General features: G+C 68.5%; 60 protein-coding genes and 2 tRNA genes. 34 read left to right on the top strand and 28 right to left on the bottom strand.

Annotation, left to right across the window (positions count from 1 at the left end; genetic code table 11):
- The first annotated feature begins 68 nt into the window (after positions 1-68).
- From M3G03_RS10830 to M3G03_RS10820, 3 genes are read left to right on the top strand one after another with little or no spacing between them, the layout of a single operon-like run.
- Positions 69-683 carry a DNA-3-methyladenine glycosylase gene (locus M3G03_RS10830; RefSeq protein ID WP_259809798.1) on the top strand — a complete coding sequence of 205 codons (615 nt, stop codon included), beginning with the start codon at positions 69-71 and terminating at the stop codon, positions 681-683.
- A gap of 28 nt (positions 684-711) precedes the next feature.
- Positions 712-2,037 (top strand): M20/M25/M40 family metallo-hydrolase, encoded by a 1,326-nt coding sequence (locus M3G03_RS10825; protein ID WP_259809797.1) that lies wholly within the window; start codon positions 712-714, stop codon positions 2,035-2,037.
- A 17-nt stretch (positions 2,038-2,054) separates the two neighbouring features.
- On the top strand, positions 2,055-2,483 hold the full coding sequence (locus tag M3G03_RS10820; RefSeq protein ID WP_259809795.1) for a hypothetical protein: 429 nt from the start codon (positions 2,055-2,057) through the stop codon (positions 2,481-2,483).
- On the opposite strand, the gene M3G03_RS10815 is transcribed toward M3G03_RS10820, so the two are convergent.
- The 5 genes from M3G03_RS10815 to M3G03_RS10795 all read right to left on the bottom strand — a co-directional run bounded on the left by M3G03_RS10815 (position 2,461) and on the right by M3G03_RS10795 (position 6,901).
- Complete coding sequence (locus tag M3G03_RS10815; protein WP_259809794.1) at positions 2,461-3,549, bottom strand: serine hydrolase; 1,089 nt, start codon at positions 3,547-3,549, stop codon at positions 2,461-2,463. The genes M3G03_RS10820 and M3G03_RS10815 overlap by 23 nt on opposite strands.
- On the bottom strand, positions 3,542-4,177 hold the full coding sequence (locus M3G03_RS10810) for a nucleoside triphosphate pyrophosphatase (RefSeq protein WP_259809793.1): 636 nt from the start codon (positions 4,175-4,177) through the stop codon (positions 3,542-3,544). The genes M3G03_RS10815 and M3G03_RS10810 overlap by 8 nt, the downstream gene beginning before the upstream one ends.
- Positions 4,178-4,209: 32 nt before the next feature.
- The gene (locus tag M3G03_RS10805; protein WP_259809791.1) at positions 4,210-4,941 is read right to left on the bottom strand and encodes a DUF937 domain-containing protein; all 732 of its coding nucleotides are present in this window, start codon (positions 4,939-4,941) and stop codon (positions 4,210-4,212) included.
- A 105-nt stretch (positions 4,942-5,046) separates the two neighbouring features.
- Positions 5,047-5,307 carry an acyl-CoA carboxylase subunit epsilon gene (locus M3G03_RS10800; protein ID WP_259809789.1) on the bottom strand — a complete coding sequence of 87 codons (261 nt, stop codon included), beginning with the start codon at positions 5,305-5,307 and terminating at the stop codon, positions 5,047-5,049.
- Positions 5,308-5,317: 10 nt separating this feature from the next.
- Complete coding sequence (locus M3G03_RS10795) at positions 5,318-6,901, bottom strand: acyl-CoA carboxylase subunit beta (protein WP_259809788.1); 1,584 nt, start codon at positions 6,899-6,901, stop codon at positions 5,318-5,320.
- Between the two features lie 106 nt (positions 6,902-7,007).
- Between M3G03_RS10795 and M3G03_RS10790 the strand changes: the two genes are divergently transcribed.
- Entirely contained in the window at positions 7,008-7,829 is an 822-nt protein-coding gene (locus tag M3G03_RS10790) for a biotin--[acetyl-CoA-carboxylase] ligase (protein WP_259809787.1), read from the top strand.
- On the opposite strand, the gene M3G03_RS10785 is transcribed toward M3G03_RS10790, so the two are convergent.
- Positions 7,823-8,305, bottom strand: coding sequence for a PH domain-containing protein (locus M3G03_RS10785; RefSeq protein ID WP_259809786.1), 483 nt, complete (start codon positions 8,303-8,305; stop codon positions 7,823-7,825). The two genes, M3G03_RS10790 and M3G03_RS10785, sit on opposite strands and share 7 nt — an antisense overlap.
- Between M3G03_RS10785 and M3G03_RS10780 the strand changes: the two genes are divergently transcribed.
- Positions 8,238-9,542, top strand: coding sequence for a 5-(carboxyamino)imidazole ribonucleotide synthase (locus tag M3G03_RS10780; RefSeq protein WP_259809784.1), 1,305 nt, complete (start codon positions 8,238-8,240; stop codon positions 9,540-9,542). The two genes, M3G03_RS10785 and M3G03_RS10780, sit on opposite strands and share 68 nt — an antisense overlap.
- Positions 9,535-10,050, top strand: coding sequence for a 5-(carboxyamino)imidazole ribonucleotide mutase (purE, locus tag M3G03_RS10775; protein ID WP_259809782.1), 516 nt, complete (start codon positions 9,535-9,537; stop codon positions 10,048-10,050). Before M3G03_RS10780 ends, purE begins: the two co-directional genes overlap by 8 nt.
- Here purE and M3G03_RS10770 read toward each other — a convergent pair.
- A complete protein-coding gene (locus tag M3G03_RS10770) occupies positions 10,040-11,206 on the bottom strand; it encodes an LCP family protein (protein WP_259809779.1) in 1,167 nt (388 codons plus the stop codon). The genes purE and M3G03_RS10770 overlap by 11 nt on opposite strands.
- A gap of 178 nt (positions 11,207-11,384) precedes the next feature.
- On the opposite strand from M3G03_RS10770, the gene M3G03_RS10765 reads away from it, so the two are divergent.
- Both M3G03_RS10765 and M3G03_RS10760 read left to right on the top strand, forming a co-directional pair.
- Positions 11,385-12,842 (top strand): LCP family protein, encoded by a 1,458-nt coding sequence (locus tag M3G03_RS10765; RefSeq protein ID WP_259809778.1) that lies wholly within the window; start codon positions 11,385-11,387, stop codon positions 12,840-12,842.
- A gap of 120 nt (positions 12,843-12,962) precedes the next feature.
- The gene (locus M3G03_RS10760) at positions 12,963-14,006 is read left to right on the top strand and encodes a glycosyltransferase family 2 protein (RefSeq protein ID WP_396121944.1); all 1,044 of its coding nucleotides are present in this window, start codon (positions 12,963-12,965) and stop codon (positions 14,004-14,006) included.
- On the opposite strand, the gene M3G03_RS10755 is transcribed toward M3G03_RS10760, so the two are convergent.
- Positions 13,999-14,697 carry a TIGR03089 family protein gene (locus tag M3G03_RS10755; protein ID WP_259809777.1) on the bottom strand — a complete coding sequence of 233 codons (699 nt, stop codon included), beginning with the start codon at positions 14,695-14,697 and terminating at the stop codon, positions 13,999-14,001. The two genes, M3G03_RS10760 and M3G03_RS10755, sit on opposite strands and share 8 nt — an antisense overlap.
- A gap of 59 nt (positions 14,698-14,756) precedes the next feature.
- Here M3G03_RS10755 and M3G03_RS10750 point away from each other — a divergent pair, with 59 nt between their 5' ends.
- From M3G03_RS10750 to M3G03_RS10730, 5 genes are all read left to right on the top strand, one after another.
- Positions 14,757-15,836 (top strand): mannose-1-phosphate guanylyltransferase, encoded by a 1,080-nt coding sequence (locus M3G03_RS10750; RefSeq protein WP_259809776.1) that lies wholly within the window; start codon positions 14,757-14,759, stop codon positions 15,834-15,836.
- Positions 15,837-15,891: 55 nt separating this feature from the next.
- Positions 15,892-16,620, top strand: coding sequence for a hypothetical protein (locus M3G03_RS10745; protein ID WP_259809775.1), 729 nt, complete (start codon positions 15,892-15,894; stop codon positions 16,618-16,620).
- A 153-nt stretch (positions 16,621-16,773) separates the two neighbouring features.
- Complete coding sequence (locus M3G03_RS10740; protein ID WP_259809774.1) at positions 16,774-17,031, top strand: WhiB family transcriptional regulator; 258 nt, start codon at positions 16,774-16,776, stop codon at positions 17,029-17,031.
- A gap of 65 nt (positions 17,032-17,096) precedes the next feature.
- Complete coding sequence (locus M3G03_RS10735; RefSeq protein ID WP_259809773.1) at positions 17,097-20,135, top strand: glycosyltransferase; 3,039 nt, start codon at positions 17,097-17,099, stop codon at positions 20,133-20,135.
- The gene (locus M3G03_RS10730) at positions 20,132-21,373 is read left to right on the top strand and encodes a DUF5719 family protein (RefSeq protein ID WP_259809772.1); all 1,242 of its coding nucleotides are present in this window, start codon (positions 20,132-20,134) and stop codon (positions 21,371-21,373) included. Before M3G03_RS10735 ends, M3G03_RS10730 begins: the two co-directional genes overlap by 4 nt.
- On the opposite strand, the gene M3G03_RS10725 is transcribed toward M3G03_RS10730, so the two are convergent.
- Positions 21,370-21,783, bottom strand: a complete 414-nt coding sequence (locus M3G03_RS10725; protein WP_259809771.1) for a metallopeptidase family protein — start codon at positions 21,781-21,783, stop codon at positions 21,370-21,372. The two genes, M3G03_RS10730 and M3G03_RS10725, sit on opposite strands and share 4 nt — an antisense overlap.
- A gap of 192 nt (positions 21,784-21,975) precedes the next feature.
- Between M3G03_RS10725 and M3G03_RS10720 the strand changes: the two genes are divergently transcribed.
- Positions 21,976-23,184, top strand: a complete 1,209-nt coding sequence (locus M3G03_RS10720) for an alpha-amylase family protein (RefSeq protein ID WP_259809770.1) — start codon at positions 21,976-21,978, stop codon at positions 23,182-23,184.
- A gap of 17 nt (positions 23,185-23,201) precedes the next feature.
- Here the strand turns inward: M3G03_RS10720 and M3G03_RS10715 are convergent, their stop codons facing one another.
- Positions 23,202-23,594, bottom strand: a complete 393-nt coding sequence (locus tag M3G03_RS10715) for a DUF3499 domain-containing protein (RefSeq protein WP_259809768.1) — start codon at positions 23,592-23,594, stop codon at positions 23,202-23,204.
- A gap of 60 nt (positions 23,595-23,654) precedes the next feature.
- Between M3G03_RS10715 and manB the strand changes: the two genes are divergently transcribed.
- The 4 genes from manB to aroQ are packed head-to-tail and all read left to right on the top strand — an operon-like array spanning position 23,655 to position 26,671.
- The gene (gene manB / locus M3G03_RS10710; protein WP_259809767.1) at positions 23,655-25,010 is read left to right on the top strand and encodes a phosphomannomutase/phosphoglucomutase; all 1,356 of its coding nucleotides are present in this window, start codon (positions 23,655-23,657) and stop codon (positions 25,008-25,010) included.
- The gene (locus M3G03_RS10705; protein WP_259809766.1) at positions 25,007-25,207 is read left to right on the top strand and encodes a Trm112 family protein; all 201 of its coding nucleotides are present in this window, start codon (positions 25,007-25,009) and stop codon (positions 25,205-25,207) included. Before manB ends, M3G03_RS10705 begins: the two co-directional genes overlap by 4 nt.
- 10 nt (positions 25,208-25,217) lie before the next feature.
- Positions 25,218-26,231: an SIS domain-containing protein gene (locus tag M3G03_RS10700; RefSeq protein WP_259809764.1), complete on the top strand. Its 1,014-nt coding sequence runs from the start codon at positions 25,218-25,220 to the stop codon at positions 26,229-26,231.
- On the top strand, positions 26,231-26,671 hold the full coding sequence (gene aroQ, locus M3G03_RS10695; RefSeq protein WP_396121943.1) for a type II 3-dehydroquinate dehydratase: 441 nt from the start codon (positions 26,231-26,233) through the stop codon (positions 26,669-26,671). The genes M3G03_RS10700 and aroQ overlap by 1 nt, the downstream gene beginning before the upstream one ends.
- On the opposite strand, the gene M3G03_RS10690 is transcribed toward aroQ, so the two are convergent.
- The gene (locus tag M3G03_RS10690; RefSeq protein WP_259809763.1) at positions 26,652-26,903 is read right to left on the bottom strand and encodes a DUF3039 domain-containing protein; all 252 of its coding nucleotides are present in this window, start codon (positions 26,901-26,903) and stop codon (positions 26,652-26,654) included. The genes aroQ and M3G03_RS10690 overlap by 20 nt on opposite strands.
- A 26-nt stretch (positions 26,904-26,929) precedes the next feature.
- Here M3G03_RS10690 and M3G03_RS10685 point away from each other — a divergent pair, with 26 nt between their 5' ends.
- From M3G03_RS10685 to malQ, 3 genes are read left to right on the top strand one after another with little or no spacing between them, the layout of a single operon-like run.
- Positions 26,930-28,291 carry an MFS transporter gene (locus M3G03_RS10685; RefSeq protein WP_259809762.1) on the top strand — a complete coding sequence of 454 codons (1,362 nt, stop codon included), beginning with the start codon at positions 26,930-26,932 and terminating at the stop codon, positions 28,289-28,291.
- A gap of 22 nt (positions 28,292-28,313) precedes the next feature.
- A complete protein-coding gene (locus M3G03_RS10680) occupies positions 28,314-29,174 on the top strand; it encodes an RDD family protein (protein ID WP_259809761.1) in 861 nt (286 codons plus the stop codon).
- Between the two features lie 17 nt (positions 29,175-29,191).
- Positions 29,192-31,384: a 4-alpha-glucanotransferase gene (gene malQ, locus M3G03_RS10675; protein ID WP_259809760.1), complete on the top strand. Its 2,193-nt coding sequence runs from the start codon at positions 29,192-29,194 to the stop codon at positions 31,382-31,384.
- On the opposite strand, the gene M3G03_RS10670 is transcribed toward malQ, so the two are convergent.
- The 6 genes from M3G03_RS10670 to M3G03_RS10645 are packed head-to-tail and all read right to left on the bottom strand — an operon-like array spanning position 31,375 to position 35,572.
- Complete coding sequence (locus tag M3G03_RS10670) at positions 31,375-31,641, bottom strand: Txe/YoeB family addiction module toxin (RefSeq protein ID WP_259809759.1); 267 nt, start codon at positions 31,639-31,641, stop codon at positions 31,375-31,377. The two genes, malQ and M3G03_RS10670, sit on opposite strands and share 10 nt — an antisense overlap.
- Positions 31,634-31,888, bottom strand: a complete 255-nt coding sequence (locus M3G03_RS10665; RefSeq protein ID WP_259809758.1) for a type II toxin-antitoxin system Phd/YefM family antitoxin — start codon at positions 31,886-31,888, stop codon at positions 31,634-31,636. Before M3G03_RS10665 ends, M3G03_RS10670 begins: the two co-directional genes overlap by 8 nt.
- A 47-nt stretch (positions 31,889-31,935) precedes the next feature.
- On the bottom strand, positions 31,936-32,355 hold the full coding sequence (locus tag M3G03_RS10660; protein ID WP_259809756.1) for a hypothetical protein: 420 nt from the start codon (positions 32,353-32,355) through the stop codon (positions 31,936-31,938).
- Positions 32,356-32,362: 7 nt separating this feature from the next.
- Positions 32,363-33,202 (bottom strand): hypothetical protein, encoded by an 840-nt coding sequence (locus M3G03_RS10655; RefSeq protein WP_259809755.1) that lies wholly within the window; start codon positions 33,200-33,202, stop codon positions 32,363-32,365.
- Positions 33,165-34,172, bottom strand: a complete 1,008-nt coding sequence (locus tag M3G03_RS10650) for a type IV toxin-antitoxin system AbiEi family antitoxin (RefSeq protein WP_259809754.1) — start codon at positions 34,170-34,172, stop codon at positions 33,165-33,167. Before M3G03_RS10650 ends, M3G03_RS10655 begins: the two co-directional genes overlap by 38 nt.
- 59 nt (positions 34,173-34,231) lie before the next feature.
- Positions 34,232-35,572 carry a nicotinate phosphoribosyltransferase gene (locus M3G03_RS10645; protein WP_259809753.1) on the bottom strand — a complete coding sequence of 447 codons (1,341 nt, stop codon included), beginning with the start codon at positions 35,570-35,572 and terminating at the stop codon, positions 34,232-34,234.
- 41 nt (positions 35,573-35,613) lie between these two features.
- Here M3G03_RS10645 and clpS point away from each other — a divergent pair, with 41 nt between their 5' ends.
- The 3 genes from clpS to murI are packed head-to-tail and all read left to right on the top strand — an operon-like array spanning position 35,614 to position 37,346.
- A complete protein-coding gene (clpS, locus tag M3G03_RS10640; protein ID WP_259809752.1) occupies positions 35,614-35,928 on the top strand; it encodes an ATP-dependent Clp protease adapter ClpS in 315 nt (104 codons plus the stop codon).
- Between the two features lie 3 nt (positions 35,929-35,931).
- On the top strand, positions 35,932-36,525 hold the full coding sequence (locus M3G03_RS10635; RefSeq protein WP_259809751.1) for a DUF2017 domain-containing protein: 594 nt from the start codon (positions 35,932-35,934) through the stop codon (positions 36,523-36,525).
- Positions 36,522-37,346, top strand: a complete 825-nt coding sequence (murI, locus tag M3G03_RS10630) for a glutamate racemase (protein ID WP_259809750.1) — start codon at positions 36,522-36,524, stop codon at positions 37,344-37,346. The genes M3G03_RS10635 and murI overlap by 4 nt, the downstream gene beginning before the upstream one ends.
- A gap of 1 nt (position 37,347) precedes the next feature.
- Here murI and M3G03_RS10625 read toward each other — a convergent pair whose 3' ends face one another.
- Positions 37,348-37,896 (bottom strand): hypothetical protein, encoded by a 549-nt coding sequence (locus M3G03_RS10625; protein ID WP_259809749.1) that lies wholly within the window; start codon positions 37,894-37,896, stop codon positions 37,348-37,350.
- A 1-nt stretch (position 37,897) separates the two neighbouring features.
- Entirely contained in the window at positions 37,898-38,377 is a 480-nt protein-coding gene (locus tag M3G03_RS10620) for a SigE family RNA polymerase sigma factor (RefSeq protein ID WP_259809748.1), read from the bottom strand.
- A 96-nt stretch (positions 38,378-38,473) separates the two neighbouring features.
- Between M3G03_RS10620 and M3G03_RS10615 the strand changes: the two genes are divergently transcribed.
- From M3G03_RS10615 to M3G03_RS10590, 6 genes are all read left to right on the top strand, one after another.
- On the top strand, positions 38,474-38,623 hold the full coding sequence (locus M3G03_RS10615; RefSeq protein WP_259809747.1) for a hypothetical protein: 150 nt from the start codon (positions 38,474-38,476) through the stop codon (positions 38,621-38,623).
- Between the two features lie 40 nt (positions 38,624-38,663).
- Entirely contained in the window at positions 38,664-39,449 is a 786-nt protein-coding gene (gene rph / locus M3G03_RS10610; RefSeq protein WP_259809745.1) for a ribonuclease PH, read from the top strand.
- A gap of 71 nt (positions 39,450-39,520) precedes the next feature.
- Entirely contained in the window at positions 39,521-40,171 is a 651-nt protein-coding gene (gene rdgB / locus M3G03_RS10605; protein WP_259809861.1) for an RdgB/HAM1 family non-canonical purine NTP pyrophosphatase, read from the top strand.
- A 12-nt stretch (positions 40,172-40,183) separates the two neighbouring features.
- Positions 40,184-40,978: a thymidylate synthase gene (locus M3G03_RS10600; protein ID WP_259809744.1), complete on the top strand. Its 795-nt coding sequence runs from the start codon at positions 40,184-40,186 to the stop codon at positions 40,976-40,978.
- A gap of 79 nt (positions 40,979-41,057) precedes the next feature.
- Positions 41,058-42,077: a dihydrofolate reductase gene (locus M3G03_RS10595; protein ID WP_259809741.1), complete on the top strand. Its 1,020-nt coding sequence runs from the start codon at positions 41,058-41,060 to the stop codon at positions 42,075-42,077.
- Complete coding sequence (locus M3G03_RS10590; protein ID WP_259809740.1) at positions 42,074-43,429, top strand: DNA polymerase IV; 1,356 nt, start codon at positions 42,074-42,076, stop codon at positions 43,427-43,429. Before M3G03_RS10595 ends, M3G03_RS10590 begins: the two co-directional genes overlap by 4 nt.
- Before the next feature lie 73 nt (positions 43,430-43,502).
- On the opposite strand, the gene M3G03_RS10585 is transcribed toward M3G03_RS10590, so the two are convergent.
- The 6 genes from M3G03_RS10585 to bcp all read right to left on the bottom strand — a co-directional run bounded on the left by M3G03_RS10585 (position 43,503) and on the right by bcp (position 48,479).
- On the bottom strand, positions 43,503-45,068 hold the full coding sequence (locus M3G03_RS10585; RefSeq protein ID WP_259809738.1) for a beta-1,3-glucanase family protein: 1,566 nt from the start codon (positions 45,066-45,068) through the stop codon (positions 43,503-43,505).
- A 131-nt stretch (positions 45,069-45,199) separates the two neighbouring features.
- Positions 45,200-45,499 carry a FeoC-like transcriptional regulator gene (locus tag M3G03_RS10580; RefSeq protein WP_259809736.1) on the bottom strand — a complete coding sequence of 100 codons (300 nt, stop codon included), beginning with the start codon at positions 45,497-45,499 and terminating at the stop codon, positions 45,200-45,202.
- Positions 45,496-47,460 (bottom strand): ferrous iron transport protein B, encoded by a 1,965-nt coding sequence (gene feoB, locus M3G03_RS10575; protein WP_259809735.1) that lies wholly within the window; start codon positions 47,458-47,460, stop codon positions 45,496-45,498. Before feoB ends, M3G03_RS10580 begins: the two co-directional genes overlap by 4 nt.
- Positions 47,461-47,473: 13 nt before the next feature.
- Positions 47,474-47,755, bottom strand: coding sequence for a FeoA family protein (locus tag M3G03_RS10570; RefSeq protein WP_259809734.1), 282 nt, complete (start codon positions 47,753-47,755; stop codon positions 47,474-47,476).
- 90 nt (positions 47,756-47,845) lie between these two features.
- A tRNA-Leu gene (locus M3G03_RS10565) sits at positions 47,846-47,927 on the bottom strand.
- A 72-nt stretch (positions 47,928-47,999) separates the two neighbouring features.
- Positions 48,000-48,479 (bottom strand): thioredoxin-dependent thiol peroxidase, encoded by a 480-nt coding sequence (gene bcp / locus M3G03_RS10560; RefSeq protein WP_259809732.1) that lies wholly within the window; start codon positions 48,477-48,479, stop codon positions 48,000-48,002.
- A 76-nt stretch (positions 48,480-48,555) separates the two neighbouring features.
- Here bcp and M3G03_RS10555 point away from each other — a divergent pair, with 76 nt between their 5' ends.
- The 4 genes from M3G03_RS10555 (at position 48,556) to M3G03_RS10540 (ending at position 52,476) form a co-directional block, all read left to right on the top strand.
- Positions 48,556-48,918 (top strand): DUF3618 domain-containing protein, encoded by a 363-nt coding sequence (locus tag M3G03_RS10555; RefSeq protein ID WP_259809731.1) that lies wholly within the window; start codon positions 48,556-48,558, stop codon positions 48,916-48,918.
- Positions 48,919-49,057: 139 nt separating this feature from the next.
- The gene (locus M3G03_RS10550) at positions 49,058-50,434 is read left to right on the top strand and encodes an ABC transporter substrate-binding protein (protein WP_259809730.1); all 1,377 of its coding nucleotides are present in this window, start codon (positions 49,058-49,060) and stop codon (positions 50,432-50,434) included.
- Between the two features lie 100 nt (positions 50,435-50,534).
- Entirely contained in the window at positions 50,535-51,497 is a 963-nt protein-coding gene (locus M3G03_RS10545) for a carbohydrate ABC transporter permease (RefSeq protein WP_259809729.1), read from the top strand.
- A 1-nt stretch (position 51,498) separates the two neighbouring features.
- Positions 51,499-52,476, top strand: coding sequence for a carbohydrate ABC transporter permease (locus M3G03_RS10540; protein ID WP_259809728.1), 978 nt, complete (start codon positions 51,499-51,501; stop codon positions 52,474-52,476).
- 164 nt (positions 52,477-52,640) lie between these two features.
- Here the strand turns inward: M3G03_RS10540 and M3G03_RS10535 are convergent.
- The 3 genes from M3G03_RS10535 to M3G03_RS10525 form a co-directional block, all read right to left on the bottom strand.
- Positions 52,641-52,713, bottom strand: a tRNA-Lys gene (locus tag M3G03_RS10535).
- Between the two features lie 50 nt (positions 52,714-52,763).
- A complete protein-coding gene (locus M3G03_RS10530; protein WP_259809727.1) occupies positions 52,764-53,477 on the bottom strand; it encodes a type 1 glutamine amidotransferase in 714 nt (237 codons plus the stop codon).
- Positions 53,474-54,616: a DUF1727 domain-containing protein gene (locus M3G03_RS10525; protein WP_396121950.1), complete on the bottom strand. Its 1,143-nt coding sequence runs from the start codon at positions 54,614-54,616 to the stop codon at positions 53,474-53,476. The genes M3G03_RS10530 and M3G03_RS10525 overlap by 4 nt, the downstream gene beginning before the upstream one ends.
- Positions 54,617-54,901 lie beyond the last annotated feature (285 nt).

Genomic DNA, 54,901 nt, shown 5'->3' with positions numbered 1-54,901 from the left:
TGTCCCAAGTGTGGCAATCTTCACTGTCCCGTGCCCCCGACAGCCCATGGACGGTCCAGAATGGGGCGATGCCCGGACCTGAGTTGCTGTCCCGACCCGTGCTCGAGGTGGCGCCTGCGCTGCTGGGGGCGCGGCTACGGACGGTCGTGGATGGGGAGCTGGTGTCGGTTGAGCTGACCGAGGTGGAGGCCTACGACGGCGCGAAGGATCCCGGCTCGCACGCCTACCGGGGGCCCACACCTCGGACCCGAGTGATGTTCGGGCCGGCCGGTCACCTCTACGTCTACTTCAGCTACGGCATGCACTGGTGCGCCAACATCGTCACCGGCAGCGATGGCCGCGCCTCTGCCGTGTTGGTGCGTGGCGGACGCGTGGTGGAAGGGCTGGAGGTCGCCCGCTCCCGGCGTCCCGCAGCGAAGCGCGATGTGGACCTGGCCCGGGGACCGGCGCGACTGGCCTCCTGTCTGGGACTGGACGGCTCCTTCAGCGGCCATCCCATCGACGGGCACACCGTAGCCCTGGAGTTGCCCGAGGTACCCCCCGGGGACATCTCCAGTGGTCCTCGGGTGGGGGTGTCCGGGGCCGGGGGTGACGCCGAAGCGCATCCCTGGCGGTTCTGGGTGACCGGCGACCCGACGGTCTCCACCTACCGGGCCGCCGTTGTTCGGAAGCGACGCGGTTGACCCCTGTCGGACATGGCAGGCTGGGCGGGTGAGTGTTCCCAGTCCGGTTGAGCTCCTCCAGACGCTGGTCCGTTTCGACACCTCGAACCACGGCGATGGACGCAGCGCGGGTGAGCGAGAGTGTGTGCTCTGGATCGCCGGCCTGCTCCGCGCGGCGGGCTGGGAGCCCCAGTTGTTGCACCGCCAGGATGCCCCCGATCGCCTGAACCTGGTCATCCGGGTGCCGGGCTCGGAGCCCGACCTGCCCGGGGTCCTGGTGCATGCGCACACCGACGTCGTCCCGGTCGAGCCGGAGCAGTGGAGCGTTCCCCCGTTCGGGGCGGTGGTGGCTGAGGGCTACGTGTGGGGGCGAGGCGCCCAGGACATGCTGTGGTCAGCCGCGTGCATGGTGCACACCCTGCTGGCGTGGGGCGCCGAAGGGACGCGCCCCCGTCGCGACGTGGTCATGGCCTTCGTGGCCGACGAGGAGGACGGCGGCGCCTACGGCGCCCAGTGGCTGGCCCGCGACCACCCCGACCTGTTCGAGGGCCTCGAACTGGCGATCGGCGAGGACGGCGGCATGTGCCAGACCTTGACCGGGCTCGATGAGCGTCGGGTGAACGTCTACACCATCAACGCCGGTGAGCGGGGCACCATGCACCTCCGCCTGCGTGCCACCGGCACCTCAGGGCATGGGTCACGTCCCTCGGGCCAGGACGCGGTCAGCCGTCTGGTGGGGGCACTCCACCGCCTCAGCTCGCACCGGTGGCCGCTGACGATGAGCACGGTGGTCCGCGCGCACTATGAGCAACTGGCTGCCGCGCTCGGCCACCCCCTGGACAGCGCCGACGAGGAGTCGATGGGTGGGTTCGTCGACTGGCTGGGCCCCGAGGTGGCCGGCCCGATGCGCTGGACCATTCGCCCCTCGGCCACGCCAACCGTGCTCAGGGCCGGGTACAAGGTGAACGTGGTGCCCGGGGAGTCGATCGCCGAGGTCGACGTCCGCTGTCCGCCCGGGACCGTCGAGCTGGTCGACCAGACCCTTCGCGAGCTGCTCGGTGACCAGGTCGAATGGGAGTACACCACTCGCGGCGCGCCGCTGGAATCGCCCATCACGGGGGAGTGGTGGGAGGCAATGGTCGCGTGCATCCACCGCCACGACCCCGAGGGCATCGTCATTCCCGGCTGCATGGGCGGGGGTACCGACAACAAGGCTTTCGCGCCGCTCGGCATGGACACCTACGGCTTCACCCCCGCCCCACCTGACCCGCAAGGGCGCGTCGCCGCTGGCTATCACGGTGTCGATGAGCGCGTCCCGGTCAGCCAGGTCGAGGGTGGCTCCCGGATGCTGCGCGACTTCCTTGAGCACGTCTGAGGTTAGGCTGGGTGCTCGTGACCACTCCTGTGCCAACCGCTGTTCGCGGCTTGGCGATCGCTGTGGCCTGTGCCGTGGCGGCGACCACGGTCGGCTGCTCAGCGCCTGCCAGCGAGCCGGCGCCCTCCAGCACGCCGCGGGCCAGCGCTCCTGACGGCGGACAGTTGCTCTCCGACCGCGGTATCCGGAACGGGCCCGCCGGGTTCTCGATCCCCGCCGACATCGTCGCCCTGCGCACGATCGATCAGCCGAATGTCGTCACGTTGGTGGTCGCCTCGGCGGACGGTCGGCGTCTGGTCACCTATCTCTCCGAGCATCGGGACGCCCTCGGGCTGCGCGAGGTCGTCTCCCGCGAGGGCTCGATGACCTTCCTTGTGCAAGGCTGGGAGGGGGCGGTGACCACCAGCCCCGAACTCGCCGGGCTCACCCTGCGTCGGAAGCCCTGACCGCCGTCACCGCCAGCCCTGAAACCTCCTGGCGCAGCCGGTGCATCTGCTCGGCAGACCGTCTCGGGTGCACCCGGTTGGCCAGCACCACCACGACCAGGCCGAGGGAACGATCCACCATCAGCGAGGTCCCGGTGAAACCGGTGTGTCCTCGGGCCTGCGGGGAGTGCATCCATTCCTCTGCGATCCGCAGGCCGAGCGAATGGCCGGCGACGTCGAGCGTCATCCCCTCGGGTAGCGCGTTCTCGAACAGTGGGAGGCTGGAGCAGGGCAACTGGTCCAGCAGCACCAGCTCACCGAACCGGGCCAGCCCATCGGCGGCGCCGAACAGTCCTGCGTTCGCGCACTCGCCTCCCAGTGACCAGGCCGACTCGTCATGGACCACGCCCTGCACCACCCCGCGGCCCAGTTCCGGCTGGTACTCGGTCGCGGCCACCAACCCACCGGGCACGAAGGCGATGTGGTCACCCAGCCCCAACGGCTCGAGCACCAACGAAGCCACCAGCTCCGCCCAGGGGCGTCCCGTTGCCCCTTCGGCGAGAGCCATCGCGGTGTTGTAGCCGACGCAGGAGTACTCCCAGGCGCTGCCCGGGGCGTGCACCAGCGGGGTTGCCAGCAGGTCCTCGAGCAACTCCTCGCGACCCGCCGCCCCCAGGGGTGTCCGCCACCCCCACCACTGGGCAGGAAGACCGGAGGTGTGGCTGAGCAGCATCCGCAGGGTGACCTGGGACCGCTCGCCGTCGGCGAAGCTGGGCAGGTGGACGCCGATGGGGGCGTCCAGACCGAGAACACCCCGCTCCACGAGGGTCAGCAAAGTGACGGCCGAGAAGACCTTGGTCACCGAGGCCAGGTCGAACCAGGTGTGGATGTCGGAGGGCTGCGGGTCGGCAAGCGCCTGACCATCATCGCCGATACGACCCAGCACCCCGCTCCCATGGCGGGCCAGCACCCGTCCCTCGTGCAGCACCACCACGCTGGCAGCCGAGCACCACTGGTCCCCGATCGCTGCCGCGACGCGCTCAACGACGGCCTCCTGCAGCAGGGGCTCAGCGGGCACATCACTCATCAGGCAGGGTCACCTTCGGCCACAGGGTATGCCACTGCACACCCAGGTCCAGCAGCATCTGTCTCACCAGGGGCAGCGAGATCCCGACGACATTGTGCGGGTCGCCCGACATCCGGGTCACGAAGGGTCCGCCATAGGCATCGGTGGTGAAGCCGCCTGCGACGCGCTCCGGCTCGCCGGTGGCGGCATAGGCGGCGATCTCGGCGTCGGTCAGGTCGGCGAAGGTCACCGTCGTCGAGGCCACCCGGGTCATCGTGGTACGCACCCAGTTGTCGTCCTGGCCGTGTACCCAGACCGAGACCTGGTGACCGGTGTGCAGCACGCCGCTCTGCCCGCGCATCCGCTTCCAGCGTGCGATGGCCTCCTGCGCGGACCCCGGCTTGCCGTTCGGCCGGCCCTCGAACTCCAGCAGGGAGTCGCAGGCCACCATCGCGGTGGGCTCGTGGACGCGCAGGGTCGCCGCGACCGCATCCCCCTTCGCTTCGGCCAACAGTGCCACCAGGTCGGCGGGTTTGTCGGCGTGGACGCGGTCCTCGTCCACGCCGGAGACCAGCACTTCGGGCCGCAGCCCGGCGCGGCGCAGGGTCTCTCGGCGGGCGGGGGATTTCGAGGCCAGGATGAAGCGCACGGCCTCAGCCTATCCAGCGCGGGCGGAACGGATCAGCGTCCGAACATGCCTCCCAGGATCTGGCCGAGGATGCCGCCGCCGCGACCATCCTGCTGGGGGGCCTGGCGCTGCTGGGCATCGCGGGTCGAGGGTTCGTCGCCGAGGTCGATGCGCAGCTCGCCATCACCGGAGTTCGAGTCCACCGGCACGGTGGGCTGGGCAGGCTGGGTCGGCTGGGCAGGCTGGGCCGGGGAGGTCTGCGGGACGGACTGGCCTCCGCCGAGCACCTGACCCAGGATCTGGCCGAGGATGCCGCCGCCACCCTGGGGGTCGTTCTTCGCCTTGTCCAGGATCGAGCCCTGGTTCGCGGTGATCTGCTTGGCGATGTAGGCCAACACCAGCGGCGCGAGGTACTTGACCACCTTGTTGAGCAGCTGGGCGTCCTGCCCGGAGGCAGCCTGCAGCCCGCCGAAGTGGGCGGCGTCCAGGGAGGTGACGTCATCGGTGCCCAGCACGTGATCCACGATCCGGGAGCCGTCGTTGACGTCCACCTCGTCGAGGTTGACGTCACCACGCTCGAACAGCGAGCTCTGTCGCGCGTGGTCCTCCAATGCACCGGCCAGGGCCGACTCGCCCTGGGGGGACTGGACATTGCGGTGCATGCCACCGAGCAGCAGTTGCACGGCGTCTCGGGCAGCAGCCTCGGCGCTGGCCTGGTCGGTGCCGACCGCCTGCGCCAGCTGCGCGGTGTCGATGCGGCCAAGGATCTCGTTCGCGAGCGTCATGGATGTGCCTTTCGTGGGGCTTGTCGCACCAGCGTGGCACACCCCTTCGGGTCGGTGTGGCGATCAGGCCAAACGCATCCGACGCCGAAGGCTCCCGGCGTGGGATCACCAACGGGCGGTCCAGGCGCCGGGTCCGGTGATGTGCTCGCGGCGGGTGACCCGGTGGTAGGAGTTCCAGCCACCGACGACCGGTCGGTCGCTGGCGGCACGCGGATTGGGGCGCGGAGCCAGCGCGATGGCCAGCACCGTCATCGCTGCCCCGATCTCCTCGTCGGTCGGGTTGCCCTTGGTCACGGCGAAGGCGGGGGTCGCAGCCTCGACCCTGTCCTCGTTCCCGGTCACGTCGTGTGCAGTCGTGTTGCTCACCGTGGTCACCTCAGAGCGGGATGTTGCCGTGGCGCTTGGGCGGCAGGGTCTCGCGCTTGTTGCGGAGCAGGCGCAGGACGCGGATGATCTCGGCGCGGGTCTCGTGGGGGTAGATGACCTGGTCCACGTAGCCACGCTCGGAGGCGACATAGGGGTTGGCCAGCTCGTCGTTGTACTCCTGAATGAGTTCGGCGCGCCGGGCGGCCAGGGCCTCCGGGTCCTCGATGGCGGCCAATTCCCTCTTGTAGAGGATGTTGACCGCGCCCTCGGCGCCCATGACCGCAATCTGGGCGGTCGGCCACGCCAGGTTCACGTCGGCACCCAGGTGTTTGGAGCCCATGACGTCGTAGGCGCCGCCATAGGCCTTGCGCGTGATGACGGTGACCAGCGGGACGGTGGCCTCGGCGTAGGCGTAGATCAGCTTCGCCCCGCGGCGGATGATGCCGTTGTACTCCTGGTCGGTGCCGGGCAGGAAGCCGGGGACGTCGACGAAGGTCAGCACCGGGATGTTGAAGGCGTCACACGTGCGGATGAATCGGGCGGCCTTCTCCGAGGCGTTGATGTCGAGGCAGCCGGCGAAGACCGAGGGTTGGTTGGCGACGACGCCGATCGGGCGTCCCTCGATGCGTCCGAAGCCGCAGATGATGTTGCCGGCGTAGAGCTCCTGGACCTCCAGGAACTCGTCGTCGTCCAACACCGTCTCGATGACCATCCGCATGTCATAGGGCTGGTTCGGCGAGTCGGGGATGATCGTGTCGAGTTGGCGGTCGTGGTCGGTGATGGTCAGGTCGACCTCGGCGTCCTCGTAGACCGGGGGCTCCTCCAGGTTGTTCTGGGGCAAGTAGCTGATCAGGTCGCGGACGTACTCCAGGGCATCGTGCTCGTCGGCCGCAAGGTAGTGGCAGGTACCCGACTTCTGCGAGTGGGTGCGGCCTCCGCCGAGCTCCTCGAGGGTGACGTCCTCACCGGTGACGGTCTTGATGACGTCGGGGCCGGTGATGAACATCTGGGAGGTCTGGTCGACCATGACGATGAAGTCGGTCAGGGCGGGGGAGTAGACGTGGCCACCGGCCGCAGCGCCCATGATGAGCGAGATCTGCGGGATCACACCCGAGGCGTGGGTGTTGCGGCGGAAGATCTCACCGTAGAGGCCGAGCGAGACCACACCCTCCTGGATGCGCGCACCACCACCCTCGTTGATGCCGATCAGGGGGCAGCCGGTCTTGATGGCGAAGTCGATGATCTTGACGATCTTCTCGCCGTAGACCTGGCCCAGGGCGCCGCCGAAGATCGCGACGTCCTGGCTGAACACGCAGACCGGGCGGCCATGGATGGAGCCCATGCCGATGACGACGCCGTCACCGTAGGGGCGCTTCTTCTCCATGCCGAAGGCCGTCGAGCGGTGGCGCGAGAACTGGTCCAGCTCGGCGAAAGAACCCTCGTCCAGGAGTTCCAGCACCCGCTCCCTTGCGGTCATCTTGCCCTTGGCATGCTGCTTCTCGACGGCTGCCGGGGACGCGGCGTTGACGGCTTCGTCAATTCGACGCCCCAGATCGGCGATCTTGCCGGAGGTGGTGTGGATGTCGATGTCCATGTGCTGACCTTAGCGCCCGCCCCAGCTCGAGTGACCTCACTCCGGCGGTCCCGGACAGGCTGGTTTGTGAAATCTCTCACAGGTGACGGGTCGCTACGGTGGATCGGTGACCACAGCACCCCTCCCGGCCGACGCCGGCCGCATCCGCGCCGCCCTTGCCCTGCCCTCCTTCTGGACCCTCGTGCACACTGTGGCCGAGACCGGTTCCACCAACCGGGACGTCGCCCAGGCCGCCCAGGAGGGCATGCCGGAAGGCTATGCGTTGATCAGCGAGCACCAGACCGCCGGACGCGGCCGCTTCGAGCGTCGGTGGCAGGCTCCTCCCGGCGCATCGGTCGGGCTCTCGGTACTGCTGCGCCCGACCCGCCCCTTCACGGACTGGTCCTGGCTGGCGCTGCTCGCCGGCCTGGCCGTGCAACGAGCCGTCCGGGTGACCAGCCCGCAGGCGTCCGGACGGGTGGTGTTGAAGTGGCCCAATGACGTCCTGATCCAGGGCGAACCGGGCCCCGGGAAGCTGTGCGGGATCCTCTGCGAACGCGTCGAGACGCCCACCGGACCCGCCGCTGTCCTGGGGGTGGGCATCAACATCGCGCTGGCCCCCGAGGAGCTACCGGTGCCCACTGCCACCTCGCTGGCCGGGGCCGGGCTCAATGCCGACAAGGACGCCGTGCTGTCAGGCGTCCTGGACAATCTCGCCGAGCTCTACCAGGTCTGGGCACAGCGTGGGCACCTGCGCGAGGCCTACGGGCGCGAGTGTGCCACCATCGGGCAGGACGTCAGGGTCCAACTCGACGAGAAGACCAATGTCCTGGGCCGCGCGGTGGGGGTCGACGAGTCCGGAGCGCTGCAGGTGCGGACACATGAGGGAGTGAGGACCTTTGTCGCAGGCGACGTCTTCCACCTGCGCCCCACTGGTGCCGCTCAGTAGTCGCGACCGCCATTGAGCAGCTCGGTCATCTCCACCTGCACCCTCTCGACCTGGGGGATGTCGTAGAGCTCCACCGGGTTGGTGGCTGAGCTGGTCAGCACCAGCGTGCCGCAGCCCAGGATCCGGTCGAGCAGGTCACGGTCGTAGATCACATTCGTGATGGAACCGAGCGGGAGGTCCTCACCCTTGCGGTTGAGGATGCCGGTGCGGGTGATCAGTCGCTTGGTGGTCATCGTGTAGGTGGTGCTCAGCCAGCGCAGCAGCGGCAGCAGGAACAATGCGATGGCCAGCACCACGCCGAGCGCGACCAGCACCCAGATGCCCCAGGGCTTCCAGTCCTCCGGCAGGTAGATCAGCCCGGCGATCACGCCGCCCAGCACGAGGATGAACCACATCACCGGGAAGACCATGGCCTTCCAGTGGGTACGCATGGTGCGCACGACGGTCTCTCCGGGGGCAAGGTGCTTCGCGTCCATGGGCCCCAGTCTGGCACCAGATAAAGTCACCTGCGTGAACTCAACCGGACGCCAGGGACAGTACGTGGTCGGCATCATCGGCGGGGGGCAGCTTGCACGCATGATGCAGCAGGCCGCCATCTCGCTGGGTATCACGGTGAGGCTGCTCGCCGAGGGCCCCAAGACCTCCGCCGCCCAGGTCATCCACGACGTCACCGTCGGCGACTACAACGATCCGGCGGTGGTCAGGGAGTTCGCCCGCGGCTGCGATGTCATCACCTTCGACCACGAGCACGTGCCGACCGCGATCCTGGCCGAACTGGAGGCCGACGGCATCGCCGTGCGGCCCGGCCCCGAGGCCCTCATCCACGCCCAGGACAAGGCCGTCATGCGGGCCCGAATGGAACAGATCGGCGCCCCCAACCCGCGCTGGCGGGTCTGTGCCACCCCCGAGGACCTGCAGGCCTTCGGGGACGAGAACGGCTGGCCGGTCATCGCCAAGACCAGCCGCGGCGGCTACGACGGCAAGGGTGTGTGGAAGATCGACTCGCCAGACCACGTGGGCGAACCCTTCGAGGCGCTGGCCGGTCCGGCCTCCACCGTCGATGGCGGGGCGATCAGCCGCGAGGGCGTCCAGATCGTTGCCGAGGAGTTCGTCGACTTCGCCCGTGAGCTGTCCGCCCTGGTGGTCCGTAGCCCCCAGGGGCAGGCGGCGGCCTGGCCGATCAGCGAGTCGATCCAGCGTGATGGCATCTGCGTGGAGACCCTCACCCCCGCTCCCGGGATGAGCGAGCAGCAGGAGGCCGAGTGGCAGCAGCTCGCCCTGCGGATCGCGGGGGAGCTCGGTGTCGTCGGCATGCTCGCCGTCGAGCTGATGCAGCGCCGCGACGGGTCGGTCGTCGTCAACGAGCTGGCCATGCGGCCGCACAACACCGGCCACTGGACCATTGACGGTGCCCTCACCAGCCAGTTCGACAACCATGTCCGAGCGGTCCTCGACCTGCCGCTGGGCAACCCCGGTCTGCGTGCCCCGGCGGTGGTGATGGCCAATGTTCTCGGCGGCGCCGAGGAGGACCTGACCGGCGCACTGGTCCATTGCTACGCCCGCGACCGCGAGCTGAGGGCCCACCTCTACGGGAAATCCGTGCGTCCCGGTCGCAAGGTGGGCCACGTCACCGCCTTCGGCGACGACCTCGAGCTGGTGCGGCGCCGCGCCGCCCACGCCGCCAACTACCTGATGGGAGACGCCAATGCCTGATCGTGGAGTGACTGAGGTCGGGATCGTGATGGGGTCGGACTCCGACTGGCCGACCATGGAAGCCGCGGCCACCGCCCTGGACGAATTCGGCATCGGCTGGGAGGCCGACGTCGTCAGCGCCCACCGGATGCCCGAGGAAATGGTCCGCTACGGCCGAGGGGCGCACACCCGCGGTCTGCGCGTCATCATCGCCGGCGCCGGGGGAGCCGCCCACCTGCCCGGCATGCTGGCGTCCCTGACCCCGCTGCCGGTGATCGGGGTGCCGGTGCCGTTGAAGTACCTGGACGGGATGGACTCCCTGCTCTCCATCGTCCAGATGCCGGCAGGGGTGCCGGTGGCGACGGTGAGCATCGGCAATGCGCGCAATGCGGGGCTGCTCGCCGCCCGCATGCTCGCCTCCGGCAACCCGGAACTGACCCAGAAGGTCCTGGACTTCCAGGAGTCCCTGCGCCAGGCCGCCTTCGCCAAGGGCGAGGTCGTGCGCGGGGCCCAGCGGCCTACTGCTTGACGAACTTCTCGATCCCGGTGGTGTTGCCCTCCTTGACCATCCCGAAGAGTTCGAGGGCCTTCTCCCTGTCCCAGATCATCGAGGAGCCCGCCGAGGTGGTCGCGTTGGGGTCCGAGATCGGCACCATCAGCTGTGAGCCCTGACCCTTCGACACGGACAGGAAGGCACGCGCCGCATCAGCGACGTCCTTGGTCGAGGTGCCCTTGTCGCGCACCAGCATCTGTCCGCCGACACGGTTCAGTTCCCACCAGCGCCAGGGCAGAAGGGACGCCGGGGAGGCGGCCTTTGCGGCGACCTTCCCGATCACCTCGCGCTGGCGCTTCATGCGGCCCAGGTCGCCGGTGGGGTCGGCGTAGCGCATCCGGACATAGGACAGGGCGTCGCGGCCGTCGAACTGCTGGCAGCCGGCGGGGAAGTCGGAGTGGGAGTTCTTGTCCTTGATCGGCTTGTCCAGGCACATCTGGATGCCGCCGACGGCGTCCACGGTCTCGGCGAACCCGACCATGCCGATCTGCAGGTAGCCGTCGATCCGCACCCCGGTCACCTGCTCGACGGTCTCGACGAGCAGCGTGGGGCCCCCGAAGGCGAAGGCGGCGTTGATCTTGTTCTTGCCGTGACCTGGAATGGGCACGTAGGAGTCGCGCGGGATGCTGATCAGCGCCGGCTTGCCGGTTTTCGGAACCACCAGCATCAGGATCGAGTCCGTGCGGGCGCCCTCTGCGGACCCGGTGCCGTACTTCTTCTTCTGCTCGGGGGTCAGCGACTCCCGGGAGTCGCTGCCGACCAGCAGGAAGACCTTGCCCGGCTGCTCGGCGGGGCGTTCCCCGGCGGGCATGGCATCGATCCGGTTCGCGCGTCCGAAATGCCAGAACGGGGTCGCCACCATGAACGCCAGGTAGGCGACGAGCAGGGTGGCCAAGAGCTTGCCCAGAGGAAAGCGACGGCGACGGCGTGCTCGCGGCTGCGCGGGGCGCTGCTGGGGAGCGGGCGCGGGGCGAGTTGGTGCCGGGCGGTAGGGGGGAATTTGTGGCGGCGGGGCCTGGTAGGGCTGCTCACTGGGGAGCACCCGGGTCGGCGGGTCCTCGGGTTCGGGCCTGGACTCGCGTCCGTAGAGCCAGTCGAGGTCCTCGTCGCGGTCACCGGGTCGATCGTTCACGAGCCCCATCGTAGGAGGTGCCCCCAGCGGACCGCCCTGGGCAGAAGCCGGGGTTCTTTCCGTTTCGCGGCGAGGCATCCATGCCACGGCGGTGCGGCGCACACATACTGGATCACGCCCTTTCGAGCTGCGCCCCCGAGCGCAGGTCTTCCCCCCGCCGAAAGGTCTGCACGACCCGATGCCTGCCCATCGCTTCGACCTGGCCAATCCCGCCGCCCGCGCCTCCCGTGTGACGCTCCGTCGAGGCATCGGGCTCGTCCTGAGCACCCTGCTCCTGCCCGGCAGCGCCCAACTCCAGGGCGGCAATCGCACGGTGGGACGCGTGGCCCTGCGCATCTGGGCCGTCCTCCTCACCAGTCTGGTCCTGCTGGCGGTCACCGGCCTGCTCTGGCGCGGTGCCCTGGTCACCCTGCTGGCCAGCGGCGCCCTCTACAAGCTCCTCCAGCCCCTGGTGATTGCCCTCGGCGTCGGGGAGGCCTACCTGATCATCGACGCCTGGCGAATCGCCCAACCGCTGCAGATGGACCGCCGCCGGCGCCTCGGCTTCGGTATCGCCTCCCTGGTCACCGCCCTGGCCGTCCTCGCCGGCAGCATCGGACTGGGCCAGGCGGCCCGCGCCCAGGGCGACCTGCTCGACACCGTCCTGCGCGGCGGGGGCAACTCCACGTCGCACCAGGGCCGCTACAACATCCTGATGCTGGGCGCAGATGCCGGGGACGACCGGGTGGGGCTGCGTCCCGATTCGATCATGGTCGCCTCGGTCGACGACGTCACCGGACGCACCGTGATGCTGAGCCTGCCGCGCAACCTCGAGGGCGTGCGGTTCCCAGCGACCTCGCCCCTGCGCGAGAAGTACCCGCAGGGTTATGAGTGCCCCGACCACTCCTGCATGCTGAACGCGATCTACACCCTGGGCACCGACAACGCCGACCTCTACCCGGGGGTGGACGACCCGGGTCTGCAGGCGATGCGCGAGGCGGTCTCCGAGACCCTGGGCCTGGGGATCAACTACACGATCATGGTCGATCTGGCCGGCTTCAGCTCCGTCATCGACGCGGTCGGCGGGATCCGCCTGGACATCAACAAGCGCGTCCCCATTGGCGGCGGCACCTCGCCCATCCGCGGCTGGATCGAGCCCGGCAAGGACGTCCACCTCGACGGCTACCACGCCCTCTGGTTCGCGCGCTCCCGGGAGGGTTCCTCCGACTTCGAGCGCATGGTGCGGCAGAAGTGCGTGGTGAACGCGATGCTCCAGCAACTCGACCCGGTCACCGTGATGACCCGTTTCACTGACATCGCCAGCGCGGGCAGGCAGGTCGCCTTCACCGACGTGCCCTCCAAGGACGTCAACAAGCTGGCCACGCTCAGCGCCCGGACGCGGAAGCTGCCGATCATGTCGGTGTCCTTCACGCCTCCGCTGGTCTACCCGGGCAACCCGAAGTACGACGTCATCCGGCGGGTGGTGGCCCAGAAGATCGCGGCATCGGAAGCGCTTGATGCGCCCCGCAAGGCTCCCAGCGCGTCCGCCCCCCGCAGCCGCGCACAGACCCCCCGCAAGCCCGACTCCTCGCGTCCGGTGGTTTCGTCGAGCCCCGCACCCGAAAGTGAGGACCTCGCCGCCGTCTGCGGCAGCTGACCCACTGTGGGGCTCGGCACCAGCTCCTCCAGTGGTGGCGCTGTTGAACCGCTGGAAGGTGGCGCGTGGGATTGCATGGCAACGGTCCGGGGTCTTCGGCGGACCTGCCATGATGGACCGGTGAGTCGCCCCCGCATCGCCCTGGACAGCCCGGTCAGCGTGGTCATGCCGGTCCTCAACGAGGAGCGCCACCTGCGCACATCGGTCGAGGGCGTCCTGGCCCAGGAGCACACCGGGCCGCTGGAGGTGCTGCTGGCTGTCGGGCCCAGCCGCGACGACACCCCCAGGATCGCGGCCACGATCGCGGCAGACGACCCGCGCGTGCGGGTCATCGACAACCCCACCGGCACCACTCCCGATGCCCTCAACCTGGCCATCGCCGCCAGCTCGCACCCGGTGGTGATCCGTGTGGACGCCCATGGCGAGCTGCCCGAGGGCTACATCGCCACGGCCGTGCGCCTGCTGCACGAGACGGATGCCGCCAACGTCGGTGGACGCATGGATGCCCGCGGCACCACTCCTTTCGAGCGGGCGGTGGCGGCTGCCTACAACTCCCGCCTCGGGCTCGGCGGGGGAGGATTCCACCTGGCTGAGACCCCGCAGGGCCCGGCCGAGACGGTCTTCCTGGGGGCATTCCGGCGGGAGTCCCTGCTGGCGGTGGGTGGCTTCGACCCGGACCTGCTGCGCGCCCAGGACTGGGAGCTCAACCTGCGCCTGCGCCAGGCGGGGGAGAAGGTCATCTACAGCCCCGCCCTGGTGGTGACCTATCGCCCGCGCAGTTCCGTGGCCACCCTGGCCCGCCAGTTTTTCAGGACCGGGCGCTGGCGTCGCGAAGTCATCCGCCGCCACCCCGAGACAGCCTCCCTGCGCTATCTGGCACCCCCGGTGACGGTCGCCGGGATCCTCGCCGGGCTGGGTCTGGCCGCGTCCTCAGCGGTTCGGGGACGCGGACAGTGGCGAGTGGTCGGCCTTCTTGCCCCGCTGTCCTACGTGGCCTTCGTGCTGGGTGGGACGCTGTCGGCCCGTGGCCTGGACCCCGCAGCGCGGGCGCGGCTGCCGTTGGTGCTGGCCGTGATGCACCTGGCCTGGGGGACCGGTTTCCTGGTCGGTGTCCCCCAGGCGCAGCGCCGCCGCACCGACGCCGCACCCCGTCCGTCTAGCTGACCTTTTCCGTCTGAGCGATGCGCTCCACGCGCTCGGGCTCCGGGCGTCCCTCGACGACCACCGCAGACCCGCCACCGCGCAGGGGGCCGACGAGCGCGCGACAGACCACCTGCCAGGGGGTCAAGCCCTCGGCGACGACCAGGACGCGTCCTGATTCGGCGGTGACCTGCTCGAGTTCGGCGTGGCGATGCTCCTCCGACGCAGAGACCCACGCGCTGGAATCCGGGTCGACCGGTTGGGCCGGGGTGTGCACATCGGGCTGCCCCAGCACCTCGCGATAGTCGATCAGGCCACGCGGGAGGTCGCTGAACCCGGCGCCGAGCGGGTGCAGGGAGCAGGCGATGGTGTCCATGCCCGCGATCGGGTGCGGGTGCGAGGGCCCGACCACGGCCAGGTCGGGGGCGTCCACCTCGCGCGGCGGGCACGGCACCGCCACGCCGCCCAGCTGCCAGACCGCAGCCACCCAGACCAGCGTGGTCCAGTGCGCGGGGCGTTCGTCGAGCAGGCACAGCGCCACGCGGGGTTGGTCCTCCCAGCCCAGGTCACCAAGCATGTTCACGGTCTTGTCGACCCAGTTCGCGAAGGTGGTGGCGCTGAGCTCGACCCGTTCGTCGCCCGGTCCGTACCAGACCAGGAGAGGACGGGCAGGATCGGTGGCGACACGCTTTTCCAGCCAGTGGGGGAACTGCATTCGGCCATGCTAGGTCGTGGGGGAGGCCCGGGGTGACCCCGGGCCGATAACCTCGCAGCATGCGTTACGTGCTGATCATCGCCGGTGGGTCGGGGAAGCGCCTGTGGCCGCTGTCGCGGCAGGGTGAGCCGAAGCAACTGCTCACCCTGATCAACGGCAAGTCCCTGCTGCGCATTGCCTATGAGCGTGTCCAGGGGTTCGTGCCGGATGCCAACATCATCGTCTGCACCGGAGCTCCCTATGCCGACACGGTGGCGGAGCAGTTGCCGGAGATCCCCGCCGAGAACCTGCTGGGCGAGCCGATCGGCCGCGATTCCCTCAACGCGGTCGCGTGGCCGGCTGCCGTGATCGCGCAGCGTGACCCCGATGCCGTGATGGCCGTGCTCACCGCCGACCACATCATGGACCCGGTGGAGACCTTCCGCGACCGGCTCGACGAGGGCTTCCGGATCGCTGAGCAGGAGCAGGACGCCTTCGTCACCTTCGGCGTGGTCCCCACCCACCCTGCGACCGGGTTCGGCTACCTGCACCGCGGGGAGTCGCTGGTCGGTTTCGAGAATGCGCAGCAGGTGGAGTCCTTCAAGGAGAAGCCGGACGCCGAGACCGCTGAGCAATACCTCGCCAGTGGGCAGTACTGGTGGAACTCGGGCATGTTCGTGTGGCGGGTCTCCACCTTCCTGCAGGCGCTGAACAGGCTGCAGCCGGTCACTTTCGCCCAGGTCGGTGAGTTGGCCCAGCACCCCGAGCGGGTGGGGGAGATCTACCCCACGCTGACCAAGATCTCGGTCGACTACGCGATCATGGAGCCCGTCTCCACCGATGCGGTGCCCGGACGCGTGGTGGCGGTGGAGCTGCCGATCAGCTGGCACGACGTCGGTTCGTTCATGGCACTGGCCGAACAGTTGCGTCGCGACGGAGATGACAATGCCGCCTCCGGCACCACCGTGGCGCTGGATTCCCGGCACAACCTGCTGATCAACCGCGCAGGCAGTGAGCACGTCCTGGCGGTGGCTGGACTGGAGCGGATGGCGGTCGTGACAACCGGACAGGCGACCCTCGTGGTGCCGCTGGATGCGTCCGAGCGTGTCAAGGACCTGGTGGCGCGCGTGGTCGAGGAGCACGGCGAAACGCACGGCTGAGGACCCCTGGGACCCCTAGAGTGTCCACCGCAGTCAAACTCGGAAAGAGGACGTCATGGAGCAGGTCGCAAAGTTTCGCGAGATCGCTGGCTGGACGGCGCTGGGCGCCGCTGTGGTCTCGATCATCAATGGATTCGTGCAGATGCAGGTGCTGAAGAGCGCCTACCCCGAAGGAATGAAGCCCAAGCTGGCGGATCAGGCCAATGCCGCCGCCGGCTACTTCGCACCCAATGTCGCCTTGTTGATCGCAGCCCTCTGCGTGGCCGTATGCGTCTTCTGGCGTCCCTCGGCCATGGCCAAGACCATCGCGTTGGCTGGTCTGGCCGTCACCGGTTCCGCGGCGCTGCTGCACATGATCATGCGTCTGATCGGGCTGGGCGGCGACCAGGAGGGCATCGCGGTCTTCGGGAACCTGCTGAGCCTGCTCACCAACCTGGCCCTGCTCGGCGCCCTGGGCATCTTCTTCTACGTCGCCTGGCAGCGAGCCCAGGGGGCGGTGGCCCCGGCCGGGTACCAGCAGCAGGGTCAGCTTGCCCCGCAGCAGCCCGGCCAGCAGCCCATGCACCAGCCCTCCTGGCAGGCTGACCAGGCCTCCGGTGGGGCGTGGAATCGTGCCGGTGATGCCGCCTCAGGCGCGTCGGCCTCTACGTGGGGCACCCCCGGTTCGCAGAACCAGGGCTGGCAGCCATCGGCCTCGAACCAGCCCTCGGCGATGCCGCAGCCGTCCGCCAACCAGTACCCGCAGCAGCCGGGTGCGTGGGGTCAGAACCCGAACCAGCAGTGAGCAGGGATCGACGTGCCGGGCGGCGACACGCCGTCCGACACGCCGGTCGTGATCGAAAAAGTTGTCCTGGAGCGCCCCGATCGTCGGGATTGGCTTGACCTGACGCTAATTGCACGGCTGTAATTTGGGTACATCCGGGTCGAGAGGACAGAAATGAACGAGTTGCTGACGGTGATCGCTGTCGCAGACGACGGCATCCTCGCGTGGCAGGAACAGGCACTGTGTGCCCAGACGGATCCGGAGGCATTCTTCCCGGAAAAGGGCGGGTCGACGCGCGAGGCGAAGCGGGTCTGCGAGACCTGCACGGTCAAGCGCGAATGCCTCGAATATGCCCTCGAGAACGACGAGCGCTTCGGCATCTGGGGCGGGCTCTCCGAACGGGAGCGCCGCCGCCTCCGCAAGCGAGCCTGACGATCACGATGAGAACCCCCGCCCCACCGGCGGGGGTTCGTCGTATCGGCCATGATGGGACCACCATGACAGCCAGCAGCGGTGAGGACCCCTGGGCGTGGGCGCGCGATGATGATGCCGGCCCACCGCCGAGCACCGCCCCCATCCAGGACTGGGCGTGGGCCCACGAGGAGCCCGAGCCGCTTCCTCGCAGGGAGAGTCCCGAGCAGGTGCTCGCGGTGCTGGTGGTCCACCAGGCTGCTGACTGGCTGGACCGGACCCTGCTCGCGCTCGCGGGCCTCACCGAGCAGCCGGGGCGGCTGGTCGCGGTGGACACCGGTTCCACGGATGCGTCGCGGCAGATGCTGATCGACGCCCGAGCCCGAGGCGTCCTCGACGAGGTGGTCGAGGCCGGACCACAGCCGGGCTTCGGCGCCGCAGTCGCGCATGTTCTCGGGGGTACGTCCGGGCGCTTCGACTGGCTCTGGCTGCTGCACGACGACCTCGAACCCCAACCGGAGGCCCTGCGCGAGCTGCTGGTGCGGGCTTCTGCGGATGACCATCCCGACCTGTTGTTCCCCAAGCTCCTGCAGCCCCACCGACGCAACCACCCTGACCAGCTCGCCGAGGTGGGCAGTTCGGTCACCGCCGGGGGCAGCCGCTTCCTGGGACTCGCACCGGGAGAGATCGACCAGCGACAACTGGACTCGCGGCCGGTCCTGGGCGGCTCGACCGCTGGCATGCTGGTGCGCCGCACCGTGTGGGACGACCTGGGGGGTCTGGATCCCGCACTCCCGCTCTTTCGCGATGGGCAGGACTTCGGCTGGCGGGCGAACGGCTCCGGGGCGCTGGTCGTGACTGCCCCCGACGCGGCGCTGCACCACCGTCAGGAGGGGCGCTTCGGCGACCGCGACTCCGACCTCATCCAGGAGCCGGCGATGACCGATCGGCTGCTGGGCATGCGCATGATGGCGGCCCACGCCGCCGACCCGCGTCGGGAGCTCGCCCGCCAGCGTCGCCTGGCATTGCAGCGAAGCGCCGGCTACCTGCTGGGCAAGGCGCCCGCAGAGGCGCGAGCCGAGTTCGGCGCCGCACGTCAGGCTGGCAGGCAGCGCGATGAGGTGGACCGGATGCTCGCGAGGTCTGGTCCTGCGGCTGCGACGCTGGCTCCCGGGCTCAGGCCCGCTGCGCGCGAGGTCTGGGCCTCGCGTCGGGACCGGGTGGCCAGGGCGGCGTCCGATTCCTGGCGCGAACGCCGTGGCGACGATCCCGAGACCTCCCTGGACGACCTGATCGGTGACGATTTCGCCGGGGGACGCACCCGGCGCCGTCTGGCCACCCCCGGTCGCATACTGATGATGGTCCTGGTGGTGGCGACCTTCTCCTCCGCGAGGCACCTCTTTGGTCGCGGCCGGCTGAGCTCGGTGGCGCTTGCCCCGGCACCGCACGACCTCGCCTCCGCGTGGGCTGCCTGGCTGCAGCCGACACCGGGGGAGTGGGGTGCCAACGCGGGGTGGCTGGGGCTCATGGCACTCGGGTCGACCTTGGCCGGCGGCCAACCAGAGGTGTTCGTCCGGCTGCTGGTTGTCGCAGCGCCACTGCTCGGGGGCCTGCTTGCCCATCGCGGCCTCCGGCGAGTGCTCGGGGACGGATGGCTGGCTGCTGCGCTCGCGCTGGCGTGGCCGGCGAGCGCTGTGCTGCTGGGGGTCACCGCTCGGGGCAGCGTCTCCGGGGCCATGGCGACCATCCTGCTGCCCGTCGCGGCGGGGCTGGCTGTTCGCTGGTTCCGCCAGGAGGACGACGTTGCTGACCCGTGGCGGGTGCCTGCTGCCCTGGCGCTGGCGCTGGGTTTCCTGGCGCTGGGTTCACCCCTGTTCGCCATGGCCGGTCTGGTCATCGGCGCCGCCCGGGCGCTGACGCGCCGCCGGTTCCATGCCCCTGGCCTGGCGGTGGCGCTCGGACCCTGGCTGCTGCTCCTGCCCTGGTTACCGAGGCTGGTCCAGCATCCTGGCCGGCTGCTCACCGGCACGGACCCCACTTTGGCCCGCGGGGACGCCGGCGCGATGCCGCTGTGGATGGGCGCCTGCCTGGCTGTGCTGATGATGCTGCTGGCGGTGCTCGGGGTGATCCAGGGCCGACCCCGGCTCCATCGCACCGCGTCCACAGGGCTGGTGGTCGGCGTTGCAGCGAGTGCCGTGATCGGCGCCTGGTTGCCAAAGCTGCTCGTTCCGGTGGATGGCCAATCGGTACATCCGTCGGGGGAGCCCTGGCAGCTGACCGCCGTGGCGTGCGTGCTGGTGCTGGTCTCCCTGGCGCTGAACCGCAAGCGAACGAGCCCGATCGTGCCGCGTGCCCATCTGGCAGCTGTGCTGTTGTCTCTGCTCATCGCTGTGCTGGGGTTTGGGGTGGCGATGGTGGGTGCTTCACGCAGCCCGTTGCAGGTGCGGCAGACAGCCGTCCCCGAGTTCGTCACCGCTGTCCAGCAGTCGTCGCGGGCCTCACGAGCGCTCCTCATCGCGATGGACGCCGGGACGCACCGCTGGGCCCTGACCTCCGCCCAGCGACCGGCCTGGGGAAGTGGCGAGGCCCACCCGGTCCTGGCGTCTCCTGAACGTTCTGACCAGGTCGCGGCCCTGGCGGCCCAGTTCGCCCAGGGCACCCCCTCGGATGACCTGGCCGCCCGGCTGGCACGACTGGGGATCGCCCACGTCGTAATGACCGGCGGGGAGGTCCGCGGGCAGGCGGCCCTCTCGAATGCTCCAGGGCTCCACAGTTCCACCTCCGAGCAGGGAACCACCGTCTGGACGGTCCAGGGGCTGACCAGCCGTCTCGCGTTGGACGAAGCGGCGGGCACCTTCCGGCTCGCGGAGACCCCGGATGGCCGGTGGGTCGTCCGAGTCGGGGGAGACAGGGTGCCGGTCCAGGCCGACGCCAGTGGCTTTGGCCTCCACGGCTCGACGGGTGGGAAGTCCGGGGCAGTGACCTGGCGGATGGCGACGCCGTGGTGGCAGGTACCCGCCCAGCTCCTCGGGGTCGTCGTGCTGGCGGTCCTGACCGCACCGAGTGTCCAACGGCAGGGGGCCCGCCCCCCTGCCCGCCTCGCCACCCCGAGGAGGGCCTCATGAGAGCATCCAGCCTGGTGGCGCCGCTCACCACACTGGTCGTCGCGGGGGCAACGCTGGTCGCGGCTGGCTTCGTGCGTCCCGCGCAGCCGGTGGAGCGGCCCGTTGCGATGGTGCCACCGGTGCGCTCCCTGTCCTGCGCCTTCCCCGGTGCCCTGGGCACCGTGTTCACCACCCAGGCAGAGGCGGTGGCGGTGACGACGCCCTCCGGTGCTGCTGTCGAAGACCCCTTCGGGACCGAACGCGTCACCGGACCCGTCCTGCTCACCCGGACCGGTGAGGGCCACTTCGCCGCTGCAGTGCTGTCGAAGGCCGGCGACGCCATGTCGTGGACCGAGTGCGGGGCCCCCGCGACCAGGGGCACCGTGATGCTTCCGATCGCCACGGACACCGAATTGCTGCTGGTGAACACCGACCAGGTCGATGCGGTGGTGAGCATCACGCTGCACGGACCCTCGGGCCGGATCACCTCAGCCGGTCTCGAGGGCGTGGTGGTGCCGCGCCGCCAGTCTGTGCGCGTCCCGATCTCGGTGCACGTGCCAACCGCGACAGCGGTCGCCGCCACCTTCGTCGCCACCCAGGGACGCGTGCGGGCGAGTGCCAATCTGACCCGCGGCGGACGGGAGCAGATGGCACCCTCGCAGGCCCGCAACACCCTCGCCTTCGCCGGTGTCCCGGCGTCCACGAAGGTGCGGCTGGTGCTGTTCAACCCCGGCCGCGAGACCGTCGATGTGGTCGTCAGCGCACTCGGAGTCCGCGGACGCTTCACTGCCGAGGGCGGCGAGGTCTCCATCGACCCGGGCGTCACCGTCGAACTGGACCTGACCGATCCGCTCAACGGAGAATCCGTGGGGCTGCTGGTGGAGGGGAGCGGCCCGATCGCTGGTGCCGTGGATGTGACCGCCGGCGCGGATCGGGTCTGGCTCGCACCCCAGGACCCAGGAACCGAACTGCGCGACGTGGTCCCCGAAGGCCAGCTGCAGCTGGTGAATACCGGCGAGTCCCTGGCCCAGGTGACAGTGGAGGACACCAGGCGCGCCAGCACGCGGCACCAGGTTCCCGCTGGCGGGACGGCGACAGTGGCCGTCCCGGCCGGCGTGGTGCGGATCACCTCCGACAAGCCGATCGCTGCGGGCGTCCTGGTGACCGGGAAGGGGCTGGCCTCGACCCGGGTGCGCGCCGTGCAGAACACCACCCGACCCGAGCCGGGGATGCTGGACCCACAGCTGGGCCAGACCTAGTAGTCGTCGTCCAGGTCGACGTGGGGGTCGATGTCGTGGACGCTGTGGCCGGTGACTGCGGAAAGCTGCTCGACCAGGGTGCGGTGGACCAGGATGCGCAGTCCGCGCCTCGTGGCTGAGCGGTGCTCGAGGGGACGGCGGAAGATCACGATGCGGGCAGGGTAGCTGCCGACGGCCTCGATGGCAACGGCCAGGGGCACGCCGCCATTGCTGGAGGGGCCCCGCGGAACGTCCTCGATGCCGATGTCGATACCACCGAGCGCCTCGGGACAGCTGCGCTGGACCCGGCCGACAGCATCCTGCACTGCGTCCACGAAAGCCTCGGGTCGGGAGACATAGCCGGGTGTGCGGGCGCCGGGCATGACGGGTCCACGCAGCCCGCGGCCATGCCTGTCCCGTCGTTTCACCATGGATTCGAGCCTAGCGCTCAGGCTGCGAGGGCGGGGCTGTGCCCGGGCGCGACGAGGCGCGGGAGCAACAGTAAAGTTCATCTCTGGATCGAGCATCTGTCGCAAGCTGACCGCTATGGTCGCTGCGGCCGGGCTCAGCATGGCCTCGCCACGGGCTCCGGCCCGGCTGAGTGAGACTCAATAGGAGTGTTGATGACTGACCTGGACCACGCCATCTGGTGGCATGTCTACCCGCTGGGTGCCTGTGGCGCCCCCATCCGGCCCGGCGATCCCGGCGACTGGCAGGGGCATCGGCTCGGACGCCTGGAGGCCTGGCTGGACTACGTCATTGAGCTGGGGTGCAATGGCCTGCTGCTGGGGCCCATCTTCGCGTCCACCAGCCACGGCTACGACACCGTTGACCACTTTCGGCTCGACCCGCGACTGGGGGATGAGGCCGACTGGAACCATCTGGTCGACCAGGCCCACTCCCGCGGGCTGATGATCATGCTCGACGGCGTCTTCAACCACATCGGCGCGCAGCATCCGCTGGTCGAACAGGCGTTGCAGGGCCATGGCATGGTCCACGTCGCCGACGGTGTCCACCGGGGCTGGGAGGGACACGGCGACCTGGCCGAACTCGACCACGACGACCCACGCGTCGTCGACCTGGTGGCAGATGTGATGAAGTTCTGGCTGGACCGCGGCGCCGATGGCTGGCGCCTCGACGTCGCCTACGCCGTCCCCAGCCACTTCTGGACGCAGGTGGTCGACCGCGTCCACGCCTCGCACCCCGAGGCCTTCTTCCTGGGTGAGGTCATCCACGGCGACTTCCCCGGCATCGCTCGCGAGGGCCACCTCGACTCCGTCACAGCCTACGAACTGTGGAAGGCGATCTGGAGCAGCCTGAACGACCGCAACATGTGGGAACTGGCCTGGGCGCTGGAACGCCACGACGACTTCGCGTCCAAGACGACCATGCAGACCTTCATCGGCAACCACGACGTCTCGCGGATCGCCAGCACCGTGGGGGACACCGGGGCCGCCGTCGCCGCTGCGCTCCTGCTGACGCTCCCGGGGATGCCCAGCATCTACTACGGGGACGAGCAGGCCTTCCGTGGGACCAAGGGCACCGGCGTGGCCGCTGACGACCCGGTCCGGCCGCCCCTTCCGGAGCACCCGGGCCAGCTCCATCCGGGCGGGGAGTGGATGCATCGGCTCCACCAGGAACTCATCGCACTTCGTCGCCGCAACCCGTGGATCAGCACCGGACGACTGCAGGTGCTGGACAAGACCAATCCCACGATCAGCTATGCCGTCCGCGCCGAGGGGCATGAACTCACCGCCCACCTCGACATCAGCGAGGAGCCCAGGATTGAGGTCACCATCGACGGGCAGCAGCAGTTCAGCTGGCCCCAGTAGCGGATTGGCCAGAGGGGCTAGCGGTCCGCGATCACCCTCAGGTGCCCGCGTTCGGCCAGCACCACCACGGAGCCGTCCAGGATGGGGTCGCGGTCCTCGAGCCCCGCCGCGCGGAGAAGAGCCGGATCGTCATCCCGCAGACCCACCTCGCGAATCGCGTCCGCCAGGGCCAGGAGGTCATCAGTCGGGGGTGGCGGGGGAGCCTCGTCCAGCCCGGGCAGCCGGATCAGCTCCCAGCCATTGGGCACTGATGTCCGCTCGGCATGCCGGCGGCACAGGTCATAGGCGCCCGGAACCGGCGCAGGGGACAGCGGGCCCAGCGCGACGCTCTGGTGGGCATAGTCATAGGTCAGCGTGGTCACCGCGCGGTTCGAGCACGAGGTGCGCTGGCAATGACGTCGAAGGGGCACAGGCCGAGAGTAGGCCCCACAACGGCGTCACGATGGCAGCCTCGCCGCTAGGCTGGCGAAGTGATCACCGAGGGAATCTTCAAGGCCAATGACATCCGCGGGGAGGTCGGCGTCCAGTGGGACGCCGCCGGAGCGGCGGCCGTGGGAGCTGCCTTCGTGGAGTTGGCCGGCCTCGAGGGCCAGGAGTTCGTGATGGGTCGCGACATGCGCACGACCGGTGAGGAGATGTCACGCGCCTTCGCCGCCGGTGCCGCCTCGCGGGGGGCTCGGATCAAGGACATCGGCCTGGCCTCCACCGACGGCCTCTGGCACGCCTCCGGTGCCTTCGCGCTGCCCGGTGTTCAATTCTCTGCCAGTCACAACCCGGCCAAGGACAATGGCATCAAGTTCTGCCGCTCGGCCGCGCGTCCGGTCGAAACCGATTTCCTGTCCCGACTGCGCGACCGTGCCATGGAGCTCGACGGCACCGTCGACACCACCCTCCCCGAGGGCGTGGTGGAGCAGGTCGATGCCCTGTCCGGCTACGCCGAGCACCTGCGCACCCTCGTCCCCCTCGAAGGCATCCGCCCGCTGAAGGTCGTCATCGACGCCGGTAATGGCATGGCAGGCCACACCGTGGGCGCCGTTCTGGGAAACCTGCCGCTGGAGATCATCGGTCTCTACCTCGACCTCGATGGCACCTTCCCCCACCACCAGCCCAACCCGCTCGAACCCCAGAACCTGGTGGACGCCCAGCAGGCCGTCCGCGAGCACTCCGCCGACCTCGCGCTGGTCTTCGACGGGGACGCCGATCGCTGCTTCCTCATCGACGAGCGCGGTGAGGTGGTCAGCCCTTCGGCCATCACCGCGCTGATCGCCCGCGCCGAGCTCGAGCGTGAGCCGGGCGCGACCATCGTGATCAACACCATCACCAGCCGCACCGTGGCTGACGTCGTGGGCGAGCACGGCGGTACCTGCGTGGTCAGCAAAGTCGGCCACACCTTCGTCAAGGCCCTGATGGCCGAGCACGACGCGATCTTCGGCGGCGAGCACTCGGCCCACTACTACTTCCGTGACTTCTGGGGTGCTGACACCGGCATGCTTGCCGCCCTGTACGTCCTCAACATCCTGGGACGCCGCCAGGCCCCCCTCTCGGAGGTCATGTCCGAGTACGAGCGTTACGCCGCTTCCGGAGAGATCAACTCCACCGTCCAGGATGCCCAGGCCGTGATGGGCCGCGTTGAGCACGCCTTCGCCAACCGGGGCGAGTCGGACTGGATCGACGGCCTCACCGTCCGGGCCGAGGAGTGGTGGTTCAACCTGCGGCCCTCGAACACCGAGCCCTACTTGCGTCTCAATGTCGAAGCCGCAGACCAGCCGATGATGGTTGGCATCCGCGATGAAGTGTTGGCCCTCGTGAGAGAATCGCAGTCATGACCCAGACCCCAGAACTCGACCTGTCGGCGGAATTCCTGGAGATCGCAGCCTGCCCGGCCTGCCACTCCAAGTTCGCCGTGGACTACGACACCCACGAACTGGTCTGCGGTTCGACCCAGTGCGGTCTTGCCTACCCGGTGCGCGAGGGGATCCCGATCCTCCTCATCGACGAGGCACGTCAAACCCTGGCGGAGTGAGCGCAGCCTGATGGACTTCGACGACTCCAGGCTCGCCGACTCCCCGATGAGCCCGCAGGCCGACGAGGCGCTGCGTCACCTCGCCGGCGCGGGAGCGCGCATCCGTCGCGAGGCCTCCCAGCCCGCTCGTGACCTGGCCCAGCGTTTCGAGGCAGGTCGTCGACCGCGCGGAGTGGTTGCGCTGGGCCGCGGCGCGCGGCTGCTGCGCGCGGTGATGGAGCCCTTCTGCCCCTCGCCCTTCGTCGCCTGGCCCTTTGACGGGCTCCCGGCATGGGTGGGCGCCCTGGACCTGGTCGTCGTCCTCGCCCCCGAGGGGTCCGAACCCGGCTTGGTGCAGGCGGCTCGGGAAGCCGCTCGCCGGGGCAGCGCCGTGATGCTGGCCGGACGCCCCGACTCGGTGATCGCCGAAGCCGCTGCCGGGCGCAGCTCCCTGCTGGTCCCGATGGAGACCGGTGACGAGTTGGCCTGCGTGGTGCAGGTGCTGGCGGTGCTCCACGAGCTTGGCCTGGCCCCGCACCTGGTGCCCGAGAGCGTGGCCGAGGCCTGCGACCTGGTCGCCCAGGAGTCCTCGCCGCATCGCAGCCTCGCGGACAACCCCGCCAAGGACCTGGCCCTCAACCTGGCCGAGGCCCAACCCCTGCTGTTCGGAGGCACCGTGCTGGCTGCCCGCGCCGCGCGCCGGGTGGCGGAGTCCCTGCGGCGCCACTCCGGGCGCCCCGCGTTGGCTGCCGATGCCCAGGAACTCGAGCCGGTGCTGGTCTCGACGCACAACCGCGACCTGTTCGCCGATCCCTTCGACGAGCCCGCTGAGCTGCGTCCGGTGCTGCTGGTGCTCGACGATGGCACCCAGGACGCGCTCGCGAGGCGCGCCGCCGGCGAACTGGTCACCCTGGCGAACCACCACGACGTCAGGGTCTGCACGATTTCGGCCGAGGGCAGCTCGGCGGTCGACCGGTATGCCTCGCTGCTCTACCGGGGCCTGTACGGCTCGACCTGGCTCGCGATCGGATTGGGACGACTCTGATGACTGCCGTGATGGTCCTCAACGGACCGAACCTGGGGCGGCTGGGCAAGCGCGAACCCGAGGTGTACGGGCACACCACCCACGCCCACCTCTCCGACCACCTGGTCGTCCTGGGCCGCGAACTGGGGCTCGAGGTCCAGGTTCGCCAGACCGACGCCGAGGCCGAGATGATCAGCTGGCTGCACGAGGCTGCCGACTCTGGTGCCTGGGTCGTGCTCAACGCTGGCGCCTGGACGCACTACTCGATCGCGATCGCCGATGCTGCCGCGCAGGTTGCGAACTACCTCGAGGTGCACATCTCGAACGTGCATGCGCGCGAGGAGTTCCGCCACCACAGCGTCCTGTCAGCGAAGGCTGCCGGTGTGCTCGTGGGGCTGGGCCTGAACGGTTACGACCTGGCCCTGCGTCACATCGCTGCGGTCAGCGCGGCTTCTCGTTGAGGGACTCCCAGATCTCCTTGCAGTCCGGGCAGACCGGGAACTTGTCCGGGTTGCGGCTGGGCACCCACACCTTGCCACAGAGGGCGACCACGGGCGTGCCGTTGACCATGGCCTCCATCAGCTTGTCCTTGGGGACGTAGTGCGCAAAGCGCTCGTGGTCGCCGTCCTCGGCGTTGAGGGTTCGTTCGTCGAGAACGGTCTGCGAACCGGGGGCGAGCTGCTGCTGGGTCATGGTGGCGATTCTACTAGGGTGATCAGGTGCTCGAGCCTGCTCCCCGCCCCGCTGTGGAGCCGCCGCGCACCCTGATCGTCGGCCTGCTCGCCTCGGTGGTCGCGGTCGCCTTCGAAGCAGTCGCCGTCGCCACCGCCATGCCCGCTGCCGGACGACAACTCGGCCACATCGCCCTCTACGCCTGGACCTTCACCCTCTTCGTCATCGGCATGGCGCTGTCCACCGTGCTCTCCGGACGCCATTGCGATCGCCACGGCCCGATTCGTGCGCTGCAGGCCGGGTTGCTGCTGTTCGGGCTGGGGTTGCTGATGGCCGCACTGGCACCCTCGATGTACGTCCTGCTGGTGGCCCGGTTCGTGCAGGGCTTCGGGGGAGGGGCTTTCAATGTCGCCCTGATGGTGGTGGTCGCCGGCCTGTTCGACGCCCAGCGACGCGCCTCGATCATGACCGCCTTCTCCGTCTGCTGGGTGATGCCCGCCTTCCTGGCTCCGCCGATTGCCGCGTGGCTGACCGAGAACCTGTCCTGGCACTGGGTTTTCGCCTGCATGATCCCTGTCGTCGTGGCGACCGTCGTGCTCTCCAATGGGACGCTGACCAGCCTGCGCGACAGGCTTCGCCCCGACGGTTCCGAGGACGCCAACCCGGTCCCGCTGTGGAGCGCCTTCGTGGCGACCGGCGGTGTCGCGGCGGTGCAGGTGGCCGGGCAACGGCTGGACCTGGTGGCCATCCCCATCCTGGTGGTCGGCCTGGCTTGCCTGGCGGTGAGCCTGCCCCGATTGATGGCGCCCGGCTTCTTCCGGGTGGCGCCGGGGATCGCGGCGACCTCGTGGGTGCGTGCCCTGCAAGCGGGGGCGTTCTTCGCCGCCGAAGCCTTCCTCCCGCTGAGCCTGGTCACGATCCGGGAGCTGTCGTTGTTCAAGGCCGGCCTGATGCTCACGGTGGGCTCAATCGGCTGGACCACCGGCTCCTGGCTGCAGGCCAGGCCCTGGGTGGGACTGAGACGAGACCAGCTGGTCCAGCTCGGCGTCCTGTGCACGGCGCTCGGGATGGGCGTGGTCGCCGCCGCGACCGCCCGGTCGTGGTCGGTCTTCCTGGTGGGGACCGGGTGGACGGTGGCCGGCTTCGGGATGGGGTTGGCGGTGGCCTCGACCAGCCTGATCGTGATGTCGCTGTCGAGCCCGGCCCAGATCGGGCGCAACACCAGTTCGCTGCAGGTGGCCGAAGCGCTCGGCAACTCACTGTTCGTGGGGCTGGCGGGTGCTGTCTTCGCCAACCTCCGGCTCAGCCACGCGCCGGCCGGGACCTTCTCCTGGACCTTCCTGCTGGTCGTGGGGGTGGCCTTGGCAGCGGTCGCGGCATCGCTGCGGATCGGCCGAGTGCCCCATTGATCGCCTCTGCCAGAATGGGAGAGTGACTTCCGCTTCTCCTGCTCCTGCCGCGCCTCCGCCCGGGTGGTACCCCGACCCCGCCGGCAGCGTGCAGGAACGCTACTGGGAGGGAACCCGCTGGACGAAGAACCTACGCGATGCGCAGAAGGATCCCACAGTCGAGCTGAAGGCGTCCGAGCCCGCGGCCGTTCGGCCCGAGCCGCAGACCCAGGTGCTGCCCGGCAGCGTGCCGACCCCGCCGCGGCCGCCACGGCCGGGTGGGGCCGGCCACGTGCAGGCGCCCCAGCCGGGATGGGTGCCCGGGCAGCCGTACGGGCATCCGTACCCGATGGCTGTTGGCACGCCGAGCGTCACGGCCGATGGCGTCCCGCTGGCCGCCTACTGGAAGCGAGTCGTCGCGACGCTGATCGACTGGGTGTTGACCAGCCTTCTCGGCGTGCTGGTCGGCTGGTCCTACGCCCGCCGGGCCTGGAACGGCTTCAAGGAATTCTTCGCCTGGTCGATGGACAACCCCGGCGTCTGGAACGACGGCAGCCAGTTCGACTACGCCGTCCCGGCGAGCAACCTGATAATGGTGGTGGCGCTGGTCGCCTTCGCCACCCAGCTGCCGCTGGTCGCCAAGCTCGGTGGCACCCTCGGGCAGGTCATGATGGGCCTGCGGGTGGTTCCTGCCGGACACGGCCACACCCCGCGCGTGAGCTGGGCCACCAGCCTGCGCCGTTCGGCGGCCTGGCTGGCCATCCACCTGACCAGCATGTTCCTGTTCTTCTTGCCGCAGCTGGTCAGCTACCTGCGTCCGCTGTGGCACCCGGGACGCCAGACCTGGCATGACAGCCTGGCCCGCACGCAGGTGATTGACGCACGTCTGACACCGTCGCGGTGATGTCCTAGGCTGACAGTGTGGCACTCGAGGATCCCGCACTGGCAGAGTTGGCAGACCACTTCGGCATTTCCCAGGAGTTCTGGGACTGGAAGGGTCGCCACACGACAATCTCCCCCGACAGTGTGCGGTCGGTGCTCGCGGCGCTCGGGGTCGACGCTAGCACCCCGGAGGCTGCCTGGGCCGCGGTCGAGGATGTCCGCAACCGCCCGTGGCGACGGGCGCTGCCCTCGTGCGTGGTCATCGAGCAGGGACAGTACCGGACGATCCCGGTGCACGTCATCGCCGGCGCCAATGCCGACCTGCACATCCGCACCGAGCAGGGCGACCACTACCCCTGCCAGCAGATCAACAACGAGGTGCCCGACCGTATGGTGGATGGCACCTGGCTGGGCGAGGCCACCTTCGAGCTACCCCGCGATCTGCCGCTCGGCTACCACCGGATGGTGCTCCACACCCAGGACCGCGAGATCGACTCCTCACTGATCGTGACCCCTGCCTTCCTCGGTTTCCCCCGCGAGATGGGGGAGCGCCGCGCCTGGGGCTATGCCGCCCAGCTCTACTCGGTACGCTCGCGCCAGTCCTGGGGCATCGGTGACCTGGTTGACCTGGCCGACCTGCAGGTCTGGGCCCGGACGCAGCAGTTCGCCGACTACGTGCTGGTCAACCCGCTGCATGCCGCCCAGCCGGTACCGCCGATTGAGCCCTCGCCCTACCTGCCCAGCTCGCGACGCTATGTGAACCCGCTCTACCTGCGCCCGGAGGCCATCCCCGAGTATGCGGGCGTGGATGATGCCACCCGCGACCAGATCGAGTCCATCCGCGCTAACCTCACCGAGGACCTCGCGGGGGAGGACCAGCTCAAGCGCAACGAGTCCTGGCGGGCGAAGCTGTCGGCGCTGGAGGTGCTCTATCGCGTCGGTCTGCCGCAGGCCCGCCAGATGGCCTTCGAGGGCTTCCGCCGCCGTGAGGGACGCCTGCTCCGTGACTTCGCGACCTGGTGCGTCCTGTTCGAGCAGCTGGGCTCCGACTGGCATGAGTGGCCCGAGGAGTACCGCCGCCCTACCTCGCCGGAGGTGGCGGCCTTCGCCGAGGAGCACGCTGATCGCGTCCAGTTCTTCGAGTGGTTGCAGTGGAACTGTGAGCACCAGTCCTCGGTCGCCCAGCAGGCAGCCAAGGACGCCGGTATGGCGATCGGCCTGGTGCAGGACCTTGCCGTGGGCGTCAACAAGGCCTCCGCGGACACCTGGCTGCTGTCGGATGTCTTCGCCCAGGGGGTGTCGGTGGGGGCCCCGCCGGACCAGTACAACCAGAACGGGCAGGACTGGGGCCAGCCGCCCTTCCGCCCTGACCGCCTCGCCGACCTCGGCTATGCGCCCTTCCGCGACATGGTGGCCGGCGCGCTGCGGCACTCCGGTGGCCTGCGCGCCGACCACATCATCGGCCTGTTCCGCCTGTGGTGGGTGCCGGAGGGCAATTCGCCCAAGGACGGCTGCTACGTGCGCTACGACCACGAGGCACTGATCGGCATCCTGGCCCTGGAGGCCTACCGTGCCGGTGCGGTGGTGATCGGTGAGGACCTGGGCACCGTCGAGCCGTGGGTGCGCGAGTACCTGTCCCGCCGAGGGCTGCTGGGCACCTCGGTGCTCTGGTTCGAGAACGGTGAAGACGGCCAGCCGCTGCCACCGGAGCAGTGGCGCCGCTACTGCATGGCGTCGGTGACCACCCACGACCTGCCGCCGACGGCGGGTTACCTGGCCGGGGACCACGTGCGGCTGCGCCACCGGCTGGGGTTGCTGACCGAGTCCCTGGAGGATGAGCTGCAGCATGCCCGCACCGAGCAGGAGGGCATGATGCGGATGCTCTCCGATCGTGGCTACCTGCGTCCGGAATCGGACGAGGACCCGGTCGATGAGGGTGCTGACGAGGTGGAACGCCAGGTGCTGGCGATGCACCGTGCCCTGGTGGACACCCCCTCGCTGTTGCTCAACGTGGCGCTGACCGATGCAGTCGGCGACCGGATGACCCAGAACCAGCCCGGCACCATCGACGAGTACCCCAATTGGCGGGTGCCGCTGACCGGGCCCGATGGCAAGCCGATGTTCCTCGAGGACGTCTACGCCAGCGAGCGGGCGATGCGCTTGTCGGCAGTGATGAACGGCTTTGACGTGGTTCCGGCTCCTTGGGGGCGCAGGGGCGAGGCTCAGCTGTAGTGGTAGCGGCAGGCGGCGATCCTGACCTCGCCGTCGGCCAGCTTGTAGATGAGCCGATGCTCCCCGGTGATGCGGCGGCACCAGTAGCCGGCGAAGTTGTGACGGAGGGGTTCCGGCTTGCCGATGCCTTCGTTGCCGTGTCGCTGGATGTCCCGGAGCAGTGCGTTGATCCGTTTCACGACGCTGCGGTCCTGGGCCTGCCACCAGAGGTAGTCCTCCCAGGCATTGGCGTCCCAGACCAACAGGACGTCAGTCATCGGTGAGTGCGTGCTGCTCGCCTCGCCCGGCCTCGAGCCGCTCGATGGCGTCGAGTAGTCGCCGGGCATTGGCGGGAGAGTGCATGAGGTGCGCGGTTTCCCGCAGGGATTCGTACTCATCCAGCGCGACGATGACCACGGGGTCGTGGCCGGCGCGCGTGATGACCACCTCTTCACGATCGTTCACGACGCTGTCGAGAACTTCCGCGTAACGAGACCTGGATTCCCTATAGCTCATGGTGCGCATGTGTGCCTCCTGTACGTAAAAGCGTACAGCAGGTGACGCCGGCTGGCTCATTCCACCAGGGCCGGTGCGTTGGGCACCGGATGGACGCCATGGGGATCTGCCGCGAAGAAGCCGATCGCGGTGAGCCCGTGGCGTCCGAACAGGGCTTCAAGGCGCTTGCGCCACGCCAGGTCATTGCTCGTGACGCCCGGCTCGCTGTGCCCGAAGGCGACCAGGATGTGGCTGGCGTGGTTGCTGATCTCGTCCGCCATGACGTCGAGCCGGTCGACGAAGTCGTGGTTGCGCCAGTTCATGTCCTCTCCCATGAAAGGTGCACGAATCGGGATGCCGTCGGAATGGCTCGTCAGGAAGAGCAGGCCATTGTTGAGGCGGTCGTCGAGACTGAACAGGAGGTCCACGACGTCGGCCAGGTTGTTGTCCCACAGGGGCTTGCTCGCCCAGTCCCTGGGCAGGTCTTCGAAACTCATACCGGGATCATGGGAGGTGGGAGCGTTCTTGACCCCGTTGTCCACAGGTCCATTTCTGAACACTTGAGAATGCTTGAGAGAACACGTCGAGTCTCTCTGCATCAAGCCGCTCCGTGGCGCGGCTGCTCCGCAGGTCGTGCGCGAGTTCCATTCTGCGCGATGTCAGGACATCATGGACGGCGGCGTGTGTCTCTTCGTCGCTGATTCGCGCAGCTTCAAATCCCAGCCATGCGGCGCCGATGAGTGATCCGTCGTAGTTCACGAGGGGTCCGGCGCTGCTGTGTTCCCACGCCGTGTCCGCGTACGGCTTCTCCGCGACAGCGCGGAAGAGGTGGCCAAGATCGATGGCGTCCTTGGGGTTCGATGAACCTCGGGCATTCCAGGCGAGAATCTTCAGGATGGCGAGCGCAGGAACCGACGCCGTGTCGACGATGAGGTCGGCGCTGACTCTGACGCGATCGCTGTGCTCGGCGGCCTGACTCAGCCCCCTGATGTCGAGAATCGAGTCCGTGAACTCAAGCATGCCGTCGGCTGCGATATCCCCGAAGGGGACGAGGTCGACCTCAACGCCGGCGGCCATGAACTTGTGCTCTGATTGTCCGATGCGGTCCAAGCCCTGCGTCGCGACGCGGAATTGTTCCATCGAGTCAACGCGGATGGCCAGGTCGATATCTCTCGTCGCGCGCTCGGGTTCAGCGTCTTGAATAAGAGAAGTCGTGACGTCCCGCGCAAGAGCTCCAATGACGAGGTAAGGCACCCTCATCTTACGAAGGTGCCCGTCGAGGACAGTGAGTGCCTCGGGGATGCCCTCAGGCAGTCTCGATGAGACGTCGAAGGTTCGGGTCATCGTGGAGTGCTCTCTCTGCGACTTCGATCTGCCGGGGGTCCATGCTGGTCAACATATCCGCCCGGATGACCATGCTCGCCGCGATGCCGGGCGGATTGTCCGTTGGCCCGAGCAGGGGTGTTCTCACTTCCACCGCTCGACCGTCGCCGTGCGAGCGCAGCCGCAGGCTGCGAGCGACCTCGGTGGGTACAGACGCGTAGACGACAGCGGTCGTGGGGCGTATTGGCCATCCGAGTAGGCTGCCAGCCAGTTCGCCGCTCAGGTGGGTCGCTCCGGCGCGCGCGAGCGTCGACGGGAGGTCGATGTCCGGGTCAATGTAGCCGCGACGGGATTGCCTGTGCGCGCCGCCCCGCGCCAGATAGGCCTGGGTCCATTCGTCAAGAAGCGATCGACCGCGTCGCAACCCACTGGGTGACAGGTATCCGCGCTCTCGGAGTTTTCTGGTGGTCAGGTGTGCGGCGCCGTGCGAGATCCCGATGAGCTGTGCGAGTTCCCGTGCTGCAAGGTGTGCTGCTCCGGGATGCGTGACCAGGGCGATGATGACCCGAAGGTCCGTCTTGGTGAATCCCGACGGCAGCCGATCTTGAGTGATGGTGGATGTCCGTCCCTGTACGTCAATCAGAAAGTTGGACGCTCTGATCCAAGCATTGCCAGCGGCGTCGGCGTAGGCGACTCCCATCTCTCGCGCCAGGTGGGCGACTTCTCCCGTGACCCGGTCTGCGATCAGCAATGAGTCGTCCAGACGGGCCAGCTTCTCCAGGGAGAGCGCAGCAGTGGCAGGTCGCAAGTGCTTCTTGACGCCCACGCGGAACTCCTGGGAGTGCCGTCGCCACCCAAGCCTCAGACGCGCATCTGCCAGGGAATCAGAGTTGCCGTGAGGAATTTCTCCCAGCAGTTCGACGGACAGGCCGTGTGCGGCCAGCTCGCCCAGGGCAGAGCCAAGCAATTCCGGAGCGTCCAAAACTTCCATATGTCCATGTTACATGGACGCAGTGAATATTTGGACACAATCGCCCCGGAACCTGGATTTCAGATCGTGACGGGGCCCTTCACGTAGGGGTTGTTCACCAGGTCGCCGTCGTCGTCGAGCATGATCGTCGGGATCGCGGGCTCACCCTTGCTCACGCGCAGGGCCGAGCGGGGCAGTTCACTGCGGACGCGCAGGTGCCGCTCCCGGGCCGCGTCGGCGGACTCGTGCGCGATAACCTCACCATCCCGGACCAGCTGGACCAGTAGTTCGCGGTCGTTGCCGTCGTCCTTGGGCTGGGCCTCGATCCCGATGATCTCGGCCCGGGCGACTCCCTGTTCGTCCACGCGGCGAAGGGCATACTTGCGGCCCCCCACGGTGTTCTTGTTGAGTGACTTCTTCGCCACGGGCGCCAGCGGCCCGTCGGCGGAGTCGGCGCGTGCGACCAGCTTGTAGACGAAGCCGCAGGTCGGGTGGCCTGAACCAGTGACCACCGAGGTGCCGACGCCGAAGCCGTCCACCGGGGCGCCGCGCAGGGCCGCGATCTGCCACTCGTCCAGGTCTGAGGTCACGATGATCCGGGTCTGTTCCGCCCCCAGGTCGTCGAGGAGGTCCCTGACCTCGCGCGCGGCGATCGCCAGGTCGCCGGAGTCGAGTCGCACCGCCCCCAGGCGTCCCCCGGTCAGGCGGACGCCGGCGCGCACCGCCTGCTCGACGTCGTAGGTGTCGGTCAGCAGGGTGGTGTCCTCGCCGAGAACCTTGATCTGGGCTGCGAAGGCCTCCTCCTCGGTGTCGTGCAGCAGGGTGAAGGAGTGGGCGGCAGTACCGGAGGTGGGGATGCCCCAGGTGCGTCCGGCCTCGAGGTTCGAGGTGGAGCTGAAACCGGCGATGTAGGCGGCACGCGCCGCGGCGACCGCGCTCATCTCCTGGGTGCGCCGCGAACCCATCTCGATGATCGGACGCCCATCTGCCATCGCGGACATCCGGCTCGCTGCCGACGCGATCGCGGAGTCGTGATTGTAGATGCTCAGGAAGAGCGTCTCGAGGAGGACCGCCTCCTCGAAGCTGCCCTCGACCACCAGCAGGGGCGAGCCGGGGAAGTAGATCTCGCCCTCGGGGTAGCCCCAGATGTTGCCGGTGAACCGGTAGTCCGCGAGCCAGTCGGCCAGGCCGTCGTCGATCACGTTCTTGTCGAGCAGGAACCGGATGTCGTCCTGGTCGAAACGGAAGTCCTCCAGCGCCTTGAGCGCACGGCCGACGCCGGCGACCACGCCATAGCGGCGTCCTTCGGGCAGTCGCCGGGGGAAGAGCTCGAAGACGCTGCGCCGCCCGGCGGTTCCGGACGCTCGGGCGGCGCGCACCATCGTCAGTTCGTAATGGTCGGTCAGCAGCGACGTGGTCATGGTCGCCAGCCTAGGGCTCACGCCGTGCCAGAATGGAGGGTATGTCCACAGCTTTTCCCTCCGGTGATGGCCCGCAGGGCGGCACGGCGACCGTCGAGCAGGTCGAGGAGCACGTGGACCTCGCCAAGGCGTGGATCACGCTGGTCTGGGACGACCCGGTCAACCTGATGAGCTATGTGACCCACGTGTTCACCAGCTACTTCAAGTACTCCCGGGAGAAGGCCGAACAGCTGATGCTGCAGGTCCACAACGAGGGCAAGGCGGTGGTCTCCACCGGCTCTCGCGAGGAGATGGAGCGCGACGTGGCCGCCATGCACGGTTTCGGCCTCTGGGCCACCGTGGACAGGGCGGAGTGAGGCGTGGGACGTTTCCGCCACATCGGGTCTGAGGTGTGGCTGCAGGTCGACCGCGACGAATTGCAGCTACTGAGCCAGTCGGTTTCGGAGTACATCACCCTCATCGACGATGGACGCCCGGTGGGCCCGCAGCCCCATGAGCTCTCCGAGGACGACCCGTTTGCTGCGTGGGAACGAAGCTTCGGCCAGGAACCCAGCATCGAGGACGAGCACCTCGACGACGAGCGCGACCCGGTCACCGAGCGACTGTTCCCGCCGGCCTACATCGACGACCCGGAGGCCGCGAGCGACTATCGCCGCTTCACCGAACCCGAGCAGCGGGCCGCCAAACTGTCCGCCGCCCAGGTGGTGCTGGATGACCTGGGCAAGGTGTCCCGCGGCGAGGTCCGCATCCGCCAGGAGCACATCGATGCCTGGCTGAAGACGCTGAACTCACTCAGGCTCGTGCTGTCGGTGATGCTGGGCATCACTGACGAGATCACCAGTCACGATGTGGCGGAGCGTCCTGATGAGGACCCGCGCGCCTGGCTGCACACCTTCTATTCCTGGCTGGGATGGATGCTGGAGTCCCTGCTGGAATGCGTCCTGCCCGAATGAACGAGATTGAGCCCACCGCGCCGATCGGAGTCTTCGACTCGGGATTCGGCGGGCTCACGGTGGCCCGTGCCATCGCCGACGTACTGCCGAACGAGGACATCGTCTACGTCGGCGACACCGCCCGGGCGCCCTATGGGCCGCGTCCGATCGCCGAGGTGCGCAGGTTTGCGCTGGAATGCCTCGACAAGCTGGTCAACCACGGTGTGAAAGCCCTGGTCATCGCGTGCAACACCGCGTCCGCCGTGGTGCTGCGCGATGCCCGCGAACGCTACGACGTCCCGATTGTCGAGGTGGTGCTCCCCGCAGCTCGCCGGGCGGCAGCGGTGACCCGCAATGGACGCATCGGCGTGATCTGCACGAAGGCGACGGCCATCTCGATGGCCTACGAGGACGCCCTGGCGGCCAACCCGGGCGTTGCCGTCACCACCAGCCCCTGCCCACGGTTCGTGGAGTTCGTCGAGGCCGGCATCACCTCGGGGCCGGAGGTGCTGGCCGTGGCCCGCGACTACCTGGCGCCCATCAAGCGCGCTGGCTGTGACACCCTGATCCTGGGTTGCACCCACTACCCGCTACTTGAGGGGGTGGTCAGCTACGTCATGGGTGATGCGGTGAACCTGGTCAGCTCGTCGTCGGAAGCCGCGCAGGAGACCTGGCGAGTGCTCAACGACCTCCGGCTGGCCACCCCGAACCGCGATGGGTCGCACCGGCTCTTCCTCACCACCGGGGACGCCGAACGTTTCCAGGGCATCAGTCGTCGCCTGCTGCCCGCCTTCGTGAACACCGCCCACGAGATCCACGTCGGGTCACTGCCCACACGCTGAGTCAGCACTCCTTGGACTGGAAGACGCCCCACTTCCCCTTGCCCATGTCGACGGCAATGCGGCAGGACTCCGGGCTACCCTTCTGGACCGCGATGGCCGCCCCCACGCGGGTGGCAGTGGAGGAGCCATCGGGCCACGAGCCGCGCCAGATGGCCCTGGCCTTGTCCTGGATGTCCACGATGTTGCAGGGCACGGTGCCGATGCGTTTGCCGGGCTCGGCGGTCAGCGTCGGCTCGAGGACGTAGAAGTCCCCACCGTTCCAGTAGATGCCGCTGGCATAGCCAGCGATCTCAAAGACGCCATTCCGCGGCACGGGGGTGGGACACGTCGTGGCTGTCGGTGTCATGGATGTTGGCGTCGCGGCAGGCTCGGCGAGAATGGCTCGTGGCCACCAGCGAATCGTGGCCCCGACCACCAGGGCGAGCGCAGACACCAGCGCCACCGCAATGACCAGGTGCTGGCGTCGACGGCGTCGCAGCGCTTCCCGGTGCACCTGCCACAGGTCCAGCGGTTCCAGGTCCGGCACCAGCTGCCTCAAACGATCGGTCATCTCACACCTCCACGAGGTCACGCAGGACGGGATTGGACCGCAGCCGGTCAAGCGCTCGGGCGGTCTGGGTGGTGACGGTCTGCTCGCTGCAGCCCAGCGCGGCGGCCGTCTCACGGACGCTGAGGTCATCCAGGTGGCGCAGCGCCACCACGGCCCGCTGCTGCTGGGGCAGTTGGGCGAGCGCGGCGACCAGGGCTTGGCGTTCGAGGGCGATGGCGTCCTCGGTGGGGGAGTCGGGGACTTCTGCCCTGGGGCTCTCGGGCCGTCGACGCTGCGAGCGCCACGTGTTTAGCACGATCGTGCGCAGATAGGCCCGCGGGACCTTCGCGCGGAGGACGAGCCGCTGCTTGGTGAAGGCGCGGATCAGGGCCTCCTGGGCGAGGTCTCGGGCGTCCTCGGGATTGCCGGTGAGCGCCCAGGCCAGCCGCAGCACACCGGCCTGCTCACGCACCACCAGCTCCTCGAAGTCATTGAGCGCCATCGGTTCCTCCTCCCTCACCCCCTGTGACGGCCTGGTCGGCCGCTTTCGTCAACAACTCTTCCGGATTGGTGTGGGTACGCTGGTGAGGCGGGCCGTGTGACCCGCTCGAACGACGAGGAGATGACCATGTGCACCAAGGTGACCTGCGCGAAGTGCGGCAAGCCGACCTGGAAGGGCTGCGGGGAGCACATCGAGGATGCGCTGCGCGGCGTCCCCCAGGCTGAGCGCTGCACCTGCCCGCGCTGACCTGGCCTGCCCGCTCTGCGAGGTGGCTAGGCTGGCGTCCATGACCCAGACCCCCGCCACTCCCAGCAGGCGTTCCGACGGACGCGCCGATGACCAGCTGCGCCCGGTGCGCATCACCCGCGGCTGGCTGGACCATGCCGAGGGATCGGTGCTGGTCGAGTTCGGCAATACCCGCGTCCTGGTGGCGGCCAGCGTCACCGAAGGGGTTCCGCGCTGGCGCAAGGGCAGTGGCCTGGGCTGGCTGACCAGCGAGTACGCCATGCTGCCGCGTGCCACCCACGACCGTTCCGATCGCGAGTCCCACAAGGGACGCATCGGAGGGCGCACCCACGAGATCAGCCGCCTCATCGGCCGTGCGTTGCGTGCTGTCGTGGACCTCAAGGCGCTGGGGGAGAACACCATCGTCATCGACTGCGACGTGCTCCAGGCCGACGGCGGCACCCGGACCGCCTCCATCACCGGTGCCTATGTCGCGCTGGTCGACGCGGTCGAGTGGCTGCGCCAGCGCGGATCGCTGGCCGGGGAGCCGCTGAAGGACTCGGTGTCGGCAATCTCGGTGGGCATCGTGAACGGCCGTCCGGTGCTGGACCTGCCCTATGACGAGGACTCCACCGCCGGCACCGACATGAACATCGTGGTTGCCGGCAATGGGGACTTCATCGAGGTCCAGGGCACCGCCGAGGGTGTTCCCTTCAACCGCGACGAACTCAACGCGCTGCTCGACCTCGGCCTCAAGGGCTGCGCCGAGCTCGCCGCCATGCAGCAGCAGGCCCTCGCCGAACCCCTGGTGAAGCGTTCCGCACGCCCGATCGGAGAACAGTCATGACCCAGACTCCCCGCGTCCCCCAGATCGTGCCGCCACGCCTGCCGCAGGTGCCCGACCTGCCCGCTGAACCGATGAAGGTCGTGCTGGCAAGCCACAACGCCAAGAAGCTGGCCGAGTTGCAGCGGCTGGTCGCGTCCGAGCAGCTGTTCATCGAGATCGTCGGCCTGAATGCCTGGCCCGAGCACGAGCCCCCCGCCGAGACCGGCACCACCTTCGCCCAGAATGCCCTGATCAAGGCACGGGCCGCGGCGCAGGCCACCGGGCTCCCGTCGCTGGCCGATGACTCCGGCATCGAGGTGGACGCCCTCAACGACATGCCCGGTATCCGTTCCGCGCGCTGGGACGGGCCGGCCTGCGACGACCGCGCCAACCTGGAGCTGCTGCTCCGACAGACCGATGACGTCCCCACCTCCCGGCGCGGCGCCCGTTTCGTCTGTGTGATGGCCTTCGCCACTCCGGAGGGCTTCGAGGAGACCCGACCGGGCATCTGGCCGGGGTCCCTGGCCACCGAGGCGCGCGGCAGCAATGGTTTCGGCTACGACCCGATCTTCATCCCGGAGGGCTCCGAGCTGACCAGCGCCGAGCTCAGCCCCGAGGAGAAGGACGCCCAGTCCCACCGAGCTCGCGCCGTCCGCGAGATCCTCGAGGTGCTCAAGGACTACCAGCGCGACCAGATCCTGGGCGGCGGCGCCGACGCCGAGCCCCGTAGCAACGACCTCTGAGGGGAGCCGAGCATGAAGCAGTACCACGACCTCCTGCGCCGCGTCACCGATGAAGGTATCGACAAGGCCGACCGCACCGGCGTGGGCACCCGCAGCGTGTTCGGCCACCAGATGCGCTTCCACCTGGCCGACGGTTTCCCCCTGCTGACCACCAAGAAGGTGCACACCCGCTCGGTCTTCGGCGAACTGTTGTGGTTCCTGCGCGGCGACACCAACATCAACTGGCTCCACGAGAACAAGATCACCATCTGGGACGAGTGGGCCGATGACCAGGGCGAGCTCGGGCCGGTCTACGGCCACCAGTGGCGCTCCTGGCCGACCCCCGATGGGCGACACGTCGACCAGATCGCCAAGGTCATCCACGACCTGCAGGCCAGCCCCGACTCACGTCGCCACATCGTCTCGGCCTGGAACGTGGCCCAGCTGGACGAGATGGCGCTGCCGCCCTGCCACCTGCTCTTCCAGTTCTACGTGGCCAAGGGGCGCCTGAGCTGCCAGGTGTACCAGCGCTCCGCCGATGTCTTCCTCGGCGTCCCGTTCAACATCGCGTCCTATGCGCTGCTGACGCACATGATGGCGCAGGTTTGCGGCTACGCCGTGGGCGACCTTGTGCTCACCCTTGGCGACGCGCACATCTACCAGAACCACCGTGAGCAGGTCGCCACCCAGCTTTCCCGGGAACCGCGTCCGCTGCCGCGTCTCGTGCTGAATCCGGCGGTCCGCGACATCGACGAGTTCACCCTGGAAGACATGAGCATCGAAGGCTACGACCCGCACCCGACCATCAAGGCGCCCATAGCGGTCTGAGGCGGTTCCCCACGGCTAAGCTAGGGCCCGACGACAGATCGACCGACTCGACAGGCGTTCGACGCCAAAAGGGAGCCCCATGCAGATTGTCAGCATCGCCGCCGTGGCCGAGAACATGGTCATCGGGGACGGCAAGGACGTCCCGTGGCGGATTCAGTCGGACTGGGACCGCTTCCGTGAGCTGACCACCGACAACTTCGTCATCATGGGACGCTCCACCTACGAGTCCATCGGGCGTCCGCTGCCCAATCGCACCACCGTCGTGGTCACCCGGAACGAAGCCTTCGAAGCCCCTCCCGCGCAGGGCAAGACTCGCGTGCTCGTCGCCCACAGCATTGACGAGGCCATTCGCACCGCACGCACCAGCCGCGGGTCGATGGCCGATGACATCATCTACATCGCTGGCGGTGGACAGATCTACGCCCAGACCATGGACAAGGTGGACGCCCTCGACATCACCTGGGTCAAGCAGACCCCCGAGGGCAGCGTCCATTTCCCCGAGATCGACGAGAACACCTGGTTCCAGATCCGCCGTGAGGAGCACGGGACCCACGACTTCACCAAGTACGTGCCGATCAGCCACACCGAGCGCCTCACCCTCATCCCCGGCACCGTGAACGATGTCGACGACTGGAAGCGCATCTGGGAGGACGAGCGCATCTGGGAGCACGACCCCGAGCGAATCAAGCTGAAGGACGAGCAGGACGCCACCGACCGCCTGCAGGCGGTGACCCGTGGCTGGGACGAGAACTCCCTGGACCTGTGGACCATTCGCCTCACCGAGACCGCTGAGTTCCTCGGCATCGGCGGGGTCCAGCGCGTCACCCTCGAGAACGGCGACAAGGTCTGGATGCTGCGCTTCCAGCTTCTCCCTGAGAAGCAGGGCAACGGTTACACCCCCGAGATGATCAGCAAGGCGCTCGAGCGTGTTCGCCAGGTCGATCGCGAAGCCCGCGTGCGCCTGCTGATCCGCCCCAAGAACGCCAAGTCGATCGCGCTCGCCGAGGAGGCGGGTCTCAAGCGTGTCGAGGAGCGCCAGGACGCCATCGGCAAGACCGTCTACCTCTATCAGGGTTGGGTACGCCAGATCAGCCAGTGAGCTTCCCGGCTCGCACCCGCGCCAGCATCCTGCACCTGGACCTGGACGCCTTCTTCGCCGCCGTCGAGCAACGCGACAAGCCCTCCCTGCGGGGCAAGGCCGTTGTCGTCGGCGGCGTTGGTCGTCGTGGAGTGGTGTCCACCGCCTCCTATGAGGCGAGGGTTTTCGGTGTCCGGTCGGCAATGCCGGCCACTGAGGCTCGCAGATTGGCGCCGCACGCTGCCTTCCTGGGTGGGCGTTTCGAGGCCTACCGCCAGTCCAGCCGAATCGTCATGGCGCTGCTGCACGAGTTCTCCGACCGGGTGGAGGCGCTCAGTCTGGATGAGGCCTTCGTCGACCTGGCTGGCACGGACGCACCGGTGGCTGATCCGGGGGAACTTCACCACTACGCCGAGCGCCTGCGAGCTGAACTCTCCCGCAGGACGCTGGGTCTGACCGCTTCGGTGGGAATCGGCTCCTCCAAGCTGATGGCGAAGATCGGCTCCGAACTCGCCAAGCCCAATGGCGTCCGCATCATCGAGCCCGGGACCGAGGCCGAGGTGTTGGCCCCACTGTCGATCAGGGCCATTCCCGGGGTGGGTCCGGTGACCCACGAAAAGCTGGCGAGACTGGGGCTGAGAACTGTGGCGGACGTCCAGCAGGCGTCCCTGTCGGAACTGGTGCGCGAGGTGGGGCAGAGCTGGGGGCCGGAATTGCATGCCCTGGCCTGGGGGCGTGACCGCCGTGAGGTGAGCAGTCACCGCGAGGCCAAGTCGATCTCCCAGGAGAACACCTTCGAGGAGGACGTCACCGATCGCGGCTGGCTCGAATCGCGCCTTGATGCTGACGCGGCGCAGGTGTGCGCCAGGTTGCAGCGTCACGGACTGTTCGCCCGCACCATTCAGATCAAGGTGCGTCTGGGCGACTTCACCACGTGGACGCGATCGCGCACGCTCGCGGGGGCGACCGATGACCCTGAGCGCGTGGGGCGTGTGGGGCGGGAACTGCTGGGGCAGGTGGAGGTGAGTCGCGGCATCCGGCTGCTCGGTCTGGGAGTGTCAGGCTTCGCCGAAGCCGCGCAGGAGGAGCTGTTCATCGAGGACGAACCCGAGCGGGCAGGGGAGCAGGACGTGAGTGTCCAGGGGCCCTCGCTGCGGCGGCGCGGAACCGGCTACTGGCCCGGCGCCGATGTGGAACACGAGGCCTTCGGCCGGGGCTGGGTCTGGGGTGCCGGGCTCGGCCGCGTGACCGTGCGGTTCGAGACCCGGGACGCCCCCGGCGGGCCGGTGCGCAGCTTCTCCGAGGACGACCCGGACCTGCGACTGGTCGGCCCGCTGCCGATGGAGTGGGAACCGGCAGAACCGGCGCTGTAGCGGTCAGCAGCGGCATGGGGATGGTCCGCGCCGAGGTCGGTCGTGGGTCGTGGGCAGGCTGCACCCCACCCCGTCAGGGGAGGGTGATCGTGACCTGTCCCAGGGTGCCGGTCGAGGTGACCGTGACCCGGCGCGTGCCGACTGGGCCGGAGAGGTCCACCCGCACCGTGCCCGGCCCGGAAACGGCAGCACGGCTCGTGGAGCCGCCCTCGACGCTGATCGTCAGGATCCCCGGGGTGGTGCCGCTGCCCAGCGAGAGGGTGGCATAGCCGGGGTGTTTCTCGGTGAGGGTCACCATCGTGCCGGCGTCCTCCGCTGGGGGCGGGGTGGGAGTCGGCGCCGGGGTCGGGATGGGAGTCGGCGCCGGGGTCGGGGTGGGAGTCGGCTCCGGGGGAGCGGTGACCGCGCCGCCCAGCGGCTGCAGCGTGACACGTGCCGAGGTCGGTCGGGGATCATGCACCAGGGACTCGTGCTGGCCGACGTCATCGAAGGCGAAGGCGTAGGCGCGACCGTCCGCCATCGCGGCATGCACGGCCTGGGCGTACAGGTTGCGGCCCTCGGTGTTCTGGTAGTAGTCCTTCGCCGTCATGACCGGCTCGACGTCGTAGCGCCCCAGGGTTCCGCGCACCAGCGCTGCGCACAGGGTGCGGGCGATGGGGCCGGTGACCTGGTCATTGGGCAGTGCCTGGTTGCCCAGCCCGTTCAGGGCTCCATCGCAGCCCCACACGTCGACGCTGCGCGGTGCGGCGAAGGCGGCCACCTCGGTGCCGGTGGCGCTGGTGAAGCGCAGGACGCCGTCGCGGGTGCGTCCGGTGTACGTCAGCGAGGGCTGGTCCGGGAAGGGGTTGACCACCAGGGCGCGGGCCGTGTAGGTCTGCCAGGCTCGCTGGATGTAGGCGTCCAGATAGGTCGGCGAGAGCAGCCCGGCATGGGTGGAGTGGTGGGGTGAGAGGACGCGCACGACCTCTCCGGCCGAGTTGCGCACCACGGTCCGGGCCCAGTCCGGATCGGCCAGCAGGGTGTCGATCACCTTCTGACGTCCGCCAGGGACCAGGGTGCCTGTGCTGTGGGTGCCGTTCTGCCCGGTGACCTCCGCCGTCGCCGGTAGCGCCAACTGGTCGACCTGGGTCGGGTTCATCCAGAGGCCGCCATCGGAGTAGGTGAACTCCATCCAGTCGAACTGGAGCAGGCGGGCCGGGTCCGAGGGATCGCTCAACGAGGGCTGGCGCAGGCCGGTGCCATGCGGTGTGCCCACCAGCTGGAAGTCCAGGCTCCTGCCGAGGGAATAGTAGAGGCGCCCCGAGACGTTCTTCGGGACGCTGAGGGTGACTGACCTGCCGTTGGCGGGGCCCGGGATGGAGACATCAGGGGCCTGCACCGCGGTGCTGCCCGTCATCAGGGGCCACTCGTGGAAGAGACCGTTGGCGTCCACGTAGCCCTGGCGTCCGGTGGTGATGTCGGTGCCCAGGATGTGCAGGCTGAGCGGTTGGTCGCTGCCAGTGGTGTTGGTGAAGGTGACCGGCAGTCGGTCGGCGGTGGCGGCGTGGGCGGTCGGTGTCGAGGCCAGCGAGGTCACTGTCGAGATCAGTAGGGAGAGGAGGACGACGCCCAGGTGGGACGCCCGGCGAAGGTCGATCATGGTCTGCTTCCTGTGGAGGGACGAAGCAGCTTTCGGGAAGTGCGCAGCGGGCTGCGCGGCCAGCTGCCCCTTCACCCTAGGGCAGTTCACGGAACTTGTGTGATGTCGTCCACCTCATCGTGATGAGGAGTTCATCTGGGTCCTTTGCCCAGTGAGCTCCCGAGTGTGATCATCACCGGTCCGCGTGCATTGGCGGGCCCTGCGGCCCCGCAGCCGGCGGTGCCATCTGCCCTGCCGGAGGAACAGGTGCCACAGCCCTCATCGGGGCAGCCGGAGCTGAGCTGTTCGGTGTCCAGGCGTCCCATGCGGATCAGGTGGTCCAAGGAGGCGTCGACCACCTCGGGGTCGAGGTGGGTGGCTTCGGCGATCTCGACGCGGGACTTCGCGCCCTCGACGATGGCATGGAAGACCTGGGACAGCGGGCCGCTCACCAGAACAGCCTTCCCACCTGGAACACAGCCACCGCCAGCACCCACGCCGTCGCCAGCTGGAGTGCGACACCGAAGATGGTCCACTTCAGGCCGATCTCCCGTTTCTGGGCCGCCAGCGTGGCCACGCACGGGGTGTAGGCGAGCAGGAAGACCATGAACGCCCAGACGGCAGGCAGCGTGTGCCCCCCCGAGGAGTCATCGAAGGCGGATGTGATGGCGGCACCGAGTTCGGTCTGGTCTCCGGTCGCTCCCGGGTCCTCCACGGCGTAGGTCTGGGCCCAGGAGGAGATGACGGCTTCCTTGGCGACGAAACCGGTGACCAACGCGCCGGTGGTCTGCCAGGTGTCGAAGCCGGCGGGGGCGAAGATGGGGGAGACGGTCCTGGCGACGGCGGCGTAGGCGGAGTCGTCGGGCGGCACCTCGCCGAAGGAATGACCGCCGGTGACCGGCGTCGCCTGCAGCGCCCAGACCGCGATGACGGTGGCGACGATGATGCCGGTCGCGGTTTGCAGGAAGCCCTTCAACCGCGTCCAGGTGGCCATGGAGATCAGCCGCAGCGTGGGGCGCTGGTAGGGCGGCAGGTCCATGATCAGGGCCTCAGAACCCATGGTGCGCCACAGGGTGTGCTTCAGCAGCAGCCCGGTCAGCACGATCAGGGCAATCGAGACCAGGTACATCGCGAACACGACGGTGCCGGCGTGGCCGGGGAAGAAGATGCTGCCCATCATGACGTAGACGGTCAGTCGGGCGGAGCAACTGGTGAACGGGACCAGCAGGGCGGTCAGGATGCGCTGGCGCAGGGTCGGCATCACCCGGGTCGCGGCGATGGCCGGCACATTGCAACCGAAGCCGACGATCAGCGGCAGGAAGGCCTTGCCGGGCAGCCCGATGGCGCGCATCAGGCGGTCGGCGACCACGGCGGCGCGCGCCATGTAGCCGGAATCCTCCAGCAGGGCCAGCAGCAGGAACATCAGGGCCATCAGGGGCACGAAGGTCAGCAGCATGCCGACGCCGGCGATGAGGCCGTCGATCAGCAACCCGTGGACGATGGGGTTGTCCAGCCCGATGGCCTGCAGGCCCTTGGCTGCGGCGTCGCTGAGCGGGCCCGCCACGAAGGTGTCCAGACCATCCTGCAGCGGGGCGGCGACCGTGGTGGTCACCTGGAAGACCGCCCACATCGTCACCAGGAAGACGATCGGCCCCCAGACGCGGGACAGGGCGATCCGGTCGAGCTTGTCCGACCAGTTGCGGCGGGTGGCCGCCTTGCGGTCCACGGCTCCACTGATGGCTGCGTCGATCCAGCTGAAGCGGTCGTCCGCCAGGTCGAACTCGTCCAGGCCCTCAGGCAGGGGACGCCCGGAGGTGGGCGGGAGAGCCAGTTCGCGCGCGACGGTCGCGTCCAGCTCGTCAAGACCGGTGCGACGGCGTGGGTCGACGCGGACCACCGGACATCCGAGCGCGCCCGAGAGCGCTGCGGTGTCCACGGTGATGCCACGCCGTTCGGCGACGTCTCCCATGGTCAGGGCGACGACGACGCGGTAGTCGAACTCGCGGACCTGGCTGACCAGGTAGAGCGAGCGCGCCAGATGGGCGGCGTCTGCGGTGACGATGACCAGGTCGGGGCGTTCCTCGACGGGTTTGTCGACCAGGAGGGCGCGGGTGAGTTCCTCGTCGGGGGAGGCGGGGTCGAGGGAGTAGGCGCCGGGCAGGTCCACCAGGTCATAGGTCTGGGAGCCCTTCCAGGCGCCGCGGCCGACCTCAACGGTGGTGCCGGGCCAGTTGCCCATGGTGCGACGGGCGCCGGTCAGGGTGTTGAAGAGGGTGGACTTGCCCACATTGGGCGCTCCGGCGAGGGCGACCACGGGGGCGCCAGAGGGGGCGATGGCTGCCGTGTTGTCCTCGTGGCAGGAAGGAACCGAGGTCGCCGTGACGGTGCCGCCCGAGCCGTGGGCGGGGGTCATGCGTGTGCGGGGGTCATGAGTGTGCGGGGGAGACGTGCATCGAGGCGAGCGTGGCGGCGTCCAGTGCCAGCCAGGCGTCGGCGACGCCGATCACTCGTCCGCCGCCGGGGGTGCGCTGCCCGGCGGTGATGGTGGCCCCGCGGCGCAGGCCGAGTTCGGCCAGTCGCTTCATGGCGGCGGCGTTCGCTTCGGTGCGCAGGACGCAGGTGACCACGCCGGGGGTGCCGCTCTGGCACTGTCGCAGGTCAAGGCACTGCGAACACCCGGTGGGTGGGGTGGCGGTCACGTCGGTCATGCGGATCAGGGTACGCCTGCGGGTGAGGCTCCCCTAAGCCGGGGTCAATATTGGTGACATCGGCCTGATGTAAACCTGGACGGGCGCGAGTGCCGGAGAAGGGACTCGAACCCTCACACCCAGGGGCACAGGAACCTAAATCCTGCGTGTCTACCAATTCCACCACTCCGGCGCGCGGGCCATACTACCCCCGCGAGACGGCGACCAGCCGCCACGGGCCGTGCGATGTTCCAGCAGCCGCCGGTCAAACGCCCAGCTCGCGACGGAGCCGCTCGACGTGACCGGTCGCCTTGACGTTGTACTGGGCGAGCGCGATGGTCCCCTTGCCGTGGGCGTCCACGTCGACGACAAAGGTCGAGCGCAGGACGCCGGTGACCTCCTTGCCGTAGAGCTTGCGCGTCCCCCAGGCGCCGTAGGCCTGGATGACGTTCTTGTCGGGGTCGGCCAGCAGCGGGAAGCCGAGTGACTCCTGGGCCACGAACTTCGCCAGCTTCGCGGGCGTGTCGGGGCTGATGCCCAGCACCTTGACGCCTGCGCCGTTCAGTTCGGCCAGGGCGGCGCTGAAGTCGACTGCCTGGGTCGTGCAGCCCGGGGTGAGGGCGGCGGGGTAGAAGTAGACGATCACGCGCTGGTCGGCGAAGTCCGACAGCCTGACCGTCTCCCCAGTCGAGTCCGGCAGGGCGAAATCCGGGGCGAGGGATCCCATCTCAAGGCGCTTGTCCATGCCGCAAACCCTATAGGCTGGCGTGGTGGTGGGCCCCCCGTGTAGCCCACTGATCATGGCGACACATGGAGGAACCGTGGCTGACAAGAAGCCCCAGGACAATCGCACTGCCGAGCAGATCCGTCGTGACTTGGCTGCGGCCCGCGCCCGGGTTTCCGCGCAGGTTGAACAGTTGGTCGAAGAGGTGCACCCCACTGCCATCAAGGATCGCACCATCGACCAGGCCCGGGCCTTCGCCCAGACCGAGTTCGAGTCCGCCAAGTCCACCATCAAGGACGAGGCCGGCTGGCGCGTGGACCGCCTCGTCGCTGTGGGCGGGGCCGTCCTGGGCGTGGTGACCTTCCTGCTGACGGTTCGAGCCATCACCGGTGCGGGGCGCAAGAAGGCGATCCAGAAGCGTGAGCTCAAGGGGCTGGCTCGCTCGCTCCGCGACGACTGAGCCCTGAGCGCGTGGCCATTGTTGCCACACCGTTATGTACTCACGGGCCCCGTTTGCCGCAGATCTGGGACACGTCTGACAGCATGGTCACGACCCCGAGGCCGTCTCATTGGTGACACGGCCAGACAAGGAGAAAACCATGCGTCTCAAGCGCATCGCGGCTGCGATCAGCGCGACGGTGCTGGCCATGACGATGGCCAGCTGCGCCGACACCGGTGACGACGGCGGCAGTGGATCCGACGGTACCAAGGCAGAGGCTGGCGCCATCGACTGTGCCCCCTACAAGGCCTTCGGCGACCTGAAGGGCAAGGAGGTCCATGTCTACACCTCCATCGTGGCCCCCGAGGACCAGCCCCACATCGACTCCTACAAGCCTTTTGAGGACTGCACCGGAGCCAAGGTCAAGTACGAGGGCTCCAAGGAGTTCGAGGCCCAGCTGCTGGTGAAGGTGAAGGGCGGCAATGCCCCTGACATCGCCTTCATCCCACAGCCCGGCCTGCTGCAGACACTGGTCAAGGAGACCGGCAAGGTGGTCGAGGCCCCGAAGGAGACCGCGGCCAATGTCGACAAGTACTGGGAGAAGTCCTGGAAGGAGTACGGCTCGGTCGACGGCAAGTTCTACGCCGCCCCACTGGGCGCGAACGTGAAGTCCTTCGTCTGGTACTCACCCTCCATGTTCAAGGACAAGGGCTACGAGGTCCCCAAGACCCTCGACGAGCTGATGAAGCTCACCGAGAAGATCGCCGCCGATGATAAGGACGCCAAGCCCTGGTGCGTCGGCTTCGGATCCGGAGACGCGACTGGCTGGCCGGGCACGGACTGGCTGGAGGACTTCATGCTCCGTACCGCCGGACCCGACGCCTATGACAAGTGGGTCAAGCACGAAACTCCCTTCAACGCTCCCGAGGTCTCCAAGGCCATGGACCAGATGGGCAAGATCCTCAAGGACCCCAAGTACGTCAATGGCGGTTTCGGTGATGTGAAGTCGATCGCCACCACCACCTTCCAGGACGCTGGCCAGCCGATTCTGGACAAGAAGTGCTACATGCACCGCCAGGCGTCCTTCTACGCCGCCAACTGGCCGGAGGGCACCAAGGTGGCCGAGGACGGCGACGTCTTCGCCTTCTACCTGCCCGGCGAGAAGGCTGATGGCGAGAAGCCGGTCCTGGGTGGCGGCGAGTTCGTTGCTGCCTTCTCCGACCGTCCCGAGGTGAAGGCCTTCCAGACCTACTTGAGCTCCGCCGAGTGGGCGAATGCGAAGGCGAAGTCCACCCCTGGTGGCGGCTGGGTGTCGGCGAACAAGGGCCTGGAGGTGGAGAACCTGAAGTCCCCGATCGACAAGCTGTCGGCCGAGACCCTGGCTGACCCGAAGGCCGTCTTCCGCTTCGACGGATCCGACCTGATGCCCGGTGCCGTGGGCGCCGGCACCTTCTGGAAGGGCATGACCAACTGGATCACCGGCGCGGACACCAAGTCCCAGCTGGACATGATCGAGAAGTCCTGGCCGAAGAAGTGATCCTCGGGTCGCTGCTTCACGGTCACCGACCCGTCACCTGATAATGCGGCCGTGCCGGGGCATTGGCGCCCCGGCGCGGCCTTCATCCTGAGGAGAACCCATGGACCTCGCGTCCAAGTTCATCCCCATGCTGATCGCCCTGCTGGCCTTCGCCGCCGTCGTTGCGGTGGTCATGACTGTGGGATGGCTGATCAGCCGGGGGAGCAACAAGTTCACTGATGCCCTGCAGGGCTACTGGTTCATCCTGCCGGTCATGCTGATGCTGGCGGTCGGCCTGCTCTACCCCGGGCTGCTCACCATCCGCCAGAGCTTCGGCGGAGCCGACGGAGCCACCGGCTTCAGCATGAGCAACTATGTCGACATCTTCCGCGATCCGGAGATGCGCAAGGTCGTCCTGAACACCCTGCTCTGGGTGGCTCTGGTCCCGACGCTGTCGACCCTGGTCGGCATGGTCTACGCGATTCTCGTTGACCGCTCCCGGGTGGAGGCCTTCGCCAAGGCGCTGGTCTTCCTGCCCATGGCGATCTCGATGGTCGGTGCCTCGATCATCTGGAAGTTCGTCTACGACTACCGCCCCGCTGGACGCGACCAGATCGGCCTGTTCAACGCCATCCTCGATGGCCTGGGGATGGAACCGGTCAACTTCATGCTGAGCCAGCCCTGGAACAACTTCTGGTTGATCATCGTCATGGTCTGGATCCAGGCCGGTTTCGCGATGACGGTGATCTCAGCGGCAATCAAGGCAATCCCGGACGACATCATCGAGGCGGCGAAGATCGACGGCACCGGTGCGTGGAATCTGTTCCGTTTCATCACCCTGCCCAGCATCCGTGGGTCTCTGGTCGTGGTGCTGACCACCATCGCCATCGGCACGCTGAAGGTCTTCGACATCGTGCGCACCATGACCGGTGGCCAGTTCGGCACCTCGGTCATTGCCAATGAGTTCTACAACAAGGCGTTCCGCTACAGCCAGTACGGCAGCGGAGCGGCGCTGGCGGTGCTGCTGTTCATCATGGTCATCCCGATCGTGGTCTACAACGTCATCCAGCTGAGGAGGTCCTGACATGTCACAGGCACTGGTGAATCCCGAGGGGCCCATGCCGGACGAGCCGGACCCGAACGGCACCGGTAACGACCTCAGCACCCTGGACGGTGCCAGCACCCAGCCGGCCGGTCGTCGGCGCAAGAAGGCAGTCGGGGAGGCGGCCCGCGCCGTCAGCTCGCCGTGGGCGTCCCTGGTCGCGATCATCATCGCCGTGATGTGGACGCTGCCCACCCTGGGTCTTCTGGTCACCTCCTTCCGTACCCAGAAGGACGTGCAGGCGACCGGTTGGTGGCATGCCTTCGTCAAGCCGTGGTTCACCATGAAGAACTACGAGCAGGCACTGTTCGGCTCCACCACGAGCCTGGCGGACTACTTCGTGAACTCGCTGGTGATCACGATCCCGGCAGTGCTGATCCCCCTGATGCTGGCCGCCCTGGCGTCCTACTCCTTCGCCTGGATCAAGTTCCCGGGCCGGGACTTCCTGTTCGTCCTGGTGTTCGCGCTGCAGGTTGTCCCGCTGCAGGTGGCGCTGATCCCGCTGCTGCAGTTCTTCAACAGTTCCGGCATCGACGGGTTCTGGCGTGTGTGGTTGGCGCACTCGATCTTCGCATTGCCGCTGGCGGTGTTCCTGCTGCACAACTTCATGAAGGATCTTCCCGGGGAATTGATGGAGGCGGCTCGCGTCGATGGCGCCGGCCACACCCAGATCTTCTTCCGGATCATCATCCCGCTGCTCACCCCGGCGCTGGCGAGCTTCGGCATCTTCCAGTTCCTGTGGGTGTGGAACGACCTCCTGGTCTCGCTCATCTTCCTGGGCGGCTCCCAGGACGTCGCTCCGTTGACGGTGCGTGTGGCGGAGCTCTCGGGTACCCGGGGCAACGCCTGGTACCTGCTGGCAGCGGGCGCGTTCATCTCGATGATCGTGCCGGTGGCAGTGTTCCTGGGCCTGCAGCGCTACTTCGTCCGTGGCCTGTTGGCCGGTGGCCTGAAGGGCTGAGGCCGCCGCCTTCGCCTCCTTGCCCGCGCAACTTCGATCCGCCCGCCCCCGGTGGGCCGCAAGTCGGAGTCGCGCGGGCAAGTGCGTGAAAGGCGGCGAGCGAGACGTCCAGCACGTACAGGTCCGGGAAAGCACGAGGCCCCTCCGAAGAGGGGCCCCACTCGTACGCCGCCTGGGACTCGAACCCAGAACCCGCTGATTAAGAGTCAGCTGCTCTGCCAATTGAGCTAGCAGCGCGCGCGAGAAGTAACTATACCCAGCCGTGACCCGAAAGTGAAATCGAGGTGTCATGCGCCTCGGGCGGCGGCGATTCGTTCGGCGCGGAGCTTCTCCACCGAGGGCATCGGGAGCGGGTCCAGATCATGTCCGAGTGCCTTTTCGAGCAGGTGGTCGGCCAGGTCGGGGTTGCGCACCAGCACCGGTCCATGGGGGTAGGTGCCGACGACCTGGCCTTGCACGGCACCCTCGGTGCCATCGCCGCAGTTGCCGATGCCCTTCTCCACCCGGGCCAGCGGAGTGGCCTCCGGTCCGAGCTCGGTGTAGCCGCCGTGGTTCTCGAAACCTGTGATCAGGCTGGTGCTGCCATCGGGACGCGTCCAGCTGTGCAGCACCTCGCCCACCGCACGCTTGGCACCTCGGCGGGTGGTGACGTCCAGCAGGCCCAGGCCCTGGTAGACCTCGTCGTGGTCGCCGACCGTGAAGCTCTTGCCCAGGATCTGGTAGCCAGCGCAGACTGCGAACAGCACCGCACCCTTGTCGAGACCACGGAAGAAATCGCCACTCTTCTGCAGCTCGCGCACCGCTGAGATCTGGGCCATGTCCTCCCCTCCGCCGAGCAGGTAGACGAGCCCGTCATCGGGGATCCGCTGCCCGGGCTCGACCTCGACGAGTTCGGCGTCCATGCCGCGCCGGCGCAGGCGCTCCACCAGGACGGTGGAGTTGCCCCGGTCGCCGTAGATACCCAGCAGGGACTGGAAGACGAGGACGATCTTGGCGGTCATGCGAGGCCTCCCAGCTTGCGCAGCTTCTGGAACGGGGTATAGGTCGAGACGACGTCGACGGGACCTTCAAGGTCCTTCAGCCGGGGGGCGGCGAAGGCCTCCATCAGGTCGGGGATCACCATGTGCTCCACCCCCGCATAGTCGAGGCGCACGGCCAGGTCCTGGGCGCGCGGCCCGGTGCAGATCACCTGCCTCCCCGCGAGTTGCTCGAAGGACACATCCCACAGCCAGCTCATGTCGCGTCCATCGGCGGCCGCCGCGTTCATCGCCAGGATCACCGGATCAGTGGCCGCCAGCGGCAGGGACTCGGCCCAGCCGGCCGGGTTCTTGGCCAACAGCAGTCGCCCCTGGACGCCGTTGAAGGTGCCCACCGCGTAGCGCCCCGAGGGTGCCTGGACGGTCTGCATGCCCCGCAGTGCGGTCTCCGGGGGCACTCCCATGACGCGGGCGGCGGCGAACGCGCAGGCGGCATTGGCGAGGTTGAAGCGTCCGGGCACCTGGAGTTCGAGGGTGTAGCGGTGTCCGAGCGGGTCCACCACCTCGTCGCCATCCAGGACGTAGTCGGCATCAGGCTGGGTGAGGTCTCCCTGCGGGCAGCGCCACTTGCCCTCTTCACGGCCCAGGATCGCGCCGCAGCCTGGGCAGAGGGTGGCGTCCTGGGTCCAGGGATCGCGGGTGTCGACCCAGATCACCCGACGGGCGTGGTCGACCGACCAGACCACCAGCGGGTCGCAGGCATTGGCCACCACCACCGGTCCGAGGTCACCGGCGGTCTGCAGCGCCTCGCGCCAGCCCCGCCCCAGGGACTTGAGCTCGTGGTTGCGGTCCAGCTGGTCGCGGCTGAAGTTGAGCAGCACCAGCACTTCGGGAGCACCCACCGAGACCACGGTGGGCACCACTCGCTCATCACACTCCAGGACGGCGATGGTGGCATGGGGTGCGGTCGCCAGCGCCGAGGCCATGCCCGCGTGCAGGTTCGCACCATCAGCATTCGTGACGACGTCTCGTGGGTCGGCCAGACCGGCGCGGACCGCAGCGGTCAGCAGGTGGGTGGTGGTGGTCTTGCCGTTCGTGCCCGACACCGCAGCGACGCGACGTTCGGCCAGCAACTTGCCCAGGGCGTGCCGGTCGACGGTCAGCATCACCTTGCCGCGAATGGACGCTCCCGACCCGCGACCGGACAGTCGTGAAGCGAGGGCCGCCCCCGATCCGGCCAGGGATGCGGCGCCCAGTTGGGCCCGTCCGAGGATTCCGGGGCGTGAGCGGGTGAAGCGGAGACGCGGGCGAGCCATGGCGTCCATTCTGGCATGGGAGCGGAATCGCCGTAGAACGCAGAAAGCCCCCGATCTGCGGGGGCTGAACGAGTGTGGGGTGCCTGAGTAGTACGTTTGGCAACTCCGCCCCCAAGACAAAAACCCTGGTCA

It is taken from the genome of Aestuariimicrobium sp. p3-SID1156 (assembly GCF_025144225.1).
GTDB lineage: Bacteria > Actinomycetota > Actinomycetes > Propionibacteriales > Propionibacteriaceae > Aestuariimicrobium.
This window is presented reverse-complemented; position numbering and strand designations above follow the sequence as displayed.

Coding starts and splice junctions, on each gene's coding strand:
- M3G03_RS10690 (WP_259809763.1), bottom strand. CDS start 26,903: ATGACCCAGCAGCAGCTCGCCCCCGGTTCGCAGACCGTTCTCGACGAA.
- clpS (WP_259809752.1), top strand. CDS start 35,614: ATGTCCACAGCTTTTCCCTCCGGTGATGGCCCGCAGGGCGGCACGGCG.
- M3G03_RS10620 (WP_259809748.1), bottom strand. CDS start 38,377: ATGGCGCTCAATGACTTCGAGGAGCTGGTGGTGCGTGAGCAGGCCGGT.
- bcp (WP_259809732.1), bottom strand. CDS start 48,479: ATGGACAAGCGCCTTGAGATGGGATCCCTCGCCCCGGATTTCGCCCTG.
- M3G03_RS10530 (WP_259809727.1), bottom strand. CDS start 53,477: ATGACCGCCAAGATCGTCCTCGTCTTCCAGTCCCTGCTGGGTATCTAC.
- M3G03_RS10805 (WP_259809791.1), bottom strand. CDS start 4,941: ATGACGCTCGCGAACGAGATCCTTGGCCGCATCGACACCGCGCAGCTG.
- feoB (WP_259809735.1), bottom strand. CDS start 47,460: ATGACCCCCGCCCACGGCTCGGGCGGCACCGTCACGGCGACCTCGGTT.
- M3G03_RS10785 (WP_259809786.1), bottom strand. CDS start 8,305: ATGGACGCGAAGCACCTTGCCCCCGGAGAGACCGTCGTGCGCACCATG.
- M3G03_RS10735 (WP_259809773.1), top strand. CDS start 17,097: ATGACAGCCAGCAGCGGTGAGGACCCCTGGGCGTGGGCGCGCGATGAT.
- rph (WP_259809745.1), top strand. CDS start 38,664: ATGACCCAGACCCCCGCCACTCCCAGCAGGCGTTCCGACGGACGCGCC.
- M3G03_RS10830 (WP_259809798.1), top strand. CDS start 69: ATGCCCGGACCTGAGTTGCTGTCCCGACCCGTGCTCGAGGTGGCGCCT.
- M3G03_RS10645 (WP_259809753.1), bottom strand. CDS start 35,572: ATGACCACGTCGCTGCTGACCGACCATTACGAACTGACGATGGTGCGC.
- rdgB (WP_259809861.1), top strand. CDS start 39,521: ATGAAGGTCGTGCTGGCAAGCCACAACGCCAAGAAGCTGGCCGAGTTG.
- purE (WP_259809782.1), top strand. CDS start 9,535: ATGCCTGATCGTGGAGTGACTGAGGTCGGGATCGTGATGGGGTCGGAC.
- M3G03_RS10660 (WP_259809756.1), bottom strand. CDS start 32,355: ATGAGTTTCGAAGACCTGCCCAGGGACTGGGCGAGCAAGCCCCTGTGG.
- M3G03_RS10625 (WP_259809749.1), bottom strand. CDS start 37,896: ATGACCGATCGTTTGAGGCAGCTGGTGCCGGACCTGGAACCGCTGGAC.
- M3G03_RS10650 (WP_259809754.1), bottom strand. CDS start 34,172: ATGGAAGTTTTGGACGCTCCGGAATTGCTTGGCTCTGCCCTGGGCGAG.
- M3G03_RS10545 (WP_259809729.1), top strand. CDS start 50,535: ATGGACCTCGCGTCCAAGTTCATCCCCATGCTGATCGCCCTGCTGGCC.
- M3G03_RS10540 (WP_259809728.1), top strand. CDS start 51,499: ATGTCACAGGCACTGGTGAATCCCGAGGGGCCCATGCCGGACGAGCCG.
- M3G03_RS10795 (WP_259809788.1), bottom strand. CDS start 6,901: ATGGACATCGACATCCACACCACCTCCGGCAAGATCGCCGATCTGGGG.
- M3G03_RS10585 (WP_259809738.1), bottom strand. CDS start 45,068: ATGATCGACCTTCGCCGGGCGTCCCACCTGGGCGTCGTCCTCCTCTCC.
- M3G03_RS10655 (WP_259809755.1), bottom strand. CDS start 33,202: ATGACCCGAACCTTCGACGTCTCATCGAGACTGCCTGAGGGCATCCCC.
- M3G03_RS10730 (WP_259809772.1), top strand. CDS start 20,132: ATGAGAGCATCCAGCCTGGTGGCGCCGCTCACCACACTGGTCGTCGCG.
- M3G03_RS10725 (WP_259809771.1), bottom strand. CDS start 21,783: ATGGTGAAACGACGGGACAGGCATGGCCGCGGGCTGCGTGGACCCGTC.
- M3G03_RS10665 (WP_259809758.1), bottom strand. CDS start 31,888: ATGCGCACCATGAGCTATAGGGAATCCAGGTCTCGTTACGCGGAAGTT.
- M3G03_RS10755 (WP_259809777.1), bottom strand. CDS start 14,697: ATGCAGTTCCCCCACTGGCTGGAAAAGCGTGTCGCCACCGATCCTGCC.
- M3G03_RS10600 (WP_259809744.1), top strand. CDS start 40,184: ATGAAGCAGTACCACGACCTCCTGCGCCGCGTCACCGATGAAGGTATC.
- M3G03_RS10570 (WP_259809734.1), bottom strand. CDS start 47,755: ATGACCGACGTGACCGCCACCCCACCCACCGGGTGTTCGCAGTGCCTT.
- M3G03_RS10745 (WP_259809775.1), top strand. CDS start 15,892: ATGGAGCAGGTCGCAAAGTTTCGCGAGATCGCTGGCTGGACGGCGCTG.
- murI (WP_259809750.1), top strand. CDS start 36,522: ATGAACGAGATTGAGCCCACCGCGCCGATCGGAGTCTTCGACTCGGGA.
- M3G03_RS10700 (WP_259809764.1), top strand. CDS start 25,218: ATGGACTTCGACGACTCCAGGCTCGCCGACTCCCCGATGAGCCCGCAG.
- M3G03_RS10720 (WP_259809770.1), top strand. CDS start 21,976: ATGACTGACCTGGACCACGCCATCTGGTGGCATGTCTACCCGCTGGGT.
- M3G03_RS10815 (WP_259809794.1), bottom strand. CDS start 3,549: ATGAGTGATGTGCCCGCTGAGCCCCTGCTGCAGGAGGCCGTCGTTGAG.
- M3G03_RS10705 (WP_259809766.1), top strand. CDS start 25,007: ATGACCCAGACCCCAGAACTCGACCTGTCGGCGGAATTCCTGGAGATC.
- M3G03_RS10670 (WP_259809759.1), bottom strand. CDS start 31,641: ATGACTGACGTCCTGTTGGTCTGGGACGCCAATGCCTGGGAGGACTAC.
- M3G03_RS10780 (WP_259809784.1), top strand. CDS start 8,238: ATGGCCTTCCAGTGGGTACGCATGGTGCGCACGACGGTCTCTCCGGGG.
- aroQ (WP_396121943.1), top strand. CDS start 26,231: ATGACTGCCGTGATGGTCCTCAACGGACCGAACCTGGGGCGGCTGGGC.
- M3G03_RS10595 (WP_259809741.1), top strand. CDS start 41,058: ATGCAGATTGTCAGCATCGCCGCCGTGGCCGAGAACATGGTCATCGGG.
- M3G03_RS10750 (WP_259809776.1), top strand. CDS start 14,757: ATGCGTTACGTGCTGATCATCGCCGGTGGGTCGGGGAAGCGCCTGTGG.
- M3G03_RS10765 (WP_259809778.1), top strand. CDS start 11,385: ATGCCTGCCCATCGCTTCGACCTGGCCAATCCCGCCGCCCGCGCCTCC.
- M3G03_RS10550 (WP_259809730.1), top strand. CDS start 49,058: ATGCGTCTCAAGCGCATCGCGGCTGCGATCAGCGCGACGGTGCTGGCC.
- M3G03_RS10740 (WP_259809774.1), top strand. CDS start 16,774: ATGAACGAGTTGCTGACGGTGATCGCTGTCGCAGACGACGGCATCCTC.